Annotated in this window: 50 protein-coding genes (1 of these 50 running past the window's edge); 27 read left to right on the forward strand and 23 right to left on the reverse strand. The window is 36.0% G+C overall.

Annotation, left to right across the window (positions count from 1 at the left end; genetic code table 11):
* Positions 1–49 precede the first annotated feature (49 nt).
* The 13 genes from ACODST_RS22720 (at position 50) to ACODST_RS22780 (ending at position 20,163) form a co-directional block, all read left to right on the forward strand.
* The gene (locus ACODST_RS22720; RefSeq protein ID WP_488934380.1) at positions 50–7,102 is read left to right on the forward strand and encodes a T9SS type B sorting domain-containing protein; all 7,053 of its coding nucleotides are present in this window, start codon (positions 50–52) and stop codon (positions 7,100–7,102) included.
* Positions 7,103–7,145: 43 nt separating this feature from the next.
* Positions 7,146–8,123 carry a PorP/SprF family type IX secretion system membrane protein gene (locus ACODST_RS22725; protein ID WP_488934381.1) on the forward strand — a complete coding sequence of 326 codons (978 nt, stop codon included), beginning with the start codon at positions 7,146–7,148 and terminating at the stop codon, positions 8,121–8,123.
* 159 nt (positions 8,124–8,282) lie between these two features.
* The gene (locus ACODST_RS22730) at positions 8,283–9,377 is read left to right on the forward strand and encodes a sensor histidine kinase (protein WP_488934382.1); all 1,095 of its coding nucleotides are present in this window, start codon (positions 8,283–8,285) and stop codon (positions 9,375–9,377) included.
* Positions 9,374–10,063 carry a LytR/AlgR family response regulator transcription factor gene (locus ACODST_RS22735; RefSeq protein ID WP_488934383.1) on the forward strand — a complete coding sequence of 230 codons (690 nt, stop codon included), beginning with the start codon at positions 9,374–9,376 and terminating at the stop codon, positions 10,061–10,063. The genes ACODST_RS22730 and ACODST_RS22735 overlap by 4 nt, the downstream gene beginning before the upstream one ends.
* 167 nt (positions 10,064–10,230) lie before the next feature.
* Positions 10,231–10,983: a dioxygenase family protein gene (locus tag ACODST_RS22740; protein ID WP_488934384.1), complete on the forward strand. Its 753-nt coding sequence runs from the start codon at positions 10,231–10,233 to the stop codon at positions 10,981–10,983.
* Positions 10,984–11,002: 19 nt separating this feature from the next.
* The gene (locus ACODST_RS22745) at positions 11,003–11,704 is read left to right on the forward strand and encodes a pirin family protein (protein WP_488934385.1); all 702 of its coding nucleotides are present in this window, start codon (positions 11,003–11,005) and stop codon (positions 11,702–11,704) included.
* Complete coding sequence (locus ACODST_RS22750; protein ID WP_488934386.1) at positions 11,705–12,211, forward strand: hypothetical protein; 507 nt, start codon at positions 11,705–11,707, stop codon at positions 12,209–12,211.
* 261 nt (positions 12,212–12,472) lie between these two features.
* Positions 12,473–13,660 (forward strand): phosphoglycerate kinase, encoded by a 1,188-nt coding sequence (locus ACODST_RS22755; RefSeq protein ID WP_488934387.1) that lies wholly within the window; start codon positions 12,473–12,475, stop codon positions 13,658–13,660.
* A 110-nt stretch (positions 13,661–13,770) separates the two neighbouring features.
* On the forward strand, positions 13,771–15,603 hold the full coding sequence (locus ACODST_RS22760) for a lytic transglycosylase (RefSeq protein WP_488934388.1): 1,833 nt from the start codon (positions 13,771–13,773) through the stop codon (positions 15,601–15,603).
* A gap of 49 nt (positions 15,604–15,652) precedes the next feature.
* A complete protein-coding gene (locus tag ACODST_RS22765) occupies positions 15,653–16,618 on the forward strand; it encodes a DUF4837 family protein (RefSeq protein WP_488934389.1) in 966 nt (321 codons plus the stop codon).
* 224 nt (positions 16,619–16,842) lie between these two features.
* A complete protein-coding gene (locus ACODST_RS22770; RefSeq protein ID WP_488934390.1) occupies positions 16,843–17,481 on the forward strand; it encodes a DUF1579 domain-containing protein in 639 nt (212 codons plus the stop codon).
* A 432-nt stretch (positions 17,482–17,913) separates the two neighbouring features.
* Positions 17,914–18,360 (forward strand): GNAT family N-acetyltransferase, encoded by a 447-nt coding sequence (locus ACODST_RS22775; protein ID WP_488934391.1) that lies wholly within the window; start codon positions 17,914–17,916, stop codon positions 18,358–18,360.
* A 141-nt stretch (positions 18,361–18,501) separates the two neighbouring features.
* On the forward strand, positions 18,502–20,163 hold the full coding sequence (locus ACODST_RS22780) for a S41 family peptidase (protein WP_488934392.1): 1,662 nt from the start codon (positions 18,502–18,504) through the stop codon (positions 20,161–20,163).
* A gap of 450 nt (positions 20,164–20,613) precedes the next feature.
* Here ACODST_RS22780 and ACODST_RS22785 read toward each other — a convergent pair whose 3' ends face one another.
* The 4 genes from ACODST_RS22785 to rnpA all read right to left on the reverse strand — a co-directional run bounded on the left by ACODST_RS22785 (position 20,614) and on the right by rnpA (position 24,373).
* A complete protein-coding gene (locus tag ACODST_RS22785) occupies positions 20,614–21,417 on the reverse strand; it encodes an OmpA family protein (protein WP_488934393.1) in 804 nt (267 codons plus the stop codon).
* A 3-nt stretch (positions 21,418–21,420) separates the two neighbouring features.
* A complete protein-coding gene (locus tag ACODST_RS22790; RefSeq protein WP_488934394.1) occupies positions 21,421–23,058 on the reverse strand; it encodes a S41 family peptidase in 1,638 nt (545 codons plus the stop codon).
* A gap of 2 nt (positions 23,059–23,060) precedes the next feature.
* Entirely contained in the window at positions 23,061–23,888 is an 828-nt protein-coding gene (locus ACODST_RS22795; protein ID WP_488934395.1) for a DUF4349 domain-containing protein, read from the reverse strand.
* 89 nt (positions 23,889–23,977) lie between these two features.
* Positions 23,978–24,373 (reverse strand): ribonuclease P protein component, encoded by a 396-nt coding sequence (gene rnpA, locus ACODST_RS22800; RefSeq protein WP_488934396.1) that lies wholly within the window; start codon positions 24,371–24,373, stop codon positions 23,978–23,980.
* 127 nt (positions 24,374–24,500) lie between these two features.
* Here rnpA and ACODST_RS22805 point away from each other — a divergent pair, with 127 nt between their 5' ends.
* The 4 genes from ACODST_RS22805 to ACODST_RS22820 all read left to right on the forward strand — a co-directional run bounded on the left by ACODST_RS22805 (position 24,501) and on the right by ACODST_RS22820 (position 28,521).
* Positions 24,501–25,247 (forward strand): lysophospholipid acyltransferase family protein, encoded by a 747-nt coding sequence (locus tag ACODST_RS22805; protein WP_488934397.1) that lies wholly within the window; start codon positions 24,501–24,503, stop codon positions 25,245–25,247.
* 45 nt (positions 25,248–25,292) lie between these two features.
* Complete coding sequence (locus ACODST_RS22810) at positions 25,293–26,285, forward strand: acyl-ACP desaturase (protein ID WP_488934398.1); 993 nt, start codon at positions 25,293–25,295, stop codon at positions 26,283–26,285.
* 184 nt (positions 26,286–26,469) lie between these two features.
* Positions 26,470–27,123 carry an HD domain-containing protein gene (locus ACODST_RS22815; protein WP_488934399.1) on the forward strand — a complete coding sequence of 218 codons (654 nt, stop codon included), beginning with the start codon at positions 26,470–26,472 and terminating at the stop codon, positions 27,121–27,123.
* Positions 27,124–27,942: 819 nt separating this feature from the next.
* On the forward strand, positions 27,943–28,521 hold the full coding sequence (locus ACODST_RS22820) for a hypothetical protein (protein ID WP_488934400.1): 579 nt from the start codon (positions 27,943–27,945) through the stop codon (positions 28,519–28,521).
* An 80-nt stretch (positions 28,522–28,601) separates the two neighbouring features.
* On the opposite strand, the gene ACODST_RS22825 is transcribed toward ACODST_RS22820, so the two are convergent.
* The 5 genes from ACODST_RS22825 to ACODST_RS22845 all read right to left on the reverse strand — a co-directional run bounded on the left by ACODST_RS22825 (position 28,602) and on the right by ACODST_RS22845 (position 32,909).
* Positions 28,602–28,724: a FeoB-associated Cys-rich membrane protein gene (locus tag ACODST_RS22825; protein ID WP_488934401.1), complete on the reverse strand. Its 123-nt coding sequence runs from the start codon at positions 28,722–28,724 to the stop codon at positions 28,602–28,604.
* 4 nt (positions 28,725–28,728) lie between these two features.
* On the reverse strand, positions 28,729–30,828 hold the full coding sequence (gene feoB, locus ACODST_RS22830; RefSeq protein WP_488934402.1) for a ferrous iron transport protein B: 2,100 nt from the start codon (positions 30,826–30,828) through the stop codon (positions 28,729–28,731).
* Positions 30,828–31,067 carry a FeoA family protein gene (locus ACODST_RS22835; protein ID WP_488934403.1) on the reverse strand — a complete coding sequence of 80 codons (240 nt, stop codon included), beginning with the start codon at positions 31,065–31,067 and terminating at the stop codon, positions 30,828–30,830. The genes feoB and ACODST_RS22835 overlap by 1 nt, the downstream gene beginning before the upstream one ends.
* A 103-nt stretch (positions 31,068–31,170) precedes the next feature.
* A complete protein-coding gene (locus tag ACODST_RS22840; protein ID WP_488934404.1) occupies positions 31,171–31,836 on the reverse strand; it encodes an SCO family protein in 666 nt (221 codons plus the stop codon).
* A 149-nt stretch (positions 31,837–31,985) separates the two neighbouring features.
* Positions 31,986–32,909, reverse strand: coding sequence for a DMT family transporter (locus ACODST_RS22845; RefSeq protein ID WP_488934405.1), 924 nt, complete (start codon positions 32,907–32,909; stop codon positions 31,986–31,988).
* Between the two features lie 202 nt (positions 32,910–33,111).
* Between ACODST_RS22845 and ACODST_RS22850 the strand changes: the two genes are divergently transcribed.
* Positions 33,112–35,172 carry a M13 family metallopeptidase gene (locus ACODST_RS22850; RefSeq protein ID WP_488934406.1) on the forward strand — a complete coding sequence of 687 codons (2,061 nt, stop codon included), beginning with the start codon at positions 33,112–33,114 and terminating at the stop codon, positions 35,170–35,172.
* Between the two features lie 179 nt (positions 35,173–35,351).
* On the forward strand, positions 35,352–37,412 hold the full coding sequence (locus ACODST_RS22855; RefSeq protein ID WP_488934407.1) for a M13 family metallopeptidase: 2,061 nt from the start codon (positions 35,352–35,354) through the stop codon (positions 37,410–37,412).
* A gap of 42 nt (positions 37,413–37,454) precedes the next feature.
* Here ACODST_RS22855 and ACODST_RS22860 read toward each other — a convergent pair whose 3' ends face one another.
* The 3 genes from ACODST_RS22860 to hemB all read right to left on the reverse strand — a co-directional run bounded on the left by ACODST_RS22860 (position 37,455) and on the right by hemB (position 39,380).
* Entirely contained in the window at positions 37,455–37,904 is a 450-nt protein-coding gene (locus tag ACODST_RS22860; RefSeq protein WP_488934408.1) for a GyrI-like domain-containing protein, read from the reverse strand.
* Positions 37,905–37,984: 80 nt separating this feature from the next.
* Entirely contained in the window at positions 37,985–38,383 is a 399-nt protein-coding gene (locus tag ACODST_RS22865; RefSeq protein ID WP_488934409.1) for a c-type cytochrome, read from the reverse strand.
* Position 38,384: 1 nt separating this feature from the next.
* On the reverse strand, positions 38,385–39,380 hold the full coding sequence (gene hemB / locus ACODST_RS22870) for a porphobilinogen synthase (RefSeq protein WP_488934410.1): 996 nt from the start codon (positions 39,378–39,380) through the stop codon (positions 38,385–38,387).
* A gap of 253 nt (positions 39,381–39,633) precedes the next feature.
* Between hemB and ACODST_RS22875 the strand changes: the two genes are divergently transcribed.
* From ACODST_RS22875 to ACODST_RS22885, 3 genes are all read left to right on the forward strand, one after another.
* Entirely contained in the window at positions 39,634–40,113 is a 480-nt protein-coding gene (locus tag ACODST_RS22875; RefSeq protein ID WP_488934411.1) for a hypothetical protein, read from the forward strand.
* A gap of 163 nt (positions 40,114–40,276) precedes the next feature.
* On the forward strand, positions 40,277–40,909 hold the full coding sequence (locus ACODST_RS22880) for a hypothetical protein (RefSeq protein WP_488934412.1): 633 nt from the start codon (positions 40,277–40,279) through the stop codon (positions 40,907–40,909).
* Between the two features lie 3 nt (positions 40,910–40,912).
* Complete coding sequence (locus ACODST_RS22885; protein WP_488934413.1) at positions 40,913–42,763, forward strand: hypothetical protein; 1,851 nt, start codon at positions 40,913–40,915, stop codon at positions 42,761–42,763.
* A 258-nt stretch (positions 42,764–43,021) separates the two neighbouring features.
* On the opposite strand, the gene ACODST_RS22890 is transcribed toward ACODST_RS22885, so the two are convergent.
* From ACODST_RS22890 to hemA, 11 genes are all read right to left on the reverse strand, one after another.
* Complete coding sequence (locus ACODST_RS22890; RefSeq protein WP_488934445.1) at positions 43,022–43,909, reverse strand: fructose bisphosphate aldolase; 888 nt, start codon at positions 43,907–43,909, stop codon at positions 43,022–43,024.
* Between the two features lie 87 nt (positions 43,910–43,996).
* On the reverse strand, positions 43,997–44,935 hold the full coding sequence (locus ACODST_RS22895; RefSeq protein WP_488934414.1) for a DUF4421 family protein: 939 nt from the start codon (positions 44,933–44,935) through the stop codon (positions 43,997–43,999).
* Positions 44,936–45,091: 156 nt separating this feature from the next.
* Positions 45,092–45,994 (reverse strand): oxygen-dependent coproporphyrinogen oxidase, encoded by a 903-nt coding sequence (gene hemF, locus ACODST_RS22900; RefSeq protein ID WP_488934415.1) that lies wholly within the window; start codon positions 45,992–45,994, stop codon positions 45,092–45,094.
* Positions 45,995–46,357: 363 nt separating this feature from the next.
* Positions 46,358–46,798, reverse strand: a complete 441-nt coding sequence (locus tag ACODST_RS22905; RefSeq protein WP_488934416.1) for a hypothetical protein — start codon at positions 46,796–46,798, stop codon at positions 46,358–46,360.
* Positions 46,799–47,173: a hypothetical protein gene (locus tag ACODST_RS22910; protein ID WP_488934417.1), complete on the reverse strand. Its 375-nt coding sequence runs from the start codon at positions 47,171–47,173 to the stop codon at positions 46,799–46,801. It lies immediately after the preceding gene.
* Between the two features lie 6 nt (positions 47,174–47,179).
* Positions 47,180–47,866, reverse strand: coding sequence for a hypothetical protein (locus ACODST_RS22915; RefSeq protein WP_488934418.1), 687 nt, complete (start codon positions 47,864–47,866; stop codon positions 47,180–47,182).
* A 165-nt stretch (positions 47,867–48,031) separates the two neighbouring features.
* Entirely contained in the window at positions 48,032–49,057 is a 1,026-nt protein-coding gene (gene hemE, locus ACODST_RS22920) for a uroporphyrinogen decarboxylase (RefSeq protein WP_488934419.1), read from the reverse strand.
* Positions 49,058–49,113: 56 nt separating this feature from the next.
* Positions 49,114–49,791 (reverse strand): uroporphyrinogen-III synthase, encoded by a 678-nt coding sequence (locus ACODST_RS22925; RefSeq protein WP_488934420.1) that lies wholly within the window; start codon positions 49,789–49,791, stop codon positions 49,114–49,116.
* On the reverse strand, positions 49,791–50,714 hold the full coding sequence (hemC, locus tag ACODST_RS22930) for a hydroxymethylbilane synthase (protein WP_488934421.1): 924 nt from the start codon (positions 50,712–50,714) through the stop codon (positions 49,791–49,793). The genes ACODST_RS22925 and hemC overlap by 1 nt, the downstream gene beginning before the upstream one ends.
* 99 nt (positions 50,715–50,813) lie before the next feature.
* On the reverse strand, positions 50,814–51,218 hold the full coding sequence (locus ACODST_RS22935; RefSeq protein WP_488934422.1) for a GxxExxY protein: 405 nt from the start codon (positions 51,216–51,218) through the stop codon (positions 50,814–50,816).
* Positions 51,219–51,350: 132 nt separating this feature from the next.
* Entirely contained in the window at positions 51,351–52,601 is a 1,251-nt protein-coding gene (hemA, locus tag ACODST_RS22940) for a glutamyl-tRNA reductase (protein ID WP_488934423.1), read from the reverse strand.
* A 227-nt stretch (positions 52,602–52,828) separates the two neighbouring features.
* On the opposite strand from hemA, the gene ACODST_RS22945 reads away from it, so the two are divergent.
* The 5 genes from ACODST_RS22945 to ACODST_RS22965 all read left to right on the forward strand — a co-directional run.
* Positions 52,829–53,704: an AraC family transcriptional regulator gene (locus tag ACODST_RS22945; RefSeq protein WP_488934424.1), complete on the forward strand. Its 876-nt coding sequence runs from the start codon at positions 52,829–52,831 to the stop codon at positions 53,702–53,704.
* A gap of 295 nt (positions 53,705–53,999) precedes the next feature.
* Positions 54,000–55,019 carry a ferrochelatase gene (gene hemH / locus ACODST_RS22950; RefSeq protein WP_488934425.1) on the forward strand — a complete coding sequence of 340 codons (1,020 nt, stop codon included), beginning with the start codon at positions 54,000–54,002 and terminating at the stop codon, positions 55,017–55,019.
* An 86-nt stretch (positions 55,020–55,105) separates the two neighbouring features.
* The gene (locus ACODST_RS22955) at positions 55,106–55,654 is read left to right on the forward strand and encodes a CopD family protein (RefSeq protein WP_488934426.1); all 549 of its coding nucleotides are present in this window, start codon (positions 55,106–55,108) and stop codon (positions 55,652–55,654) included.
* A gap of 190 nt (positions 55,655–55,844) precedes the next feature.
* Positions 55,845–57,260 (forward strand): ATP-binding protein, encoded by a 1,416-nt coding sequence (locus ACODST_RS22960; protein WP_488934446.1) that lies wholly within the window; start codon positions 55,845–55,847, stop codon positions 57,258–57,260.
* Positions 57,261–57,271: 11 nt separating this feature from the next.
* On the forward strand, positions 57,272–57,671 hold the 5' portion of the coding sequence (locus ACODST_RS22965) for an enoyl-CoA hydratase/isomerase family protein (protein ID WP_488934427.1). It continues 383 nt past the right edge of the window; 400 of the gene's 783 nt are visible here — the first part of the coding sequence; its start codon is at positions 57,272–57,274; its stop codon lies beyond the right edge, outside the window.

Consider the following 57,671-nt stretch of genomic DNA (forward strand, 5'->3'; position numbering starts at 1 on the left):
ACCAGAATTAGTTTTACAGGCCAATTTAACACAAGATTTAACCTGTGCGGTGAATGGTGCTATTACTTTAGTACCAAGCGGTGGAACAGGAACTTATATCCGATATGAAGTTTCAACAAACGGCGGAACAACATACAGTGTTATTCCAACAGCGTCTTACACGGCGACAGTTGACGGAACTTATATCTTCAAAGTTACAGATTCTCAAAACTGTGAGGCTGTATCGAGCAGTGTAGTGGTAACACCAAACACAGTTCCGGCAGCGACTTATACACAGGTAAATGTGAGCTGTAATTTAGGAAACAACGGAAGTTTTGTTGTAACAGCTTCAAACGGAATTGCTCCTTACATGTATAGTGTAAATGGTGCAGCGTTTGTTTCAAGCAACACTTTCAATAATTTAACAGCAGGAGTTTACAACGTTGTGGTAAGAGATTCAAAACAATGTTTATCTACGGCTGCTATTACCGTAACGATTACTGAGCCTACAGCATTAACGGCTACATCTTCTATCACAACAGCGTTAGAGTGTACAGCAGGAAATGCACCAACTCAGGCAGTGGTAACGATTGTACCTTCAGGAGGTACAGCACCATACCAATACAGCTATGACGGAGGAGTTAATTACTCTAACGATGATACTTTCGAAACATACGCAGGAGTTACTTTCGATGTTTACGTAAGAGACAGTAAAGGCTGTATCTATCCGCTTACCAACGGAGTTGATGTTCCGGCATTGAACCCGCCAACGGACTTAACCATCGACACAACCATTGCTGATACTTGTATCGCTGATGCTACGGTTGAGATTACAGCGCATGTTGGAGGAGTTGGAATATTAGAATACGAGATTATTTCTCCAATAACAGTGGCTAAACAAACCAGTACAACATTTGCCAACTTAGCTCCGGGTACTTATGTATTCCAGGTAACAGATGCTAATGGTTGTACGTATACAGAGTCGCATACAGTAGCTCCGGTAACCAATATTACAGTTTCGGGAGCCTTGATTGCCAATGTTTCTTGTAACGGAGGTAATAATGGTTCTGTAAGATTTACGGTAGCAGACAAAACTGGTGGATATACTTATGTATTGAATCCGGCTGCCGGAACTATTACTTCTCTTGGAGATGTAGTAACCGTGACTGGTTTAGCACAAGGAACATATACATTGACAGTAACAGATGCTATTACAGGATGTACAAGCGATGCGACTGTTGAAGTAGAAGAACCGGCAGCTTTAACTTTAGCTTTAGAGTCACAAACTGCGGCTAATTGTTATGTTGGTTCAATTGTTACCGTAAGAGCAGCAGGAGGACAGCCAGCTTACAAATATGCGTTTGTTCATGACGGAGTGACACCAGCGGCTTCAGATTATTCAACAAGTAATACGGCTGTATTAGATCCTGCCTTTACAGATTGGGATGTGTATGTACAGGATGCTAACTTAATTTGTACAGCTAAACTGGATGTAACACTTACAAGAGATGACGCACCAACTATTGATGTAACAACAGATGTGTATTGTTATACAGGAGGTCCGGTACCAATTACAATCAGAGGTACAGTAGATCCTGATATCGTGGCACCGCCAACATACAGTATTGGTAACGGATATTATGCAAGCCCTAATTTTGTATTGAATGCACCGGGAACTTATGATTTCTATATTAAAGACGGTAATGGATGTATTGCACACGCTACTTATGTATTAAGACAGGAGTTATTGCTTCAGGCTACACTTACACAAGATTTAAATTGTGCAACAAACGATGCAACTATTACATTATTAGCAACTCAGGGAACTGGAACATACCCATTATTTGAGGTATCTACAGATGGAGGAATAACCTATAGCCCGGTTACTTCACCATATCACCCAACAGTGGCAGGAACCTATACTTTCAGAGTTTCTGATGGTCAGTGTCAGGCTGTTTCTGTACCGGTTGTGTTAACTCCTAATGTAATCCCGACATTTACAACAGCTCAGGTTGATGTTTACTGTGAAGGTGGTAATAACGGAAGTATAACAGTTACAGGTACTAACGGAACTGCTCCGTACGAATTCAGTATTAACGGAGGTGCGTTTGGAACGTCTAACATATTTGCAGGATTAACAGCAGGTACCTATTCTATTGCTGTGAGAGATGCGAAAGGATGTCCTTCTTTACCAGTAGATGTTACAATTACAGAACCTTTAGCTTTAGCAGTGAACCCGGCAGTAACACCATTTACTTGTAATAGTTCTAATACAACTCAGGATGCGGTTGTTACACTTAATGCAAGCAATGGTACTGCACCATACAGCTATAGTTTCAATAATGGAATAAGTTTTGGAACTTCTCCAAGTCATACAGTAAATACAGCAGGTACAATTAATTATGTAGTAGTAGATGCTAACGGATGTAGAGTTTCAGGATCAGCAACAGTAGTTCCTTATACTCCGCCAACAGATTTCGAAATTACGGCTACACCAATTTATTGTAATACTGTAGGAGGTTCAGCAACCGTATCAGTAGATCCGGCCTCAGTTACAGGAGGTGTTGCACCATTTACGTATGCTATTATCAGCCCGGCTTCAGCGGCAGCTTCAAATACAACAGGAAGTTTCGCAGGCTTGTTACCAGATACTTATGTATTACAAGTAACAGATGCTAATGGCTGCAGTACAATAAATTCAATTATTGTAAAAAGAGCAAGTGAAATTAACGTTGAAGGTCAGTTAATAAGTGAAGTGTCTTGTAACGGAGGAACAAATGGTTCAGCTGTTTTCACAGTAAGTAATTATATTACTCCTGCGAATTACACATTCACATTAACGCCAAATAACGGAACGTTTACTCAGACAGGTGATATTATTACCTACACTGGTTTAACAGCTGGAAGCTATACTTTCACAGTTACTGATAACACATCAGGCTGTACAGATCAGGTAGCAGGTTTTGTAGTTCCGGAACCGGCAGCGGCTCTTGACTTTACAATGACAGCTACTAATATCAGCTGTAATAACAATAACGCTATTATTACCGTAACGGCTGCAGGAGGAACACCAGCTTACAGTTATGCTGCTGTAGCAGCAGGAAGCCCTGCCCCAACCGTATTCGGAAATGATAATAAAGTGGTGGTGGATACACAAAACGGAACCATTTTAACATGGGATGTTTATGTGAAAGATCTTAACGGATGTTCACCAGCCTTAAAACAACAAACAATTGGAATTGATCCGCTTCCATCTGCTATTACAGCTAGTGTGGCAAGTCAGTGTCAAAGTACATCAGGTACTTACGAATTTACAGTTTCAGCTACAGGTGTTGCTCCATTAGAGTACAGCATTGGAACAGGATTCCAGACTGATCCTAGATTTGAGGTAACAGCTTCAGGTTCTTACGATATCACTGTAAGAGATGCTAACGGTTGTATGACAACGGTTACAGCAGCAGTAACTATTGAAGGAGCTTTAGACTTACAGACAACTATTGCGGCATTACCAAGTTGTGATTTCGTAGACGGACGTATCGTAGCAACGGTTACGGGAGGTTCAGGTAACTACAGATTCACTTCAGGTGCCTACTTACCAAGTGTTGCAGGAAACACCGCAACATTCAGTAATATGGCTGTAGGTACTCACGTAATTACGGTAACAGATCTTACATACGGTTGTATAGATACAGTTACAGTTGAATTGACAAGAGCAACTCAAATTACAGGTCTGGCATTGGATAAAACAGATGTTACTTGTAATGGAGGTTCAAATGGTAGAATCATCGCGAATCTTGAGCCAACGGCACCAGGAGTAAATGATAATCCTGTTTACAGATATACTTTAACAGGTACTACTAACACAGGAACACCTGTAAGTGTAGGCCCTCAGGATAGTAATGTATTCGAGAATCTTCTTCCGGGAGATTATACTGTAAGAGTTACTTCCGGTAGAGGTTGTAACGCTCAGGTAGATACCAGAATTATACAGCCTGCACCAGTGGTGGTAAATGCACCAACGGTAACGCAATACGGATGTACTGCAGGATCAAATACAACTAACTTTGCAACCATCACATTTGGTAATGGTACTGTAGTTGGTGGTTCAGGTAATTATATTTTATATGAATTCAGTAAAAACGGAGTTGTAGTTCAGACCAGTGATTCTAATGTTTATACAGAAATGGATCCGGCAGGTGGAACGTATACAGTAAAAGTAACAGACGACAAAGGCTGTTCAGGAGTATCAACTGCGCCAATTCGTATCAATCCGTTCATAACAATGGATAAGATCGATGTAACAGTAGTAAGCCCGATTACTTGTATTGCTAACGAAACTATTCAGGTTTCTGTAGTAACATCAGGCGGAACTCCGACAACGCTGAACTATACTTTAACAGGTGTAAACGGAACAGTTTACAATCAGACTAATACAAACGGATTGTTCACAGGTTTAGCAATAGGCAATTACTTAATGACGGTATTTAACCCTGCAACAGGATGTACAATAACAGAGTATCATTATGTAAACAACCCTAATACGTTTGTAATTAATGTAACACCGGTTAAAACAGATGTTTGTTTCGGTGAAACAGACGGAGAAGTTCAGTTAACAATTATTGATAACGTAACAGACCCAACAGACGATGCAGGAGCATTTACATACACGATTACAAGTGCTACGGTAACAAGATCGGGTACATCAACAACTGCAGGACCAATTACAATTGCTAATCTTCCGGCAGGAGAGTACACCGTTAATGCTACATTAACAGATGCAAGCGGTCCTCAGTGTCCAATTGCTCCGCAGATATTTACTATCAGTCAGTCTCCGGCTGAATTAGAATTAACCACAATAGTATCTAATATTACTTGTGCTGATGGTAACAATGATGGTGCAATTTCTGCTTCGGCAACAGGTGGTGCAGGATTCTATGAATATCAGTTGTTAAACGGAACTACAATTGTTTCTGATTTCTCAACAACATCAAGTTTCCCTAATCTGGTACCAGGTACTTATACAATTACGGTAAGAGATGCCAAAGGATGTACAGATGTGGCAACAGAAACATTACGTATTCCGGAGCCAATTGTGGTAACAGCAGTACCTAATGTTACGATGTTAGCTTGTCACGGTGACGAAAATGCTGTGATTACAGTTAATCCTCCAACAGGCGGTCAGGGAAGTAACTATTTATATACTTTAAATACACTTTCTACGACTCCGGTTGGTGCAGTAGGTCCGCAGGACAGTCCGGTTTTCACTGGATTAGGTGCAGGACGTTATACAGTAACGGTAACAGATGGATTTACATGTTCGGCTACATCGACAGAGATCGTGATCAACGAACCAACAGAGGTACAAGGAAAAGTGATTCAGTCAAGATTCCAGACTTGTTTAACTCAAAGTCAGTTGACATTAACAGCAGAAGGAGGTACAGGATCTTATACTTATAGTACTGATCCTTCAGGAACACCAGTTCTTGGATCGTTTACAGCGACATCTTCTGCCGTAATTAGTGTTGCTCCAGGTAGCTATACTTACTATGTAAGAGATACAAACGGATGTTCTTCATTCGAAGCCAGCATTGAAGTACCGGCATTAGAGCCACTAAAAGTGACTTTAGATATTGAACTTGCAATAGTAAGATGTAAAGGAGACGCAACAGCATTATTAGTGGCTGAAGCGACTGGAGGAGTAGGTGAATATGTTTATACTTTACTTGATGTAAATGGAAACCCAATGCGTACGCCGCAGACAGATGGTATATTTGCTGATCTTCCACAAGGAACTTATTCAGTAAGAGTAAACAGTGGAAGCGATTGCAGTCAAGTAAGTGATCCTTATACTATTGTAGAACCGACTACTCCATTTGATGCAGAACCTGTTATTGATAATGTGAAATGTTTTGGAGGTAAAGACGGAAGAATTTCAGTGACAGCAACAGGTGGAACCGGAGCATACAAATATTCAATTTCTCCGGATCTGGATCAGTTTGATACTAAAAATGTATTCGAGAATTTAGAGCCTGGTCACTATACTGTTATTGCGATGGATGAAAATGGCTGTAACGAAGTCTTAGAAATTGACATCACTCAGCCAGCACTTCTTAAAGCAGAAGAGTTAGTAGGTTCAATGATCCCTGAATATTGTGAAGGAGATAAAGACGGAGTTCTTTTCGTTGAAGTTGAAGAAAACACTGGAACAGCTCCGTATACAGCAAGTATTGATAATGAAGACGGACCATTTGTAAGTCCGGATATCGATGCTCATACATTTAGTTTTACAGGTCTTACAGGAGGTCAGCATATCATTTACATTAAAGATGCTAATGACTGTATCATTTCATTAACAAGTAACTCTATGCCGGAACCAATTGTATTGAACCCGGTAGCAAAAGTGGATTATACTTGTGAAAATGACCTTCCGGTGAATTCAATCACTGTGAAAGTTGATGACGAAATAAGTGATGCAAGAAAAGCTACCATAGTGTACACTTTATTTGTAGATGGCGTTTCAACGGGAATATCTCAAACTGGTGACCCTGTGTTCAGAAACCTGGTTACAGGTAATTACAGTGTAAGAGCTGAATTAGAAGGTTGTCCTAAAATGTCGAACACAGTGCGTGTAGATGCCGTTGCTCCGTTAACAGCAATACCAGTTCTAAGCAGTGAGATTAACTATATTGAAGTGAAAGCTTCAGGTGGAGTTCCGGCTTATGAATACAGTTTCGACGGTGGACCATTTACATCATCTAACACGTACAGAATTTACGAAACACGTGATTATAAAGTACTGGTAAAAGATCAAAACGGATGTACGTTCCCGCTGACTTTCAAAGGAACATTCCACGATTTCTGTATGCCAAACTACTTTACACCAAATGGTGACGGAATAGATGATACTTTTGGTCCGGATTGTGGAGCATTAGCTTACAAAGATTTAACATTCGATATTTTCGATAGATATGGAAGAGTTGTTGCTAAGTACCGCGTTGGTCAGAAATGGGATGGTAAATACCACGGAAACGAATTACCTACAGGTGATTACTGGTATGTTCTTAAACTAAATGACGAGAAAGATGCAAGAGAGTTTGTTGGACATTTCACTTTATACAGATAACAAATAATTGGCCCCAATGATGTTGTCTAAAAAAATTATTACAATGAAAAAGTTTATTTTATCCTTAGTACTCATGGCTGTAACAACTAGTTACAGCCAGGAGTTAAACCTACCAGTGTTTACTCAGTATTTGGCTGATAACCCTTTTATACTGTCACCTGCCTATGCGGGTATTGGTGATAACCTGCGAATTCGTGCCAACGGATTAACACAGTGGGTGGGGATCAAGGATGCTCCGGATAACCAGTCCTTATATGCTGATTTTCGTGTTTTAGACCGTTCAGGTGTTGGTTTATCATTATACAATGACAGTAATGGTAATACCAGACAAACTGGAGCAAAAGTCTCTTTTGCACACCACCTTATTTTAGATTACTATTCGAAACAGTATTTGTCGTTTGGTATCTCTTACAACTTTAACAGTTTTAGAGTTCTGACTGAAAACTTTGAAGGGAATACTAATGGACCTAGTCCAAGTGTAGGACAGCCTACAGATAATCGTTACACAGGTAACAGTAACTTTGATATTAGTGCTTTATATCGTAATAAAAGCTTCTATTTCAGTTTTAACGCCAACAACGTTTTAAAGAAAAACATCAATAAAGAAGTAGTGAATGAACCGGACCTGCTGTCTAACTTTCAGGTGTATACCGGATATACTTTCAGAGATGCCGAAAACAGCCGTATCGAATACGAACCATCTGTTTTTTATCAGTTCTTTGCCAGTGACCAGCGTTCTACAACCGATTTTAACTTTAAGTACAGACGTTATAACCGTTATGAAGATTACTACTGGATCGGGGTTTCCTATCGTTTCTTAAACGACCAGTTTCCAAAACCGTTATCAGTAGGACCTATGGCCGGATTTATGAAATCTAAGTTTTACTTTGCCTATTCTTATCAGGTGATGTTTAACGACCTTGGCGCTTATAATACCGGTACCCATTCTATCACTATCGGATTTGATTTCTTACAGTCTATTAGTAACTGTCCTTGTACACAAAGTCCGGTTCACGATTAATAACAAAATATTCTTTTCAGTGCTGAAAAGTCTGGAAATTAGAATGCGGGTCGCAGAAATCGACGTTTTTACCGCAATAATTTGAAAGAAAAGTACAATAACATTACATTTGAGCGTTACCATTTTGTTTATCAAAATAGTAGCGCTCAAATTTTTTTTATGAAAGCAAAATTTTCACTTTATGCGAAACATATAGTTCTGTGCCTCGCCTTTTTATTTTTGCCTTATGCGTTTACTTCCACCAATACGGTTTTTTCGCTGCCGCACTTATACACAAACGCACACGACCGGATTTATCTGTTTATTTATTTTACCCTGCTTTGTTTTTTTTACTTCAATTACTATTTCTTAATCCCCAAAATTTATTTTTCGGATAAGAAACTTTTATATTATTTAATAACCCTGGTTTTTCTTTTATTTTTCCTCTGGATTTCAACTGTTTTAGATCATCCGGAACGCAACTTTCTGGATTTTGAATACCATTCCGGAAAATTCACAGAACATCCTTTACCCCATGAAGGCAGATTTCCTCCGCCTCCTCATAGAAACGAACCAAAGCCTTTTGGATTTATTGGAGGACCTCCTACTCAGTACAGCCATACGACTTTGGTGTATCTAATTGGCGTAATCTCCAGTTTACTTTTTGCTATTACCGGAAGGCTGCAGCGCGTTGAAGAAGAAAAAGTAAAATCAGAACTTGCCTTTTTAAAAGCCCAGATAAATCCGCATTTTTTATTTAATACCTTAAACAGCATTTATGCACTGGCGCTGAAAAAAGACGATAAAACCCCGGATGCCGTTGTGCAGTTGTCTGAATTGATGCGGTATATTATGACCAATTCAAATGACGAAGTCATTGATCTGAAGAAAGAAATCAGTTACATCAGTAATTTTATTTCTCTTCAGAAAACCCGACTGGGCAATACCGTAGATGTCGATTATAAAGTTACCGGCTCTGCTTTTGGCAAAGCGATTACCCCTTTAATATTAATTTCGTTTATAGAAAATGCTTTTAAATACGGAGTCAATCCTGATCAGACTTCAGAGATTTCAGTGTATATAAATATTGATCAGGAAATGTTAACTTTATACGTGTCCAATAAGAAAACCTTTTCCGTTCAGTCATCAGACTCCGGAATCGGACTTCAGAACACTATTGAAAGATTAAAATATGTATATCCAAACAGGCATCAGTTAAAAATTGAAGATTTAGAGGATCAATACATTGTCAATTTGTCTATAAAAGTAGCATGATAAAAGCAATTGCCTTAGATGATGAACCGTTAGCACTTGAAATTTTAGAAAGCCTGTGCAGTACTGTTGAATATATTCAGCTCGAAAGGACTTTTACAAAATCTGATGAAGCATTCAGATACCTGAAAAAATATCCTGTCGATTTACTGTTTCTGGATATTAACATGCCGTCTATATCCGGAATTGATTTTTATAAAAAACTGCCCCATAAAACGATGGTTATTTTTACTACCGCTTATTCTGAATTTGCGGTAGAAGGTTTTACCCTGCGTGCAACCGATTATCTTTTAAAACCAATCTCGCTCTCCCGTTTTCAGCAGGCAGCAGAAAATGCCCTGTCACAATGGAAACTGCAGAATCAAAATGTAGAACAGCAGCACTTGTTTATTCGTGCCGATTACAGTCTGATTAAAATTTCATTTTCGGATATAATGTATATAGAAGGTCTCGATGATTATTTAAAAATTCATATTCAGAACCAAAAAACGGTAGTAGCAAGAATGACCTTAAAAGCCATACTTTTAAAATTGCCCGGGTCGGAGTTTGTCAGGGTGCACCGTTCTTTTATTGTACCCATTTCTAAAATTACAAAAATCAGAAATAAGATAATTACCATTGATCAGGCCGAAATCCCGGTTAGTGCCAGTTACGAAGAAGCGTTTTTTAAACTTCTAGAACAAAACTAACAGAAATTACAGAGTCTTATTTTTACTACAAAAAAATAAATTTTACGGATTTACCTCATAATTAAGAACGTTTACCTCAAACTTTTTACAACGCTTTAATTTCGGATAATTTTACCCGAAAATAACTGTTAATCATTCAATTGAAATAACATTTAAAAAAACAAGCGATGAAAAGAAAAGAATTTTTAAGAGGTTTGGGTTTAATAGGAATTGGAACTTTGGCCATTCCGGTAATAAACTCATGCAGTCAGGATGACGATTCATCAGATACTGCAACAGGTACTGCGACAGATACAGGTTCGTCTTCAGGTTCATCTTCCGGCAGCTGTTCCGTAACACCATCAGAAACTGCAGGTCCATTTCCTACTATTTCTCCGTCTTCACTGGTAAAATCAGATATTATAATGGACAGAACCGGTGTGGCTTTTACCATTAAAATCACCATTAAAAATACAAAAGCAGATTGTGCGGTATTGCAGGGAGCTATTGTAGATATCTGGCATTGTGACAAAGACGGTTATTATTCAGAATATGGAGGCACCTCTATGCAGTCCGTAAATTATACATCTGCACATTTCCTCAGAGGAAGACAGACAACAGACGAAAACGGACTCGTAACTTTTACCTCAATATTTCCGGGCTGGTATTCCGGAAGGTCAACCCATATTCACGTACATATTTACAATTCAGGAGGAACTTCACTGCTGGTAACCCAAATTGCTTTTCCCGAAGGATCTAATAGTGCTGTTGTTCTGGTTAATGTTTCGACTGCCAGCGGATATACAAAAGGAATGTCCGGATATACCTATAACGCATCCGATAATGTGTTTTCAGATTCTGTAGCAGACGAATTGGCAACTGTAACGGGTAGTGTCAGCGAAGGTTTTGTTTTAACACATACCATAAATGTGGCCGGTTAACTTTTAAAGTAACTTGAATATGATAGCTCAGATTCCGTCACAAATTTATAATTCAGATACAAGAGGACTTTTAAATTCAGCAGAGCACAACTGTCTGGCAACCTTTAATTTTGAAAATTATCATGAAATTTCCCGTAAGCCCTTTGGATCTTTACAAGTTTTAAACGAAGTCATCCTGGCACCACAGCAAAGCAGGGTACGTCAGATTAGTTCCAAAACCAATATAATCCTGCTGCCTTTATTTGGCGGTATCGAATATAGTGACAGTCTGGACAATACCGATTTTCTTCATGTGGATCAGATACGGGTTTTAGCCGCAGATGATGCCCTAAACATAGAAATCTTTAATCCGTATGAAAGTGAAAATGTAAGTTATCTGGAACTCGAATTCGAAATGGGCAATCAGTATTTCAGGAATTATTTTCAGCAGTATAAGTTTGATCTCGATTCCCGTAATAAACTGAATGCGCTGTTTGAAATTGAAAAGGCATTGGGTTTTATTGGTTTATATGACGGAAGGAAAAACGGAACGTATGTTTTAAAAAATCCGGACAATGGTGTTTTTACTTTTGTTCTTAACGGAGCCTTTGAAGTAGAAGACAGGCTTCTGGAAGCAAAAGATGGTTTGTCTTTAAAAAAGACCCGTACTGTAGAGTGGGAAGCCCTTTCAGAAAATGCTATTTTACTTGTAATTGAAATTCCTTTAAAATCAGTTGAATAAATGAAAATCACCAGAATAAAACTGGCGTACCGAATCGTCATAGACAGTTCTTCGGCCTTTCTTTGGGATAAATACGTTTTTGAAGATACTTTCAAAGAATATCAGATGCAGAGCCAGCAGTACAATCCAAAGACAAACCCTAAAAATACCTTCAGGGAATTAATAAGTGAAAATGAAAAGGCAGAGCAGCTCCATTTTCTTACCGGAATTGCAGCGCAGGGTTATGTCGACCAGTTAAAAGGTAATTTACACAGAGTTACCGATGTATTGGGAAATAATTATTTTTCTTTTATCAATTACCGGCTTGATATTTTAAATACCGACATTACCGATATTTCAAAACACAAAATCGGGATAACCTTTTATTCGCCTTTATTTAGCTATTTCGGAATTGTAGAAGGCAGTTATCTGGTTTCTAAAAATACAGAAACCTGCAGCGATTATGAAACCATTATGTTTCCGGTTCAGAAGAACCTCTCCATTTGTTATATTCAGACGGAAGACTGATTAAAATTCCAAAAACAAAAAATAACCCTGATTCATTTTTTTGCCTTTTCTGTTTTATGTGAACAGAAAAGGTTTTTTTATTTAGCGGCTGTAGTAAATTTATAGTATTAATTGTTTTTCAGATGCAGCAAAGCAATTGTTTTGTGAATTTATAACGTTTTCGTTTCTTTTATCATTGTTTTTTTAGTTTTTTCGAATTTATTACTACAGCAAAAGTCCTATATTTGTTGTTCTTTCTAAAAAAAACTAAAAAATTATCAAATGAAAACTTTAAGCGATTTCGATTTTAAAAATAAAAAGGCAATTATCCGTGTTGATTTTAATGTGCCGCTGGATGAGAATTTTAATGTAACAGATACAACACGTATTGAAGCTGCGAAACCAACTATTGATACTATTTTAGCTCAGGGCGGAAGTGTGATTTTAATGTCGCATTTAGGAAGACCAAAAGGAGCTGAAGAAAAATATTCTTTAAAACATATTCTAAAAACCGCTTCTGATATTTTAGGTGTACAGGTAAAATTTGCTGAAAACTGCGTAGGCGAAGCCGCTCAGACTGCAGCAAAAGACCTAAAACCGGGAGAAGTTTTATTATTAGAAAATTTACGTTTCCACGCCGAAGAAGAAGCAGGTGATGTGGCTTTTGCAAAAGAATTGGCTTCACTGGGAGACATCTATGTAAACGATGCATTTGGAACAGCACACAGAGCACACGCCTCTACTACTATTATTGCACAGTTTTTTCCAAACGATAAATGTTTCGGAACCTTATTGGCAAAAGAAATAGACAGCTTAAACAAAGTACTTAAAAACAGTGAAAAACCAGTAACTGCGGTATTAGGAGGTTCTAAAGTTTCTTCTAAAATCACAGTTATCGAAAATATTTTAGACAAAGTTGACCACATGATTATTGGTGGAGGTATGACCTTTACCTTTATTAAAGCACAAGGTGGTAAAATTGGTGAATCTATCTGCGAAGATGATAAACTGCAGTTAGCTTTAGACATTCTGAAAGCCGCAAAAGAAAAAGGAGTTCAGGTACACATTCCGGTTGATGTTGTAGCTGCTGACGATTTTTCAAATACAGCCAATACACAGATAGTCGATGTAACGGCAATTCCTGACGGATGGCAGGGACTTGATGCAGGACCAAAATCTTTAGAAAATTTCAAAAAAGTTATATTAGAGTCAAAAACAATCCTTTGGAATGGTCCGTTAGGTGTTTTTGAAATGGAAACCTTCTCAAAAGGAACTATTGCTTTAGGTGATTTTATTGCCGAGGCTACTCAAAATGGTGCCTTTTCGTTAGTTGGAGGAGGGGATTCAGTTGCCGCAGTAAAACAGTTCGGTTTTGAAGAAAAAATGAGCTATGTTTCTACAGGCGGTGGGGCTATGCTGGAAATGTTAGAAGGAAGAGTTTTACCTGGAATTGCTGCAATTTTAGAGTAAAATATCACAATTAACATTTTTTTGCGTATTTTTAAGCGCTAAACTTTTTAAGTTTGCAAAAATACGAGTCCTGTAATTGGTTGAATTATAGAATTTTAAAAAAATGTTATATGATTGTAAAGAAAATCTCCGTAGTGGTTACCGCTTTGTTTTCCATGACGGTCTTTGCGCAGGAAACTGCCGAGCTGTCAAAAGAAATAAGGCCAGAAGTAAAGTTGTCCTATTTAGATTCAATTAAAAGCACATTCAAAAAAGATGACCTGGCAGCCCGTGTTGACAGCCTTTGGATGAATGAGTTAGTAAGTTTAGACATCTATGATGATTTGACAAAAGATATTCAGACCATTAACAAAGATGTTACCGTTGACGAAGAACTGCCAACCGATTTATTAAAACAGCGTTTGGCCGTAATGAATCAAAAGTCACCTTTTGAGATAGAATACAATCAGGGATTAGAAAATATAATTAAGTCATTCCTTAAGAACCGTAAAAAATCGTTCTCAAGACTGATGGCTTTATCAGAATACTACTTTCCAATATTCGAGGAAACCTTTGCCAAAGAAAAGATTCCGTTGGAAATTAAATATTTAGCCGTTGTAGAATCTGCTTTAAACCCTAAAGCAGTTTCTAAAATGGGCGCTACCGGACTCTGGCAGTTTATGTACGGAACCGGAAAACAATACGCTTTAAAAATTGATTCCTATATCGATGAAAGAAGCGACCCTCTTAAAGCTACAGCAGCCTGTTCTGATTACATGACCCGAATGTTCAATGTATTTAACGACTGGGAATTGGTATTAGCTTCTTACAATTCAGGACCCGGAAACGTAACCAAAGCGATTCGTCGTTCCGGCGGAAAAACAGGATATTGGGATATTCGAAACCAGCTTCCAAAAGAAACACAAGGATATGTTCCGGCTTTTTATGCCACTATGTACCTTTTCGAATATCACAAAGAACATGGTATCAATCCCGAAAGAGCCGTGATCAAAAACTTTGAAACCGATACCATTTGCATTAAAAATCAAATGAGTTTTAAACAAATTGCCGATTTACTGGATATGCCGCAATCGCAGATTCAGCTTTTAAATCCTTCGTACAAGTTAAATGTAGTGCCTTATTATCAGGGAGAGCAGCATTTCCTTCGTCTGCCAAAAGATAAAATTGCCACTTTTGTTTCAAATGAAGATAAAATTTACGCCTACGTAAAATACGATTCAGAAAACAAAACAATTCCAACCCGTTTAGCCGCTAAAATTGCTCCTAAAGCAAAACCGGCGAGAGAAGCTTCAGATAACGCCAGAGACATCCAGTTCTATAAAGTTAGAAAAGGCGATAACCTGGGCGCGATTGCTGACAAATACAACGTGAATATTTCTGATTTAAAGAAATGGAATAACCTGAAATCAAATGCAATTGCCTTAGGTAAAACTTTAAAAATTAAATTAGATACAGACGCTTCTGAAAAAGCAGTGAAAGAGCCGAAAGCAGTACCTGTTGTAGAGAAAAATACAGAAACAGCAGTCGCTTCTGCTGATGATAATGATAAAGTTTCAGTACAAACCGTTGAGTATGTCGTAACAGCCGGAGATAATTTAGGCAGCATTGCTAAAAAATTCGGTACGACTATTGCGGAGCTAAAAGAACTAAATGATCTTACGTCTAATAACATCGGTTTAGGAAAAACATTAGTGGTTTCCAAAATTGTAACAGAAATCCAGGAACCTGTTTCAACTGCAGTAGCATCCAGTTCTGTAGAAAGTTTTAAGAAAAAACCAGCTTCGGCAAAAGGTGTTAGCGAAGATTATTACGTTAAAAAAGGCGATTCTTTATACAGCATTTCTAAAAAATATCCTGGAGTAACGATTTCAGATATTAAAAAATGGAATGGAATTAAAGATGAAGATATTAAACCGGGAATGAAACTTAAAATAAACGGATAGTATAAAAAATCTTATTTAAATTTGGGTTTTATTTCATTAAATCAAGAAAATGAATAAAACCCATTTTTTATTTATACTACTGCCGTTTCTGCTTATTTCATGTTTAAAGTCAGATAAGCCTCAGCCTGTATCAGGAAAAACAAACACGATTTCAATTATTATCGACGATCAGTTATGGTACGGCGAAGTAGGCGACAGTATCCGGAATAAATTTGCTTCCCCTGTTTTGGGATTAACCCAGGAAGAACCCCTTTTCACAATCAATCAATATCCTGCCCGATTACTGGAAGGTTTTGTAACCGACAGCAGAAGTATTATCGTCGTTAAGAAATCAGCGACCGAGAAGTTTGAAATTACGCATAGTAAAGCTTTGCCTCATAATACTTTTCGCATTTACGGAAAATCCGTTGACGATATTATTTGTAATATCGAGTTAAATTCGGCACAGATAATCAAAATGATCCGTGACGCTGAAATCGAAAAAATCCAGGAAGACAACAGCAAATCACTTCTTAATCCTGCTGTTATAAAAAACAAATTTCATATCGATCTGCAGATTCCGACAGGATATGAATACATGCTTCATAAGAAAAATTTTATCTGGCTCAAAAAGGATATTATCAGTGGAAATACAAGTCTGCTGATTTATCAGATTCCGATTCACAATTTTAAAAAACGTGGTGATATAGTAAATAGTATTGTCAAAATGCGTGATTCCGTTGGGTATTATATAAAAGGACGTGAACCCAACACACGTATGATTACCGGAGAAGCGTATGCGCCTTATTTTTCAAATACTATTTTAGATGGAAAAGACGCGTACGAAACCAAAGGCACCTGGGAACTCAAAAATGACTTTATGGCCGGGCCGTTTATCAATTATGCTATTGTAGATCCGGTTTACAACAGAATTCTGGTTATTGAAGGTTTCTGTTATTCCCCTTCCAACCAGGAACGTGATTTAATGCTTGATCTCGAAGCCATTATCAAATCAGTAAAGATCGATAAGAGATAATTTTTTGAAATTTCAAATTCCAATTTTGATTGTCATGTCTGTTGATGTGTTTTGAGAGAGCCTCCTATTTTGAGCATAGAATATAGAGCATAGAATTTAGAATTTAGATTTTAGAATTTAGATTTTGGAGTTTGGAGTTTGGAGTTTGGAATTTAGATTTTGGAATTTTTATCTTAATATATTTCTTACTTTTGTTTTTGTAACAAACATAAAAACAAAAAGTTATGAAAAAAGTGATTCTAATAGCAGTAATGACTGTTTTAGGTTTTGTATCGTGTAAAAAAGAGGCAAAAACCGAAACAACGGCAAGTACAGCAGATACGATTGCAAAATCAGAAGCTGTTGCAGAAACTCCATTAGACTCTGCGGCACAGGTTCAGGCATGGCAGGCATATGCAACACCAGGAGCAGAGCACAAACTGATGGCTGATGAAACCGGAACATGGAACTGCGAGATGACATTCTGGTATGAACCCAATGCAAAACCGGAGAAAGCGAGTTCAACTGCAGAAGTTAAAATGATTTTGGGCGGACGTTATCAGGAAGCGAGTTATAAAGGAACCATTATGGGAGCCCCTTTTGAAGGAAAAAGCACCCTTGCTTATAACAACGCCAGTAAAGAATATACCACGACTTTTATCGATAATATGGGAACCGGTATGATGGTGGCAATGGGTAAATATGACGAAAAAACCAAAACCATGGAACTGAAAGGTGAAGTAGTAAGTCCGATAAACGGAAAGAAAACGCCTTACCGGGAAATTTATACTATTGTAGACGACAAAACCCGCAAAATGGAAATGTTTGATACCAAAAACGGACAGGAATATAAAAGTATGGAGATTGTGATGAAAAAGAAGTAACTATTTGATAGATACTATTGTACGAAAACCTGATTGCATTTTGTGATCAGGTTTTTTTATCCCGTAATATAAATTTTACATTTTAAATGAAGAGGTTGCAAGTTATAATCTGCAACCTTATCGACAGCATCTTAGAAGAATCTTTTTCTAAATTTGGTTTGTACCATTTAATTTTATTGACAGGAAACAAGACAAAAAAATAATCCGGACTGAAATTTAACGTGGGGATTATATTTCATGTTTTTTGGAGTTTTTAGTAAACCTGCAATGCAGAAAATTGCAGGTTTATCTAGAAACATAAGTATAGCTTTGCCTAAAGAATCAATTTAATGTGGAAATAGAAATATCCCGATTACAAATTATGTGATCGGGATTTTCTTTTAATGTAATTTTGTGCCCATAACTTTTAGAAAAACGAAAACGAATAAGGCAATGGATTTAAAATGGAAAATAAAGCCTTTTGAGGCATTAACAGTAAACGAACTATATGATGTGCTCAGATTACGAAGTGAGATCTTTGTAGTGGAACAAAATTGTGTTTATCTGGATCTTGATGGTAAAGATAAGAAAGCACTGCATCTGATGGGAGAGTTTGAAGGGAAGATCGTAGCTTACAGCCGTTTGTTTGATGCCGGAATTAGTTTTGAAAATGCCTCGATTGGAAGAGTAGTGGTAGACGCCCGTTACAGAGATAAAAAATGGGGGCACGAACTAATGCGGGAAGCGATTTCCGAAATAAAAAAACATTTTGATAAAGATCAGATTACCATTGGCGCTCAGCTGTATTTAAAAAAATTCTACGAGAGCCACGGTTTTGTACAAACCAGTGAAATGTATCTGGAAGATGATATTCCGCATATTGAAATGATTCGTGGTTAAAAAATCTTATAACACCTTATTAGAAGTAATTTTACGTCGAACGTTTTTTTATTTAGTATTCTTTTATGAAAGGACTCACATTTTTTTAAGATTCATCTAAGGTATTTTAGTAGCATCTGAATTTTAACTTAATGTCTGAAAATGAATAGAAACTTTTACGTTTTAGTATTTTGTATTTTTACTTTTTTAACTTTTGGCCAAAAACAAACCGAATCTAAAAGCGATCCAAAAGAAATTGAAAATCTGGCCACTTTGGCAAAAGTCTGGGGATTTCTTAAGTATTATCACCCAAATGTGGCAAGAGGGAATTTTAATTGGGATAAACAAGTAATAGAAATAATCCCAAAAGTAGAGAATGCTCAAAATAGAGAAGAACTATCTAAAATCTATTTAGACTGGATTTCTGGTTTGGGAATGATTAAAGAGTGTAAATCTTGTAAAAAGGCTTCTGCAAAAGAGTATTTTGATAAAAATTTTGATCTTTCATGGACACAAAACCAAAATGTATTTACAAGTGAATTGTCTCAAGAGCTTAAGTTTATTGAAGATAACCGTTTTCAGGGTACTAACTTTTATGTAAAAGCCACTTCTCACAACAACATCGAAATTACAAACGAAACAGAATACCCTGATTTTGAATATCCGGATCGAAATCATAGATTATTAAGCCTGTTTCGTTACTGGAATACAATTGAGTATTTTTTTCCATACAAATATGTGACCGATCAAAATTGGAATGACGTTTTGCTCGAAATGATTCCAAAATTTGAATATGCTGCCAATGCAACAGAATACCAGCTTGCAATGAAGGAAACGGTGACTAAAATTGATGATACTCATGCCATTTTTTACTCAGATAAAATTTTTGACTTTTTTGGCCGAATGTATATTCCTGCATTTGTAAACGTTGTTGAGGATAAAATGATAATCACGGGATTTTATGATGATACGTTAGCAAGAATAAATGATCTTAAAAAAGGAGATATTATCGAAGAAATCGACGGTAAAGATGCCTTAAAAATAATGGCAGACAGAGCAAAATATGTTAATGGTTCAAATAGAAGTGTAAAAGCTAAAAATTTTGATTATCAGTTATTTAATGGTTCAGAAGATTCAGTAAAACTCAAGATAAGAAGAGATAATGTAGTTTTTGTTAAAAATATAAAACGTTATAAAGGAATTGATTTTCAGCCGCGCATTAAGTATAACAAAGAAAAGTTTAGTATAGATGAAAACAATATAGCCTATATTAATCTGGATAATTTAGAAATGAAGGATCAGGAGATAATAATGCAAAAAGTAGATTCGACTAAAGGTTTGATTATTGATATTAGAAATTATCCGAATTTCAGGCCCTATTTAATCGCCAGAAAATTAATAAAGCAGGATAAGGAATATACAAAGCTTATCAGGCCGGATATGAATTATCCTGGAAGATATATATGGAAAAAAGCAGAAGTGATTGAACCTATGAAAAATCAGTATTATGCCGGAAAAGTAATTTTATTGGTCAACGAACAGACACAAAGTATGGCAGAATATTCCGCAATGCTTTTGCAGACAGGTGATAAAGTTACGACAATGGGCAGTCAGACGGCCGGAGCTGATGGAGATATGTCTGTAATTAGATTTTTAACTTTTAAAACAGGAATTAGCGGACTGGGAGTTTTTTATCCTGACGAAACCGAAACGCAGCGAGTAGGGGTGAAAGTTGATATAGAAGTCCGTCCAACCATAAGAGGAATTACGGAGGGAAGAGATGAGATTCTCGAAGCAGCTAAAGAGTATTTGAATGCACATTAGTATAGAACAGTCCTGTTTTGATAAAATCAAATAGTAATGTGATAAAGAGATTTGCAACATTGTCTTTTTCTAATATTCAAATAACTTTTACAGGCTGTTTAGAGGGTAATGAAGTTCTATTTTTGGAACTATAAATCATTTGAAGCCATAATTTTTTTTAATAAACTTAACTTAACCAAAACCAAAGTTTTTAGAGCTGCCAGTTGTAAAACTGTGCAGCTTTTTTTTGTCTTAAAAGCAGTTCTATTGATGGGCAGTATTAAAAGTGTACCATAAGGTATAAAAAGGAAGAAAAAGCAGGTTTTTAGAATAAAGCAACAATGTTGCAATATTGTTAATTGGTTTTTTGTAAAAATGTAATTATCTTAAAAACAAAAAAATAACAATATAATTTGGAGTTTTTCTTTAAGTAAAAAAAGGTGTTTTATCTTTGTTTACTATAATCCAAAATTAAATTTTGGTGATAAGAAATTCGACCCTTCTGTCGTAATTATCACCTTTTTTGAGAGGGAATTTATTACCGCAGCCCTGAAAACGCATTCTGTTTTTAGAGATCTTTTTAGTGCTTAAATAATTAAAAACAGTCCGGGCACGGTTCCAGGAAAGTTTTCTTTCTTTGGTATCTCTATCAATTCCGTCACTGTATATTTCAGGAGTACAGCATACGTGTCCCCGAATCTCAAATTGAATATTTTTCTGTTTTAGAAGCGTCAGTGCAATCTTATCGAGTTCCTTTTTTGAACTATGAGTCAACCTTGAACTGCCCATATCAAATAATATACTTTCAATGCAAACTTTGTCTCCTACTTTCAGTTTGCTTTTAAAAGAGGTATAAACGTCTTTTCCGAAACTATTGCGTTTAACTATAAGTAAATCTACACGTCGGTTTCGTAAACGGGTTTCATATAAATTTTCCACTGTGTCAGGACGAAGCATAACCCGGCCTTTTCCTTCCAGAATAACAATTTTGTTTGGATTAAAACCTGAAGCAATCAGAAGGTTCTGGATTGTATTAACCCGGTCATGCGACAGCTTGTAGTTATAATTGTCGGTTCCCCGGTCGTCACAATAGCCGTAAATTTGTACTGCATCAACTTTTGAGGTATCTATGGATTTGATAAAATTATTTACCACTTTGATCTGCGACTCAGTAAGATCGTATTTGTCGAAATCAAAGTATACGGTTTCTATGGGTTTTTGCTGTGCCGATAGCTGGTAAATAAGAAACAAAAACAGGACCCGGGGAAGTTTCATTTTCTACATTTTTAAAATCGTTTTATATTCAGTTTGATTATTTAATATGTTTACTGCTCTCTTAATTTCTGAATTGTTCTTAATATAAAACTGATACAGCCCTTCCTGGTACTGGTATCTTTTGATAAGCTCCTCCTGAATCAGACCACGAATTTCTTTTTGGTTTTTGTCCAGAAGGGTGTTTTCACTTTTCTCTAATGCGGCTAATAATTGTTGGTATTCAGGAGCAATAGTCTCGTCAATTTTTTCATTTTTGGCAGCTGCCAGTGTGTTTTTAAGCGCTACTTCGGTTTCTGTGTCAAAGCTGATTTTATTGGTTTTCAGGTATTGTTTGAAACTGGTATAATCCGCATCTGTCACTACCGGAATTTTATCGCCTAAATTTGGATTTTTATAATAGTAAGTGGTGGCGTAATCAAAAATTCCGTCATTCTTTAAAAGAGCTGTAGTTATAGGGCTCATTTTAGTTTCGTCCAGTTCAATATCCGGCAAAACACCGCCTCCGTCATAAACCGTTCTTCCTTTTCTGGTTTTGAAAGCATTGAAGTTTTTAGCATCGGTTTTTTGGGCCACACCATTTTTATCCTTATGAGCATAATCAAGCGCCTGAATACAACGGCCGGATGGCGTGTAGTAACGGGAAATAGTTACTTTGAGCTGAGTTCCGTATGTCAGATCAACAGAACGCTGCACCAGACCTTTTCCAAAGCTTCGGCTTCCCAGAATTACGGCACGGTCCAGATCCTGTAACGCCCCTGAAACAATTTCAGATGCTGAGGCACTTCTTCCGTTTACTAAAATGGCAAGCGGTATTTGAGTGTCAATGGGCTCTTTGGTGGTTTTATACGTGTTATTGTGTTTTTCTATTCGGGATTTAGTGGTTACAATCACTTCATTTTTGGGAACAAATAAATTACAGATGTCAATAGCCTCGTTTAATAATCCGCCCGGATTTCCTCTTAAATCCAAAACGATTTGAGAAGCACCGTCAGCTTTTAGTTTTTCAAGTGCTTCTTTGACTTCTGCCGAAGCTTTTCGGCTAAAATGAGCCAAAACTATGTAACCGGTTTTTTCATCGATTTTTCCGTAAAAAGGAACCGATTTGATATCCACTTCGTCCAAAACCAGTTCCGTGGTATAGGTTTTTCCCTGACGAAGGTATTTTATGGCAATTTTAGTGTTCTTAGTTCCCTTTAACAACTGCGAAGCATCGTCTTTAAAATCGGCAATCAAAACGTCGCCAATCTGAATGATTTCGTCACCCGCTTTTAATCCCGCTTTGTCAGCAGGATAGTTTTTATAAGGTTCACGTACAATCAGACGGTCTTTTTTACGGGCAATCATAGCACCAATTCCGGTATATTCTCCCGTATTATTGATTTTAAAATTCACTACATCCTGTTCGTTAAAGTAAACCGTATACGGATCCAGACTTCCCAGCATGCTTTTAATGGCTTTGTCCATCAGATCACCAGGATTGGTCTCGTCAACATAATTCGTATTTACAGCTTTAAACAGCGTGGTAAAGATTTCGATTTGTTTGGCAATCTCAAAAAAGTCTTCTTTGAAACTGGTTCCAATAAATAAAAATCCTGCCGCAACAGTAGGTATGATAAATCTCTTTTTGAAATAAGGATACATGATTATGGTTTTTTTCTTTTAAATCTTTTTCTAATAAAATAGGCTAATACACAAAATATAATAATAAACGGCCAAATGCTGATAAGGGATATCAAAAAATCAGACAAACTGAAAAATCCGGATTTAACAGCTTCCAGGATTTTTGAACCGTATGATATCTTAATGCCTTCATTTTCGGCTGTGGTTTTGTAAAATTCAATGGTAATACGGCTTTCAGAAATCTGGCTCTGCAGATATTTCAGCTGTCCTTCTTTGGCTTCAATTTCTTCACGAATAATCGAAATTTGTTTTTCAATCTCTAGAATCTCACTTACTTTCACTGCCTTTTTTAAGATTTCCAGATAACGCTCTTCCAGTTTTCTTTTTGTCTTTAACCGGGAATCCAGGTCAATGTATTGTTCTGTAACGTCCTCGGCCGATATTTCTTTCTGATCAAAATAAGAAACTCCTTTTGAAACAGTACTGATGAAAGTATCAAAATTCCGGCTGGGAACTTTTAAAGTAATAACCCTGCTGATCGTATTGTAACCTTTTCCTTCAGAATCGTTTAAAATGGTTCCTTTATTGGCCGTTACTGCCACTTGTAATTGTTTGTAAGTATCGGCGAGGTCATTTGTTTCAAATCGCAGTGAAGCCTGTCGGATTATTTTTTGTTCTGTTTCAGGTTCTTCGGCCGCTGCTGCGTCATCGCTTTCCGTTGCTTTATACTGTGCTTTGGGAGGCAGGCTTACGGCAGCAATCATTTTATCCTTAGAATCCGGACTTTCAGATTGCTGGCAGCCGGAAAAGAATAAGGTCAAAATTGCAGATAAAAGGAAAAAACGACGCATAAAATTTTAATTTAGTGCTAAAACTACAATTTTTTTAGAATCTTTTATCTGATTTATTCTACAAAGTTGGTTTTAAAAGCTTAGAGAAGCTATTTAGTTTCAGAATCCGGAGTTTTGTTCTGCTGTTGTACAAATTTCTCAAACAGCTGAATGGTTTTGGTGTTGATCTCCTCATACGACAGTCGGTCTTTAGTCTGATAAAAAAGCATAAAAGAGTAATTCTGATCCAGAGAATCTAAAAGTAAATGTTTGTTCAGACGATAGGTTTCGCGTAAAACCCTTTTGAAGTAATTTCGGTCGACTGCTTTTTTAAAATATTTCTTGGAAACCGAAACCCCTGTTTTTGTATTGCCCTGAAAGTTTTCATCAGCCTGACGGTAAACCAGACGCAGCGGATATTTTGAAACCGATTTTCCTTCAGAAAACAGTAATCCAATGGTGGTTTTGCTCTTTAAGCGCTCATTTTTAGGGTAGGTAAAGTTCATTTTAATACAGAAAAAATTGGCAATTTCCGGAACAAAGGTACAATTAAACCATAAAAACGGTTATTGTTTTCAATTTTTATATCGCTAAGAATATATTTACTACTTTTGACCTCAAATTTTTTCACGCATGCAAAAGATAATTTCATATCCAATCTCCGTAATTTATTATATATTTTTTGGATTGTCTCTGGCTGTTTTTCACCCGGTACAATGGATCTGCCTGAATCTTTTTGGTTATCAGGCCCACAAAAAAAGTGTAGATTATTTAAACCTTTGTCTTTTAAGATGTACTAACCTTGTGGGTACTACTTATAAAGTTGAAGGAACAGAGGATATTCCAACAGGTGTTCCCCTCATTTTTGTGGCCAATCACCAAAGTATGTATGATATCGTGGCAATGATTTGGTATTTTAGACGTTTTCATTGTAAATTTGTAAGTAAGAAGGAGTTAGGAAAAGGAATCCCGAGTGTATCCTTTAATCTGCGTCATGGAGGATCAGTACTAATCGACCGTAAAGACCCTAAACAAGCGATTCCCGTAATCAAAGGCTTGTCTGAATATATAGAAAAAAATACAAGATCTGCAGTAATTTTTCCGGAAGGAACCCGAAGCAAAACAGGAGAACCTAAAGAATTTGCCCAAAGCGGTTTAAAAATTCTGTGTAAATATGCACCATCTGCATACATAGTACCCGTAAGTATCAACAATTCATGGAAAATGGTCCGCTACGGAATGTTCCCTGTTGGCTTAGGAAATCATCTTACTTTTAAAGCCCATAAAGCTTTGGCGGTAAAAGACTATAAGTTTGAAGAATTGATGGAGATTACTGAAAAGACAGTAAAGGAAGGAATAAATGAGTATAAACAGGTTTAAGTTTTAGTCCGAGCTAGAATGTAAAACCCCAATTTAAAATAAGTAATGTCTATAAAAAACATTCGATTAGAAGTAATGCAGTTTTTGGAAAAAAACGTGGATAGCTTCGTTGAACAGTATTTAATCCCGGTGGAAAAGATCTGGCAGCCGTCTGATTTTTTGCCAAATTCAGAAGGAGAAAATTTCTTTGAAGAGGTGAAAGAACTGCGTGAAATTGCCAAAGAATTACCATACGATTTCTGGGTTACGCTTGTTGGTGACACGATCACTGAAGAAGCGCTGCCAACATATGAGTCCTGGTTAATGGACGTTGAAGGTGTAAATCAGGTAGAAAATGGTGGTAACGGTTGGTCTAAATGGATCCGTCAATGGACCGGAGAAGAAAACCGCCACGGAGATCTTTTAAATAAATACCTGTATTTGTCTGGTCGTGTAAATATGCGTGAAATTGAAATGACAACTCAGCATTTGATCAACGACGGTTTTGATATTGGTACCGGAACTGACCCATACAAAAACTTTGTATATACCAGTTTCCAGGAATTAGCAACTTATGTTTCTCATAACAGAGTATCTCAGATAGCAAAGAAATTTGGAGACAATAAGCTGTCTAAAATGTGTAAAATGATTGCAGGTGACGAAATGCGTCATCACCATGCCTACAGCGAATTTGTGACCCGAATTTTCCAGGTGGATCCAAGCGAAATGATGATGGCTTTTCAGTATATGATGAAGCAGAAAATCGTTATGCCGGCTCACTTTTTAAGAGAATCCGGACAGAAAATCAGTACTGCTTTTGAACAGTTTTCAGATTCAGCACAGCGTATCGGAGTTTATACGGCCACAGATTATGTCGAGATTATGCAGAAATTAATTAACAAATGGGAAATTGATAAAATCAGTAATCTAACAGATGAAGCTGAAAAAGCACGTGATTATTTAATGAAATTACCTGCAAGAATGGCTAAAATTTCAGAAAGAATTGTGATCCCAAAAGAATCACACATTTTTAAATGGGTGGAACCTGCCAGACTTTAAAATTTCAGATCTTAGATTTTAGAACTTGAAATTTGAAAAGCAATATTGTTGCTTTAAAAAATATTTGTTGATTGTTAGATTTTAAAAGCTCTGACAATCAACTTTTTTATTTAAAATAAACACCTGTGTAAATCTGTTTAATTCGTTTTATCAGTGCGCCATTTTTTATCACAAACCATAACTTATGAATACTTCTGAACTTATAAATAAAACCATTGCTTTTGTAAAAGAAAAACTAAACGATGCCGAAGGCGGTCATGATTGGTTTCACATAGAACGGGTGTATAAAAATGCCCTTCTGATCGCAAAAGATACAGCATGTAATATTGAAGTAGTTCAGTTAGGAGCACTGCTTCATGATATTGCCGACAGTAAATTTCATAATGGCGATGAGACGATTGGGCCAAAGACAGCCCGTTTGTTTTTAGAGTCAGAAAAGGCTTCAGAAGAGATAATCCTTCATGTTGTCAATATCATTGAAAATATCTCGTATAAAGGCGGAAATTTTGAAAAGAAATTCTCTTCGACAGAGCTGGATATTGTTCAGGATGCTGATCGTCTGGATGCGATTGGTGCAATTGGCATTGCCAGAGCATTTAATTACGGGGGTTTTAAAAACAGGGCATTGTATAACCCTGAAATTGCACCTGTAACCAATATGACTAAAGAAGAATATAAAAAGAACAACGCGCCAACGATCAATCATTTTTATGAAAAACTTCTGTTGTTAAAAGATAAAATGAATACCGAAAAAGGAAAACAGATTGCTGCTGAAAGACATCAGTTTATGGAATTATTTCTGGCTCAGTTTTATGCGGAGTGGGAGGGGGTTAAGTGAGTTTTCAGTGGCGGTCCTCAATATATTGTTATAAAGTAATTGATATACAAAAAAGGTTGTCTTATTTTTAAGACAACCTTTTTTTGTATTTTTAATTCCGGTTTATTTGGAATGTTTAATTCTTGTAGATAAGAAAAGTTTTTTGTTACGAGCGATGCTTCATTGTAAAATAAGTAATCACTACAGCACATAAGAATCCAAGTGTAAACCATAATAATCGGGCTACCCTGTTGTCTCTTATAATTTCCATTTTATCTTCTTCTGACATTTTTTTTTAATTAAGTTGTGCAAATTTAAATTACATAAAGTGGATTGAGAGGAAATATAGGTTTTGTTTGTGTCATTAAAAGACATCTTTTTGACATATCAGAATAGTATTTTAATTTGCTGCGTTTATTTTTTAAGTTTTTCTACGAGAGATTTAAGGTCTTCTGTTCTTTTACCTTCAAAAGTACAGCGTTAAACCATGGAGATGGTTCACAGATTTGGTGTCTGCTTCTTTATTGGTTATGGCCAGTTTCAGGGTATAACGATCATACCAAGCTGAAGATCCGCATTTTTCCCGCTATAAACTGTAAGGCCAAAATAAACACGATCTGGCTTATCCATAAATGTTTTTGTAAACAATAGAGCTTTTACGGTATAACAAAGAGTGCCGGGCAAAACGTCAATAGGAAATCATCAGACTGCTATAAACATTGAAGAAAGTAATGCTTAAAAAAAGTGTGCTTTTATTTTAAAATTACCGACTCAAAAATAGTAGTAATTTTCCTGGCAATAAAATATATATTTGTAACCTATCCAAAAACAAATTATCTGATGAGAAAAATTTACCTGATTGCCACTCTTTTGTTTAGTGCTCTTTCTATGGCACAAGTATCTGTTAAAGACGAACTAGTAATTAAAGACACCGATTCTGTTCTTACGTCTAAAATCAGATTAGGAAATGACCTGGTTACGGTAGAAAGTTCACCTGACTGGAAATTTAGTATAATGGAAGGCGTTGCTATTGCACATCGTGAAGGCATCGTCCTGAAAATTTCTGCTGTAAAAGATGATATTAATTATTCTGATGAAATGCTGGAATACTATGTAAATAACGAATGTCTGCCGGTAGTGGATAAATGTTTTTATAAAAAGATCGAAAACCGGACGGTTCTTTTTCAAAGACGTTATTCCGTTGATGATCCGAGATATTATTACCGAATGACGAATATTTTTTCCAAACGGGTTATTCTTCTCGAATGGTATGCCGATATTCCTGTTGATGGAAATGAACACGAACTAAAAAAACGACTTGACGAATTCACAGAATATGTAACAGTAGAAAAAGTCAAAATTACCGCTAATTTTTTCAGTCAGCCCGCCGTTGGTAAAACAACAGCAAAGAAAAACTAAAAGAAGCCCAAAAAAGAGAAAAGCTTTACAAGGAGTTTAAAAGTCCCTGTAAAGCTTTTTTTTATGTTTGTGAATAAGGTTTACGAACATCCGCAGTCGCCGCTGCCGCAGTCCTTTTTCTTTTTTGATTTCCAGAAAAATTTCTTGATCAAAAAGGCAACAGCAATACCCAGTATGGCGAAGGCAATAATTTCCTGAAACATAATTTTACTTTAAAAATTGATAGGCCAAAAGCGCCGTGATGTAAGCGAGACCACTCATAAAAACAAGCTGTGCTACAGGCCATTTCCATGAATTGGTTTCTTTTTTGATAATCGCCAGTGTACTGGCGCACTGCATCGCAAATGCATAAAAGAGTAATAATGAAATACCGGTTGCAAAGTTAAAAATCTTTTCGCCTGTTTCCGGATTGACTTCTTTCTGCATTCGGCTTTTAATCGTCGATTCGTTGTCGCTGTCGCCCACACTGTAAATAGTGGCCAGTGTTCCCACTAGAACCTCACGGGCAGCAAACGAACTGATAATCGCAATACCTATTTTCCAGTCATAACCCAAAGGAGCAATTACAGGTTCAATAGTTTTGCCCATAATTCCAATATAAGAGTTTTCTATTTTTTGAGAAGCGACTTCATTTTCAAACTGCGCTTCATCAAGAGTAGTATTGGCAAACCTTTCTTTTACAATGTTTTCGGCATCATTAAATTCTTTTCCGGGACCAAATGAAGCCAGAAACCACAGAATAACCGAAATAGCCAGAATAATTTTACCCGCACCCACAATAAAGGCTTTGGTTTTTTCGACCACATTGATTCCGACATTCTTCAAAAGCGGTAGTTTATAACCTGGCATCTCTACAACAAAGTAGGTTTTAGATTCTATTTTTAAAACCTTGTTTAAAATATAAGCCGAAATTATAGCCGCCATAAAACCCAGTAAATACAAAAGCATCAGTGATAACCCCTGAAGGTTTAAAAAACCAAGTACTCTTTTATTCGGAATTACCAATGAAATCATGATAGCATAAACGGGTAATCTGGCAGAACAGGTGGTAAATGGTGTTACCAAAATGGTTATCAGACGTTCTTTCCAGTTTTCGATATTTCGGGTTGCCATAATGGCCGGAATGGCACAGGCCGTTCCTGATATCAAAGGAACAACACTTTTTCCCGAAAGCCCGAAACGACGCATAATTTTATCCATTAAAAAGACGACACGACTCATATAACCGCTTTCTTCCAGAATGGAAATAAAGAGGAACAAAAAGGCAATCTGCGGAATAAAAATAATAACACCGCCAATTCCCGGAATAATACCCTGCGAAAGCAGATCGGTCAAAATACCGCTTGGCAGTTCTTCGGCCGTCCAGCTGCTTAAAGAAGCAAAAGTGCTGTCGATAAAATCCATCGGGATCGTTGACCAGCTGAAAATAGACTGGAAAATAACAAACAAAATACCAAGAAAAATGGCATAACCCCAAAATTTATGGGTTAAAACACGATCCAGTTTTGCCCTGATATCTTTCGCCATCGAAGCATCGACTTTTAAACCTTCTTTTAAAACATCATTAATAAACTGATATCGTTTGATGGTCTCTTTCTGCTGCAGACGTTTTAGTTCTGAATGTGATTTGGTAAATGTATTACGGATTTCATTTCGGTCTAAATTCGAAAAATTGACATCCTGTGTAATTACCAGCCACAATTTATACATTAACTGGTTTGGAAAAGCATGCTGTAATTTTTCAAAATATTCAGGATCAATTACAGAAGCATTTAAGCAGGGTTCGTTAGGAAGTGTTTTATAAGAAACGATAAGTTCCTTTAATTCTTCAATTCCTAAACCTTTTCGGGAACTTACCAGTGCAATTTTGGTTTTTAGTTTTTCTTCCAGATACGGAATGTCAAGGGTAATTCCTTTTCTTTCCATACGGTCAGACATATTGATTACCAGAATTGTCGGGATTTCAAGGTCTTTGATCTGCGTATAGATCAGTAAGTTTCGTTTGAGGTTTTCAACATCGGTTACGACTACGGCTACGTCCGGATAGAGTTTGTCGTTTTTATTCAGTAAAAGTTCAATTACCACACTTTCGTCCATCGAGCTCGCATTTAAACTATACGTTCCCGGTAAATCCAGAATGTTGGCTTTTACATTATGAGGCAGTTTACAAAACCCGATTTTTTTCTCCACCGTAATTCCGGGATAGTTTCCTACCTGCTGGTTTAAACCGGTTAACTGATTAAAAACGGAAGTTTTTCCTGTATTTGGATTCCCAATAAGGGCAACATTGATATTCTGAATGCTCATTATAAATTGTTTTGGATAAGTTCAACTTCAATTTCACGAGCAGTTTCAACACGAATGGCAACATGCGAACCATTAATATCTAAATAGAGAGGATCTCCAAGCGGAGCAATTTGCAATAGTTCGACCAAGCTGCCAGGCAAACAACCCATTTCTAATAATTTCAGAGGAATCAAATCGATATCAAAATCTTTGATAATGGCTTTTTCGCCTTTTTTCAGGGTGTGGATTGTATTTTGCAAGCTTATTTAGATTGAGTTTAGATTGCAAAAATAGATAATTATTCTATATTTCACGGTATTTGTCTTACCTGAAAATGCTAAATGTTTCTAAAAATAAGGGATTTTACTCTTTTGATAAGAAATCTATGTCATCTAAAAGACGCTGGATTTCTTCTTTTTTAGTTCCGTCATAAAATCCGCGGACACGTCTTTTTTGATCAACTAAAACAAAATTCTCCGTATGCACCATATCATACAACTGATCCGGACGTCCCAGTTTTACCGCCAGATACGATTTTCTGGCCATCGTATAAATTTCCTTTTTGTCTCCCGTAACCAGATTCCATTTACTGTCTACTACTCCATATTTTACGGCATAAGCCTTTAGAACAGCAACACTGTCTACTTCAGGAAATACGGTATGAGAAAGCAGCATTACTTTTGGGTTGTTTAAAACCGCTTTCTGAACACCAGCCAGATTGGTTGACATTTTGGGACAGATAGATCCACAGGTCGTAAAAAAGAAATCGGCTACATAAATTTTTCCTTCGTAATTTTTCTGGGTAATAGTATCTCCGTTTTGGTTTACAAATGAAAAATCAGCAATCGTGTGGTATTTACTTTTGTATTGCACCGTACTGTCAACTAATTCCGGATTTACATCGGCCGGATTGTAAATAGGAAGTGTTTTTTGAGGCTTTAAAGCAGAGTAAAATAAAGATATGGTAACAACCGAAAAGACAATTAATACAATAAAGAATTTGCGGTATTTGTATAGAAGCGATTTCATAAAAATAATTTGGCGCAAAAATACGAAAAGAGCATTTTAAAAGCGGAGGTTATAACATTTTTTAACAGGGTTGAAAGTGGTATAGCCGGGAATTCAGGGATTATTTTCAGCTTTAGTTCAATAGTTCCGATTTGTAAAGGGACAGCAGATCAAATTTTTGGCTTTCGCATGACTTTGTTTACCATATAAACTCCGGTTAAAGTCACTGCCGAACCAAGAACAATTGACCGGGTAAGTACTTCTCCAAAAAGAAGGGAGCCCAAAACCATAGCGACGATAGGATTTATGTAAACATAAATACTGCTGATTTCTGTTGGAAGATGCTGCAAAGAATATACAAACGCTATAAAAGTTAATACTGATCCCACAATTACCAGGTAAAATATGGACCACCAGGATGCCGGGGGAATTTCGCTTAACGGAATATTGATTCCCGCGGCCTCGGTTATTCCGAAAAGCCCTACACCTGAAATCAGCATCTGAAGCCCCAGGCTGAAATACGGATTAAAACTGGCTGCTTTTTTCTTGGTTTCCAAAATTCCAAAAGCCCAGCTTATCGTTGATGCGGTCATGAGTATAATTCCGAAAAGAAAATGAGGGTTTAAAAAATCAGCGAGGTAATCCACAAAAACAATACAGATGCCGCCAAAACTAATTAAGATTCCCAGCAAAGCCATTCTGGCAATTCGTTCACCGTTAAAGAAATTAATAATAATAATCCAGATTGGAAAAAGGACACTAATGATAGCACCCAGTCCGCTGGTCATGTATTTTACACCCCAGGTACTCAGTCCGTTGCTTAAGGCAAAATTCAAAATACTCAGAACAATTATGGTACGCCATTGTTTTCCTTTTGGCCACGGATGTTTCTTAAAGATAAAATAAAGAACATAAACAAGTCCGCCCAAAAACTGCCGAATAGCGGCGAGCTGCAATGCCGGCATATGTCTGACTCCTTCTTTGGAGGCCAGCCAGGTGGTTCCCCAAAAGAAACTTACCCACACAACCGCCATAATAGGCAAGCCCGCAGCATCCATTTTTCCTGAAATAACATTCTGAATTTTTGCTTTCATTCTGACTCTGATTTGAGAAACAAAGATTCCAAAAACAATTTCAAATTTCAGATGAAATGCTCCTTTTTATTCATGAAAATAATCGATGGTTTGTATGAAAATTGAGTCATAAAAACAAGGATAGAAATATTCATTACGATTTTAACATAGAGTTACAAATATTAACAATATGTTTGTAGATACACTCAAAATGTTATTATTAATGAATAAACAATTATGTAAGCCTTTGTTTTGTGCTTTTTCTGTAATACTTTCCTTTACAGCTGTAAATGCACAGACGCAAGAGGTAAAAGAACCGGGTATTAATGTTTCGTACATGAATACCAAAATTAGTCCGGGCGAGGATTTTTTCAAATTCGTAAACGGGACCTGGCTGGACAAAACCGAAATTCCAGGCGACAGAACTTCCTGGGGAAGTTTTAATGAACTGATTAAAAGAACGGACAAAGATGTGATGGCAGTTCTAAAAGATGCCGCAAAAAATCCGAAATACAAATCCAATACCGATCAGGGGAAAGCGGTTAATTTATTCAATACTTATTTAGATACAATAGGAAGAGATAAAAGAGGTATTGAACCACTTAAACCGTACCTGAAAAAAATCGATGCCATTAAAAATGTTGCTGATGTTCAGAAATATTTAATAGAAATGGAAAAAGAAGGCGGTTCCGGTTTCTTCGGAATTTATATTGGAGCGGATGAGAAAAACAGCTCTAAAAATTCTGTAACCCTTGCCCCAAGCGGACTAGGACTTCCGGACAAAGATTACTACACTTCTGATGATAAAGATTCTAAAGAAAAACGTGCGAAATATGAACTGCATATCGCCAGAATGCTTCAGTTTATTGGAGAATCTCCTGAAAAAGCAAAACAAAGTGCTTCCGAAATTTTAGCTTTAGAAACAGAATTGTCTCAGCCGAGATTAAACAGGGTAGAAAGAAGAGACAGTCGTTTGCAATACAACCCAATGACGATTACTGATATTCAAAAATTAACTCCGGCGATCAAATGGAATGACTATTTTGCTGGTTTAGGAATCACCAAAGTAGATTCTGTAATTGTTTCTGAGCCTAAATACATGACCGCTTTACAGACGGTGTTTACCGAAAACAAAGTAGAAGCCTGGAAAGAATATCTAAAATGGGATTTATTAAACGGAGCTTCTGGACAATTATCAACAGCACTTAGTGAGGCGCGTTTTGATTTTTACAGCAAAACGTTAAGAGGGGCAATCAAACAGCTTCCTGCTGAAGAAAGAGCATTGGATGTTGTTAATGGAACTGTTGGTGAAGCTCTTGGAAAATTATATGTAGAAAAATTATTTCCTGCTGAAGCAAAAGAGAAAGCACAGAAAATGATTCAGAATGTGATCCTGGCTTACAAAAACAGAATCAATTCTTTAACATGGATGTCTCCGGAAACAAAAGTAAAAGCGATTGAGAAATTAAATAAAATCACAATCAAAATTGGATATCCGGATAAATGGAAAGACTATTCTGCTTTAACAATGAAAAGTGCTGCTGAAGGAGGAACTTATTTTGATAATATGAGAAATTTGTCAAAATGGGGCTTTCAGGAAAGCATTACTAAATTGAGTAAACCAGTTGATAAAACAGAATGGGGAATGTCGCCTCAGACAGTAAACGCTTATTACAATCCATCATACAACGAAATTGTATTCCCGGCAGCGATTTTACAGCCGCCATTTTACAATTATCAGGCAGACGAGGCAGTTAACTATGGAGGAATCGGAGCTGTAATCGGGCATGAGATCTCTCACGGATTTGATGATTCCGGCGCACGTTATAATGCAGAAGGAAACTTAGCAGACTGGTGGACAGAAAGCGATTTAAAACAATTTACTGCTTTGGGGACCGACCTGGCAAATCAATACAGTGCTCTTGAACCATTACCGGGAGTTCATGTTGACGGTCATTTTACTTTAGGAGAAAATATTGGAGATTTAGGTGGAATTAATGCTGCTTTTGACGGATTGCAACTGTATTTAAAACAAAATGGAAATCCGGGATTAATTGACGGATTTACGCCAGAACAGCGCTTCTTTATTTCCTGGGCTACGGTTTGGAGAACAAAATCCAGAGACGAAGCCATTAAAAACCAGGTAAAAACAGATCCGCACTCTCCCGGAATGTACAGAGCGTATGTGCCAATTCAAAATATGGATGCTTTCTACAAAGCTTTCGATATTAAGAAAGGGGACAAAATGTATGTGGAACCGGAAAAACGAGTTAAAATCTGGTAATGAAATATAAAAATGGCGCTGATTCAGCGCCATTTTTATATTTCATTTATCATTTGTTATTACCAGTAATCAGACAAATAAAGAAATATATTTCTTACAACTGATTTATTCGGAAATTTTAACATAGAATTAAAAATAATAGCAATATGTTTGCGAATACACTAAAAAACCAAACAAAAATGATTAAAAAGCTTTCTAAACCAATGTTTTGTGTGGTTTCTGCAATGTTTTCGTTTACAGCAGCAGAAGCACAAAACAGTAAACCAAAGGAACCTGGAATCAATGTTTCCTACATGGATCCTAAAGTTAGTGCAAGTCAGGATTTTTTCCGTTATGTAAATGGTACCTGGTTAGATCAAACAGAAATTCCAAACGATCGTAATTCCTGGGGGAGTTTTAACGAACTGCGTCAAAAAACAGATGATGATGCACTTGCTATTTTAAAAGCAGCGTCAAAAGATCCAAAGTATAAATCCAATACAGATCAGGGTAAAGCGATTGCTCTGTTCAATACTATTTTGGATACTGTTGGAAGAAACAAAAAAGGAATTACACCGCTTCAGCCTTATTTGAAGAAAATTGAAGCCATTAAAAATGTGGCAGATCTTCAAAATTATATCACTGAAATGCAGCTTGCCGGCGGTTCAGGCTTCTTCGGAGTTTATGTTGGAGCTGATGCTAAAAACAGTAATAAAAATTCGGTGACTTTAGGACCAGGTACATTAGGTTTGTCTGATAAGGATTACTACAATTCAGATGATAAAGATTCTAAAGAAAAACGTGAAAAGTATGAAGTTCATATTGCTAGAATGTTGCAATACATTGGAGAATCTCCAGCAAAAGCAAAAGAAAGTGCCAAACAAATTCTGGCTTTAGAAGTGGAAATGTCTGCACCAAGACTGGACCGTGTAGAAAGAAGAGACCGAAGAAAACAATACAACCCAACTGCTGTTGCTGATTTAAAAAAGAATACACCTTCGATTCAATGGGAGAAATATTTCACCGGAATCGGAATGGCAAAATTAGATACGGTAAATGTAGCACAGCCGCGTTACATGATCGCTTTGGAAAAAACGTTTACAGAAAAGAAAGTAGAAGCCTGGAAAGAGTATTTGAAATGGTCTTTACTGAATAAATCGGCTTCGACTTTGAGTACCGATATCGAAAATGCCAATTTTGATTTCTACGGAAAAACATTAACCGGAGCGTTAAAACAGCGTCCACGCGAAGAAGTAGCTTTACAGGTAATCAACGGAGCAACCGGAGAAGCTTTAGGAAAACTGTATGTTGAAAAATTATTTCCTGCTGAAGCAAAGGCAAAAGCAAAAGACATGATTGCCAATGTAATGCTGGCTTATGAAAACAGAATTAATGCATTGCCTTGGATGTCTCAGGAAACCAAAGTAAAAGCGATTGAAAAACTGAAAAAGCTGACGGTTAAAATTGGATATCCGGATAAATGGAAAGATTATTCAAGACTAGAACTTAAAAATGTAAACGAAGGCGGAACTTATTTTGATAACATGAAAAATTTATCAAAATGGGCTTATTCTGAAAATTTAGCAAAACTGGGAAAACCGGTTGATAAAACAGAGTGGGGAATGTCTCCACAGACTGTAAATGCATATTTTAATCCTTCGTACAACGAGATTGTATTTCCAGCAGCAATTCTGCAGCCGCCTTTCTATAATTATCAGGCAGATGAAGCGGTAAATTATGGCGGAATTGGAGCGGTAATTGGTCATGAGATTTCTCATGGTTTCGACGATTCAGGAGCTCGTTATAATGCTGAAGGAAATTTAGTGGATTGGTGGACTCCGGAAGACTTAAAACAATTCACGGCTCTTGGCGGTGAATTGGCAGCGCAATACAGTGCATTAGAACCGCTTCCAGGAATTTTCGTTGATGGTAAATTTACTTTAGGTGAAAATATTGGAGATTTAGGAGGAACAAACGCTGCTTATGATGGTTTGCAATTGTACTTGAAAAAACACGGAAATCCCGGTTTAATTGACGGATTTACGCCAGAACAACGTTTCTTTATTTCTTGGGCAACAGTTTGGAGAACAAAATCTCGTGATGAAGCTATTAAAAGTCAGGTTAAAACCGATCCGCACTCTCCGGGAATGTATAGAGCAGTTGTGCCAATTAAAAACTTAGATTCTTTTTATGATGCATTTGGAATCAAAAAAGGAGATCCAATGTATTTGGAACCGGAAAAACGAGTTAAAATCTGGTAAGATTACAGAAATAAGAACGGCGCTTTTAGAAAGCGCCGTTTTTTATTTTATCGCAATAAAGATATCGACTTCTGCATTGTCAGGATCGTGTGCCTTTTCTCCGTAAATTTCAAAATCAGAAGTGAAGATTCGGTCTAAATCAGATTCCCATATTTTCAGCCATTCGTTATATACAATTCCATCAGCAAGATTTCCTTTGGGGGTAAACTTTTCATAATGAATGCCTTCAATAGTTTTTCCAATCATACCGTTTGGTATAAAATCTAAATTTTCTACCGGACAGCCCAAAATTGTAGTATACGGTTTTGTGTGATCTTTTTCATAATCTGTATAAACACAGATAATATCATCACTTAACTTATTTGCAATTTTAGCTGCAGTTCCTTCTGATATAAATTGGTTCCAAAGTGCTGGAATGTCTTGTCCTGACTGACCATTTTCGTTAGTAGTTCTGACTGAAATTCCAATAATATTAAATTTGTGAATATCCATTCTGCTTCCATTTTTTAGTTCGGCCCAAACTTACAATCCGGCAGTGACAACTGTATGTCAGCAGTAAATAAATAACCGGATTATTTTAAGTGACTGTACATATAAGTTTCAATTGCTTTTAATTCTTCATCAGACATTTCTTTTGTAATGGCGAAGTTTGTTTGCATTACAGAAAACTGACTTGGATCAACAATGGGTTCTCCATTTCCTTTTAAGAAAGTAACCATATCTCCTTTTTTGTCTTTATAAATTTTAGCGATTTCTTTGATGCTAGGTCCAATTACTTTTTGATCCGGCTGATGACATGCTGTGCAGTTTCCTCGTCCTTCAAAAATTTCTTTTCCTAAAGCTTCCGGTGTTGCCGCTTTCGCTGATTCTCCTTCAGAATAGGTTTCTGTTGTTTGTTCTTTACTTTCAGAACCTTCCTTTTTACAAGAAGCAAAAGCTAAAACAGCAGATAAGAATAAAATCTTTTTCATTTTATTTGTTTAATAAAATTGCCGCTTCTTTTGCGAAATATGTTGAAATAAGATTGGCACCAGAACGTTTGATACACATTAATTGCTCCATCATAATTTTATCGTGATCAAGCCATCCTCTTTCAGATGCCGCTTTAATCATAGCATATTCTCCAGAAACCTGATATACGGTTACAGGAACATGTACTGTATTTTTTATTTCGCGAACAATATCCAAATAAGCGATTCCCGGTTTTACCATAACCATATCTGCACCTTCTTCTACATCTGACAAAGCTTCTTTGATTGCTTCGATGCGGTTGGCATAATCCATTTGGTAGGTTTTTTTATCTTTTGGAACCACAACATCAGCTTCTTTTGGAGCAGAATCTAAAGCATCTCTAAACGGACCGTAAAAAGCAGAGGCATATTTAGCAGAATAACTCATAATTCCAACATTCTGAAATCCGGCAGCATCTAAACCTTCGCGCAGGCGCAAAACGCGTCCGTCCATCATATCACTTGGTGCCACAAAATCGGCACCAGCTTCTGCGTGAGAAACGGCCATTTTTACTAAAGCATCGACCGTGCTGTCGTTTTCTACATCGCCATTTGTTATAATTCCGTCATGACCGTAAATAGAATAGGGGTCTAAAGCCACATCCGGCATAACGATGATTTCCGGACAAGCGGCTTTTATGGCGCGAATAGCCTGCTGCATTAATCCGTTAGAATTCCAAGCTTCTTTTCCAGTATTGTCTTTTAGGTTTTCACTAACTTTTACATAAATATTTACAGCACGAATTCCTAAATCATAAAGTTCTTTTACTTCTTCAACTGTTAAATCTATAGATCTTCTGAAAATTCCCGGCATTGATGGAATTTCTACTTTTACATTTTCTCCTTCAGAAATAAACATTGGAAACATAAAATCCTGTGGACTTAAACTGGTTTCGCGTACTAAAGAACGAATCGATTCATTTACTCTTAATCTTCTGCCTCTTTGTAATGGGAACATATAATTTTAGATTTTAAATTTTAGATTTCAGATTGATTAATCTTTGTCTCTAAAAATGAAGTTGTATTTGTTTTTTTTTACTTTTTAATAAGTGGCGCAAAGTTAAAGAAAAAGGAACAGAATTAGGCGTTTAGCTTATTCTAGAATGAGTTAATATTATCTAAAAATTTGATTTTATGTTTTTATTTGAAGTAGATTTGAAAAAACAGGAAAAATCTTATTTAAAATTCTAACATATTAATTTAAGATAAAAATGAAATTAAAAAAGACAATAGAGAAAATCAAGAATGAATTAAAAAAAGATCCATCTTCAATCATCTTTGCTAAGATTTCAGAAGAGTTAGAATTCAGTGACATTAAAGTAGAAAATGAATTGGGAATTTATGAAGATTTTCTAAAAATTACCGATGGAGCACGTTTTGGTAGTATTGACTTTTGGAGTTTTGATGATTTAAAAATTAATCAATATGTATTAGCAGATCTGCTAAAAGTTGAAAAATCTTTGTTGTCAATCGGACAAATACTTTATGATCCACTTATATTGGATACAATTAATAGCGAAGTATACATTTTAAATAATGACAATGAAGATGAAATAGCTATGTTCAAAATGGGAAATTTTGAATATTTTTTATCAAATTATGTTTTTGGGGAGAAATATGGTGATATAATTCCAGATTATGAAAATGATGATTGGATTTTATTTTTGAAAGGTCAAAAAATTATAAAATAGAAATATTAATGATGAAGGCATATTTCCCCATTAGCGTTAGCGTCTCACTCTTGCACACCAAAGAAAAACACATTTAAATGATTTAGAAAATGTTCACGAGCAAGATGCTCGCTCTAGCAAGGAGAAAGTATGATTTTTAAAAAATTCCATCTAAATTTGTTAAATGAAGAAAATTCTCGCTTTATTGTGCTGTCTGCTCTTAACCAGCTGTTTTGAGATTACAGAAAGAATTAAACATCACGACGATCAAAGTGGTGAATATACTTTGATGATTGATTTTTCGAAATCGTGGTTTAAAACCAAATCGGCTATTTTTTTGGAAGAAGTCGATGGCGTTAAAATTCCGAATGAACAAGAGATTACCCAGAAACTGGAAGATTTTAAAAGTAAGGCTTTGAAGATTGACGGTATTTCAAATGTTTCGACCAAAACCGATTTCAACAATTATGTTTTCATCATCAAACTCAACTACGCTAATCTCAAAGCATTAAATGCTGTTGTCAATACGATAAACAATCAGCGCGATCAGATTCACTTTAGCGGAAGCGGTAAAACTTTTGAAAGAATTGCCTCTTATCCAGTTCCAGAAAAAGTAGTCAACGATCCTAAGAAAAAGAAAGATCTGGAAGAAGCTAGTATTACTTCGATTTATACTTTTGATAGAGATGTTTTAACTGTTGATAATGTGAACAGTAAAATTTCTAAAAATAAAAAAACGGTTTTCCTGAAACAAAGTATGTACAGCGTTTTCAAGAAATCGACCATAATGAACAATACAATACAATTAACGCCTTAATTTATGAAGCAGCTTTATTCTTTATTTTTATTATTCGCCTCAATGCTGACTTTTGGTCAAGCCAATTTGGATAAATACGACTATTTTGTACAGTTTAACGGAAATCAACTTTCGAAAAAAGTTGATATTAACCAAGTTCTCAGTCATCCAATCATTACTAAATATACAGGTAAAAATCCTGATTTCGATCTTAGAAAATATACTTCCATTATAAAATTAGATCAAAAGATTACTATTCACGGAAGTTTCCTGGACAGTGTTCCATATTATCAAGTTACGATTCCAATAAAAAACAAAGAAGCCGTTAAGCAGTATTTAGTTGAGAATTTAAAAGCAGATAATAATGCAATTCAGGATTTTGGGAAATATTCCGTTTTTACGCCAAAAGGAGTTAAAAAGTCGTTGGCATGGAATAATGAATATTTAGTGATATTTGAATTAACCAAAAGGCTTCCAACGAAATTTTATAACGAAACTTCGACTGTTGCAATGGATTCTGTTGCGGTAGTAGATTATTATGAAAACGATACTATTGTTGAAGCATCCGCATATGGCGATCCAACACTATCAGTTCCAGGTCCGCCAAAAATGGCAGAGCCGGCTGTGGTCGATGCAGCTCCAAAAGCATCAGATATTATTTTGGACAGCGACCCATACGATGAGAATCCTTATGCAGAATACACTGTACAACAGGAAGAATTTGACAGGAAATTGGCAGAAAGCCAAAGTCAAATTATAAAAGGTTTGTTTGAAAATGGTTTTACAGCACCAGCTTCTCCTAAAATTAATATTGCTGCAGATATTTCTTCCTGGGTTGATTATGGCGGCATGATTTCGACGTTGTATTCTGCTTATAGTTATCCGATGAGACTTTTTGGAGGTTTTGATAAATATCTGCCAATGCAGAAGAACTTCGGGAATTTTGTGAAAGGAATAAACCTGGATTTCTATTTTGATAATGACAACGCCAGAATCGAAGAGATTGTAGAATATTCTAAAGAAATTGCCGAGGTAGTGAGCAAAATTGGAGATCGAAAAATAAACAAAAACATCTTTAATTATTTCCCTGCTGAAAAGCCATTGGGATATATGTCTTATCATATCAACACTAAAGCGGCTCTTGAAAAGTTTCCAACTTTAATGACGGATATGTTCCAGAATCCAAAGTTTACAAAAGAAGATATTGGAATCATTACCGATTTAATTTCTACTATTGTTGATGAAGAAGCCACAGCAAAGATTTTTGACGGCGATTTAAGTGCGTTTTTATATAATGTAAAAGAAGTTGAGGTAATGAGCAAGAAATACGGTTATGATGAAAATTACGAGGAAAAAATAACAGAAGAAAAAGTGAAGAAAACCATTCCGCTGTTTTCGGTAGTTTTTACATCAACGCATCCAACTTTTGGAGATAAATTATTGCAGTTGGGCGTTCGTAAAAAACTACTGACTCAAAACGGAAATTATTACCAGATTTCAGGCACTAAAGAATATGGCGATATTTATATCCTGAAAGATAAAGACGTTGTAGCGGTAAGTAATACATTAGATTATTTTACTAAAGGAAGCGGTTCTTTTGTGAAAGAAACAAAGAAAGATTTAAGCAAGAATGCTATTTTCGGAAAATTGAATATTTCACAAACCATAAAAGCGTTTGGGAAAAATGCCAAAGAAGGCGATTTAAATAAATTGGACAGAATCGCAGCGCAGTTTTCAGATTTTACAATGGAATCTCCCAAAAAACTGATTGATAATAAATTCAAGTTTGTTCTTAAGTTGAACTCTCTACAAACAAATAAAAACATCATTTTACAGACATTAGACTTGGCTGATGAAATGATGACTTCAAAATAAAGCTCAAAAAACAAAAATCCCCAAAATGTTAGGTTTCGGGGATTTTTTTATATAAAAAGATTGTGGCTAATGAAATTAAAACGCAAATGTTTTAACACATAGAAACATAGATTTTTTTATATTGAAAAAAGAGAGTAGAAGAAACTAGTTTCCACACATAGCTAACTATGTGCATTAATGCAAGTGAAACGCCTTTTTTACATCTTTAATAAACTATGTTTCTATGTGTTGAAATAATTATGCCCGCAAGAGTAGCTTTTAAGTAATGGAAGCTTTGTAAATGGTTTTTATAGTGTCGCCAAGTACAGCATTAAAATCATCATCAGATTGACCTGCGCTGAGACCTTCAGATAACGCTCTCGAAAAACTGGCAATTAATCCGTGGTTTTGAGCGAGTTTAGTATTCGCTTCTTCTCGGGAATAGCCACCGGATAATGCGACAACGCGAACTACATGCGGATCGGTTATCAATTCACCATAGAAATTATTCACTGTTGGGATAGATAATTTCAGCATTACTCTCACATTTTTGTCAAGAGCATTTAGCTGTTTTATGATTTCGTCTTTCAGAATCTGCTCTGATTTTTCTTTGTCAGCACTGTAAATATCAACTTCAGGTTCAATAATTGGAATCAGTCCTTTTTCGAAAATTTGCAAACCAACCCTGAACTGTTGTTCTACTATATCACGAATTCCATCCGGATTTGCTTCTTTAATTACCGAACGCATTTTGGTTCCAAAGACATTTCGTTCTACGGCTCTCGTCAACAATTCTTTCAGATTTGGAATAGGTTTCATCAATTGAACACCGCTGGCGAGATCAGTTAGTCCTTTGTCCACTTTTAAGAAAGGAACGATATTTTTCTTTTCCCATAAATAATCGGCAGTCCATAAACCATCAATTTTACGATCCATGGTATTTTCAAACAAAATAGCACCCAAAATATATTCGCTGTCAAAAGCGGGACTTTTAATAATTCGGGTTCTCATTTCGTGTACAAGCGTGTACATTTCTTCGTCGTTAGAATAGCTGTCTTCTTGAACGCCATATTGCGATAATGCTTTTGGGGTGCTTCCGCCGCTTTGATCTAATGCTGCGATAAACCCTTTTCCAAAATGCATGCGATTTAATTGTTCCTGGTTCACATTTGCCATAATAATGAATTTAAGTTTTGTAAATCCATGTAATTTAAGCAATTTTTACAACTTATTGATTATGAGTTGGTAGGTTTTTTAAAGCCCAATTTTCTCATTTACCTTATCGTAGACTTCTTTAACTTTTTTGGGAGGATCAAATCGGTAACCTGCAGAAAGTTTTAAAGTCACGATATTATCATTTAATCTCGGATCAATTTTATCGTCCTGAGCAAAGCTTATGGTATTTAAAGTAGCAAAAGCAAAGAAACGGTCTTTGTTGTAAGCTAATTTTAAATTGAAATCGGCCTGATATAAAGCTGAGGTATCTTTATCAATCAAATTTAGCCCAGCACCCAGCGCCAGTCCAGCGCCAATTAAAACCCGATCGCTAATCACAAAATTGTAAAAATAGGAGGGAGCAAGCGTAAAAACATAAATATCTCCTGGCGATGAATCGGGCGTATTTAAATCTAAATGGGTGTAATAAAAAGAAAAGGTTGGAATGAAACTTCCCGAACTTTTAGTCTGCCATTCGTTTTGACTGACCAATGTTTTAAAAGAGAATTTATCATTGAAAACATAAGCCGTCGATCCGCCAATTTTCATAGTCCGCATACTAGGTAATTGCGCCGTAATGTTGTCATCTTTAATATAAAACCCTTTTTGGTTGATATAGGTAAAGGACTGCATCCATTTTTTTAAATAAAAACGGGTATTGAAATTAAAATGTTTGGAATGTGAATCGCCTTTATTCTGACTCAAAAATTTCGGCGCAAAGCCAAAACCGACATCAATGATTTTGTAGTTTAAGTTAAAGCCAATCTGCTCTCGTCGATTGGGAATAAGATTGACATACATTTTGGTTTCTGGATTATCAGATGCAATCTGAAAACTATTGGAAGTGTCTAAATAATAAACACTAGACGTGATTTTATCGTTGTAGGATTTAAAATAGGGGTTTCGCAGGGAATCATTTTGGGCGAAACAGCCAAAAATACTAATAAAGAATGTAGTGTAAATGAATTTTAAACACATAGAAACATAGTTTTTGGATTGTTTTAAAAAAGACATTTCATTCAAAATAAATCACATAGCGTTATTTGAAAAAATGCAATTTTCTAAAATTACCCCTAAGATAGGTCAATAAATCTATGTTTCTATGGGTTAAATAAATTTTTTAGTGGAATAAAATTAAACCCAATCAACTGGATTTTGCAATACATTAATCAATTTTTCTTCCTCACTTCCTGCTTCAGGATGATGATCATAAACCCATTGCACATGCGGAGGAAGACTCATTAAAATACTTTCAATTCTGCCGTTTGTTTTTAAACCGAATAATGTTCCTTTGTCATGAACCAGATTGAACTCAACATAGCGACCACGACGGATTTCCTGCCAGGTTCTGTTTTCTGGTGTGTATTCCAGATTCTTTCTTTTTTCTACAATTGGAATATAGGCTTGAAGGAAACTATTGCCGACTTCGGTTACAAAATCATACCAGTCTTCCATTGACATTTGGTCATTTGTTTTACAATAATCAAAGAACAAACCGCCAAGTCCGCGGGCTTCATTTCTATGTGCATTCCAGAAATATTCGTCACATTTCTTTTTATAAAGCGGATAAAACTCTGGATTATGTTTGTCGCAAGCTGTTTTACAAGTTTGATGAAAGTGTTTCGCATCTTCTTTAAACAAATAGTAAGGTGTTAAGTCCTGACCGCCGCCAAACCATTGATTGATTACTTTTCCCGATTCATCATACATTTCAAAATATCGCCAATTGGCGTGCACAGTAGGAACCATTGGGTTTTTCGGGTGAATTACCAGACTTAATCCGCAGGCAAAGAAATCGGCTTCGCCAACACCAAACATTTTTTGCATGGTATCCGGAAGTTTTCCATGAACGGCTGAAATATTTACACCGCCTTTTTCGAAGACAGCACCGTTTTCGATAACGCGAGTTCTTCCACCTCCGCCTTCAGGACGTTTCCATAAATCTTCACGGAAATTTGTGGTTCCGTCAACAGCTTCTAATCCGGCACAGATTTGATCTTGTAATTGTTGTATGTATGCGTAAAATTGGTCTTTCATGATAAGTGTTTTCTAAAAAAGATTATTTCTCATAGTGTATAAGTAAATACAATTAAGAAGATAAGAGGGTATAATACTAATTTATAATAGGAATTTGTGCGTTCGCTGTTTTTTGAATAAACAGAAATAATGACTAAATATACTATTGTTAAGATTGTGATCAATATAGGATATAAGAAGACTATAAAGCCTCCGGCACATGCCTGACCAGAAGTCATGTTTGTGTTATTTGGAAAAAAATAAAATTTTACTGAAAAAAAAAGACAGTAATAGTAAAATCCAAAAAAAATGATTTCCAGTAAAAGTTTAATTGCCTGAAATCCTTTATAATAAAAATTTGATGCCATAAACTTGAAGATTAATTTATCTTTTATTATTTAACTTTTCATTTTCTGGTATAGTATCATAATATTTGAACGCGGCATTCATATCAATTACTATCGTAGTATCTTTTTTAAAAATTTTTACAAATCTTGAATTTGCATTTTTTGATAATGAATCTCCTATTTCAGCTTTTTCCCAAATAAAGGAGTAATTATATATTTGACTTGAATCCTTTAGCTTAAAAGTGGGAGACATATGGTTATGTTTATCTAAATATTTTTTTGCAATTATTCCGAAAAACTTTTCATTAAACATATCTCTGTAAGCATCTTTACTTATTTTAGCATCATTTGTAAAATAGGAACAAGTGCAGAAAAATGCAGCGATAAAGAGCATTGCAAAGAAACCCTGACAGATTGGATTCAATTTTTGAAAGTCAAATTCAAGGATAGCAGTTAAATATTTTTCTAAATAACCCATTTAATTTTTTAAGGAAACAATTTTAGTATTAATTCCAAAAGAAAAAACTTTACTTTCCTGTTGAATGTATTGGTATATGGCTAAAGCTTTAGCTAAAAAATCAAATTGTTTTTCTTTGGACAGATTAACTAAAATATCTGCAAACAGTTCTTGTTGGTTCCAGTCTAAATGACATCGCTGTAAAAGAAGAATTAATTCTTCTTCAGGAATTTCAATAGTTCTCTGTAAACTTAAACCAAAACTTTTTAATTGTTCGTCTATAAGGCTTGTATCTTCGGCATTCCAGAATTTAGGAACAAAGACAAGGGCATGTAAAGTCCTTAGCGTGTTCTCTATTCTGATTGATTCTTCATCTCGTAATCCTTTATTAAGCATACTATTCTAGAATTTTTTCTTGCTGACTGTTTTTTTCTGAAATGCCATTATGGGTTTTTCCGTAAAAGAAGTTTCGCTTCTTTTGCCTATGTTTTTAATCACACGATAAACGAAATACAAAACAGGCAACGAATAATATATGAAACCCATACAGATTGGAACATAAGGTTTCTCTATAAACAATCCACTGGATTTTACCGTTTGAAAATAATGTGACTTTTCTAAAAATTCTTGTGTCAGTCCAAATGGCGGAATTATAGAATTTGCTATACAAACCGCAAGAATCAGTAAAAAGTAAAAAAGCGCTTTAACGGCAGATTTTCCCATTTGATACATTCGGACTTCAGGAGCAACATTTGAAAAAGCAAATCGCATTCTGTTTAAAACCGTTAGCAGATAAATATACAAAATATTGGTATTAACTACTGATTCATTAAAAGAATAAGCAAAAGTTGCATAGAGTGGGAAAAAGACAAAAAGAGACCATTTTCTAGGCATAACCGCCATAAAAACTCCAGAATGTACCATGATAAACTCAAAAGCCATTAAAACAGCTAGATCGTTTATCAAACTTACAGGATGTAATTCCGGATGCATCCAAACCATCAAAAACACATAAGCATAATAAGCCTGAAATCCGTATTCAATAAATGAAAACGGTGAGTTTCTGTTGAGGTTTAGGTTTGTGAGCATATTTTTTTTCTCTCCTGCAAGGTTTCCAAAACCTTAGGTATTTCTTCTAGTTATACTTTTTATTTTTTAATAATTTATAAACCTACAAGGTTTTGAAAACCTTGCAGGAAGCTAAACGAAATACTTTGACTGAAATCTGAATACTAATTCCTGAAAACTGAACACTTAATTCCCATATTCCTTAACTGCGTCAATAAACGCTTTTGCGTGATCTACAGGAATATTTGGTAAAATTCCGTGACCTAAATTTACAACATATTTGTCTTTTCCAAACTCATCGATCATTTCGTGAACCATTTTCTTAATCGTCGGAATTGGCGAAAGTAATCTCGACGGATCAAAGTTACCTTGTAAAGTAATATTTCCTCCAGACAAATAACGGGCATTTCTTGCAGAACAAGTCCAGTCTACTCCAAGAGCAGAAGCACGGCTTTTACCCATTTCGCCAAGAGCAAACCAGCAGCCTTTTCCAAAAACAATAACCGGAGTTAAATCAGCTAAAGCTTCAACAATCTGATTAATATATTTCCATGAAAATTCCTGATAATCAACCGGAGACAGCATTCCTCCCCATGAATCAAAAATTTGTACGGCATTAACGCCGGCTTTTACTTTTTCTTTTAAATATAAAATAGTAGTATCGGTAATTTTTTGCAATAAAGTATGAGCAGCTGTTGGATTTGAAAAACAAAATCCTTTTGCCATATCAAAACTCTTTGAGCCTCTTCCTTCAACAGCATAACAGAAAATAGTCCATGGAGAACCTGCAAAACCAATTAACGGCACTTCATCATTCAGCATTTCTTTAGTCAGTTTAATGGCATCCATTACATAACCCAGACTCTCCTGAATATCCGGAACGTAAACTCTCTGAACATCTGCCATAGAACGAATTGGATTTGGAATAAACGGCCCAATGTTTTCTTTCATTAAAACCTCGATTCCCATTGCCTGTGGTACTACCAAAATATCCGAGAATAAAATAGCGGCATCGGGAGCGATTCTGCGAATAGGCTGAACGGTGATTTCAGCGGCTAATTCCGGAGTCTGACAGCGTGTAAAAAAATCGTATTTATCACGTAATTCAATAAATTCCGGTAAATACCTTCCGGCCTGGCGCATCATCCATACTGGCGGACGCTGAACTGTTTCTCCTTTTAATGCTTTTAAAAATAGGTCGTTTTTTAACATGGATTTTCTATGTTTTAAACCCGACAGGTTTTCAAAACCTGTCGGGTTTGTTATTGTTATTTATATTCCTGAATTACATCTTCGATCACATCTTCAATTGTGGGCTGATCTGCGATGATGATGTTCTTTGTGATTTTTGATAAAGCTTCTGCGGTGGTGTCGCCAATGCAAAAGCAGATTTGTTTGTTTATAGTATTATGTTTCAAATAACTTTTAACTCCAGACGGACTAAAAAACAAAATCGCTTCGGGATTTGCTTTTAATTTCTGAGGCTGCAGTGTAGTTTCATAAACCTGAATTTCGTTGAATTGTATTCCAGCTTCTTTCAAAGCTTCCGGCAGTGTATCTCTCCTCAGGTTACCGCTGAAAAAAGTGTAACTTTCTTTGTTGTAAATCAAAGTGATAATTTCTGCTAAATCTGAAGCGTAACCAGTGTAAGCCACAACAGTAAAACCGTTTTCTTCTAAAAGATTTTTGGTTTTAAGTCCAACGCAGTACACGTTTTTTTCCCGAAGCTTCGGGATTAATTCTTCCGATTTGGGATTTGATAAAACGCTATGAACAGCATTTTGACTTGTAAAAATTAAACTCTCGTTGAGGTCTTTTAATTCAAAAGGTTTGTTTTCGGTTTTAATGAAATCGGCTTCGATGAGTTCAACGCCATATTTCATTAACTCTTGTTTATGAAGGGGAGATAATATTTTTGTAGAGAGTATTTGAACTGGGTTTGCCATTATTTTTTCAGAGTTTCTTTAATCTGCTTCATTAATTCCGTTCCGCCATTATTTAAGATTTCCTGAGCACAGTTGAAACCTAGTTTTTTCCATTCCGAAATATCGACTGTTTTATCGATTTCCAGTTTTTGTTTTCCATCAATAGAAAGTAAAACTCCCTGGAAATGCAAAGTATCTTCGTCTTCATTATAGGTAACCAGAGATCCGATTGGTGCTGTACAGCCGCCTTCAAGTGTTCTCAAAAACTGACGCTCAATGTACGTACAGATTTCGGTTTCGATATCATTTAACTGCGAAAGCGCATCTAAGGTATAATTGTCATTTTCCATTGCCACCACAAGCATTGCGCCTTGTGCCGGTGCCGGAATCATCCAGTCTAAATTGATATAATTTTCAGGTTTTAAGTTAATGCGTTCTAAACCTGCAGCCGCAAAAACAGCTCCGTCCCAATTATTGTCCTGAAGCTTTTGCATACGAGTGTTTACGTTTCCGCGTAAATCCACGACAGTATGGTTTGGGTATTTATTGAACCATTGCGCCTGACGACGTAAACTTCCGGTTGCAATGGTACTTGGATTTGTAAAATCGGGATTTCCTTTATGAACTAAAATATCCAGAACACTGGCTCTTGGCAGAACAGCTCCCTGAACAATTCCTTTTGGCAAAGCAGTCGGAACATCTTTCATAGAATGTACAGCAATATCACAATCGCCATTAATCATAGCGATGTCTAAGGTTTTGGTGAAGATTCCGGTGATTCCTAATTCGTAAAGCGGCTTATCCAGAATAATATCACCTTGAGATTTTACAGCAGCAATGGAGGTTTTGTAACCTAAATCGTTTAGTTTTTTCTCTACAGTGTGTGCCTGCCAAAGTGCTAATTCGCTGTCACGCGTTCCTATTCTGATTGTTTTTTCTGCCATGTTTTTTTATTTTACCATTAAGGCATTAAGTTAATTAAGCTTTTCTTTGTCATAGAGCATTAAGCTTAATTTTCTTAATCTCTTAATGGTTCAAAATATTTAATCTCTTAATCTTGCAAAATGATCATTCACAAGAGGTTTCATTGATTTTGTAATGTTAGTTGTGTTGAAATTTATCAATAAGCCTTGAGGTCTTTGTAATAATTTCATGTATGTTAATAATTGTGCTTCGTGAATTGGTAATAAACTTTCTATTGCTTTTAATTCAACAACCACACAATCATTTACAAGTAGATCGATTCGTAAATCAGATTCAAATTCAAGATCGTAATAATCAATTTTCACAACTAATTGCTGTTTTACATCATATCCGTTTCGTTCTAATTCATATTTGAGGCATTTTTCATAGATACTTTCTAAAAGTCCAGGACCCAAAGCTTTATGCACTTTAATGGCAAAACCTGTAATTTCGTAAGCTAATTGTGTAACCTCTTTTTTTGTCATAGAACTTATTTATTGTTTTTACCATTAAGATATTAAGTTAATTAAGCTTTGCGTTTATAAAATAGTTTGGCTTAATTCTCTTCGACAAGGATTGACTTAATTATCTTAATGCCTTAATGGTAAAATTCAAATTTAAGATGCTTTTATCTTGAAGACTTTTTCGATCCATTCGATGCTTTCATCAACCATGGTATCGTCGTCTTTTAAATGATTTGCAAAATGCGTAGTGATTTTCTGGATGATTCGGTTACTGATGATTTCAGCTTGTTCTTCGTTGAAATCAGCGATTTTTTTGCTTTGAAAATCCAATTCCGAATTTTTAATAGCGTTTAGTTTGTCTTTTAACGCATTGATAGTAGGTGCAAATTTTCGGCCTTTCATCCAGGTAACAAACTCTTCTTTGATTTCTTCAATAATCGCTTCGGCAGCCGGAATGTGTAATTTTCTGTTTTCCAAAGTTTCATCTGTCAATTGAGACAAATAATCCATATGGATCAACGTTACACCTTCTAATTCCTCTACGTTTTCATTTACGTTTTTCGGAATCGATAAATCCAGAATCAGTAAAGGTTTTTTAAGATTCAAAATCGCTTTATCCACTGTTGGGTTTTGCGCGCCGGTTGCTACAACCACAACATCGGCTTTTTGAAGTTCTAAATGTAATTCAGAATAATCTTTAACAATCAAATTTAGTTTTCCGGCCAGTTTCTCGGCTTTGTCTTTAGTTCGGTTGATTAAAGTGATATGCTCATTTTTAGTGTGTTTTACTAAATTCTCGCAGGTATTTCTTCCGATTTTTCCAGTTCCGAAAAGTAAAATGTTTTTGTTGCTGATATCTTCAACGTTTTTAAGAATATATTGTACAGAAGCAAAAGAAACCGAAGTGGCTCCGGAACTGATTTCTGTTTCCGTTTTGATTCTTTTACTGGCCTGAATTACCGCATTTACCAGTCTTTCCATAAAAGCATTGGCCAAACCCATTGATTTTGAATGCGTAAAACTGGTTTTTATTTGAGATATAATTTCAAAATCGCCTAAGATCTGACTGTCTAGACCAGTTCCTACACGAAATAAGTGATTGATTGCTTCCTGATTCTTGTAAACGAATCCCACTTTTTGAAAAGCATCTACAGATCCGTTACTATTATCGCAAATCAATTTTATTAATTGAAATGGATGTTCAGCAAAACCGTAGATTTCGGTTCTGTTGCAGGTTGAAGTAACTATTAAACTTTCTATTCCATCGTTTTTAGCCTGTTCCAGCAAACGTGTCTTTGCAACAGCATCCAGGCTAAATTGACCTCTGACCTCAGCATCAGCTTTTTTATAACTCAGACCAACTGAGTAAAAATAAAGGTGTTTCGGTACGTTATTGTTTTCCATAAATTCACTTTCATAAAAGTGCAACAAAATTATTATTATAGTGTTTATAAAAGTAACGCTAAAAGTACTTTTTGTATCGCTTCGTGATTTTTTGATTCTAAACGTCTGTTTTTATGCAAAAAGGAGTACTTTTGTAGCAAAATCAAGTCATTTGAAATGATTTGTTTAGAGTCATTCTAAATAACATTTTGCATTTGTTTTGATTTTCGTTTCAAAAAAATATCGCTATGAGTTCTCAGGAAGTTATAAAAATTGAAGACGACTTTACGCTGATTCGTTTTCAAAACGATGGTTCTGAACCTTTTTATGCACAGCACGAAATAGTAGGTACGGGCCTGATACAGTTTCACTTTGGAATAAAAGGCAAGGCCAGATTTTTATTCAATCAGGGTAATTATGCTTTAGAATTGAAAGAAGAAAAATCACTGCTGTTGTATAACCCTCAGAAAGAATTACCGCTGAATTTAGAACTGGCTCCAAACTCGTGGGCGATTTCGGTAATTGTATCGATCAAAAAATTTCATGCGTTATTTTCTGCAGAAGCCGATTATATTACTTTTTTAAGTCCTGATAATAAGGATAAAAAGTATTATAACGAAGGAAATATTAGTCCGTCAATGGCTATTGTGCTCAGTCAGTTGTTTCACTACAATCTTCATCCATCGATTAAAAATCTTTATTATAAAGGAAAAGGATATGAATTGTTGAGTCTGTACTTCAACAGAACCGAAGACCCAAATGCAGAACAATGTCCGTTTTTAATTGACGAAGACAATGTCTTGAAAATCAGAAAAGCAAAAGAAATTGTAATTGCTAATATGGCCGAACCGCCAGGATTGCAAGAACTCGCAGATGAAATTGGTCTGAATTTGAAAAAACTAAAAATGGGCTTCAAACAAATTTATGGCGATACGGTTTACGGTTTCTTGTTCGATTATAAAATGGATTTTGCCAGAAAACTTTTGGACAGCGGTTCTTATAATGTAAACGAAGTAGGATTGAAAATTGGTTACAGCACAGGAAGTCATTTCATTGCCGCGTTCAAGAAAAAATTCGGAACAACACCAAAAAAATATTTGATGTCGATTAATGCGAATGTTTAATTTTTTAGCCACGACCTGAGCGATAGCGAACAGGGAAGCAATTCACGAATTAATCTGCAAAAATTTGCTTTAATCTGTGTAAATCTGCGTAAAAAAATTTCTCGAATTAGCAAAAATAAAAATCTGCTATATCTGCAGAATCTGAGAGAGAAATTGATTTTCGATATTCCACAATAATAAAAAAGTAATAAATATCATATTCCAATAAAGTATCATGAAATACTTTTGCCGAAATTTTTAAAAACAAACAAAAGCTTAAAGCCTAATGCTTAAAGCCTAAAGCAAAAAAACAATAATGAAAGGCGCACTTTTAATAAACTTAGGATCACCAGACAGTCCAACACCAAAAGATGTAAAACCCTATTTAGATGAATTTTTAATGGATAAATACGTAATCGACGTTCCGTATTTATTGAGAGCATTATTGGTTCGTGGAATTATTTTAAGAAAAAGACCAGAAGAATCGGCACACGCGTATGCAAAAATCTGGTGGGAGGAAGGTTCTCCGTTAATTGTTCTTTCTGAAAGAATGCACAAAAAAGTACAGCCTTTATCAAATGTTCCGGTTGCGCTTGCCATGCGTTACGGTTCTATGACAATCGAAAAAGGTTTGCAGGAATTAAGCGATCAGGGCGTTACCGAAGTTTTACTTTTTCCGCTTTATCCACAATATGCGATGGCTTCGACTTTGACGATTTTAGTTTTGGCAGAAGAAATCCGTAAGAAGAAATTCCCTCATATGAAGTTTTCAGATGTTCCGGCTTTTTACAACAAACCGGATTATATCAAAAATGTAGCAGATTCTATTAAAAAGAATTTGGCAGGTTTTGATTACGATCAACTCGTGTTTTCGTATCACGGAATTCCGGAGCGTCACGTTCGTAAAACAGACAAAACGAAATCGCATAAAAAGTTTGTAACCAACGAAATGTGCTGTGAAGTAGGAACTCCGGAAGCTGAATTCTGTTACAGAACGCATTGCTACGAAACTACACGTTTAGTAGTTGAGCAATTAGGAATACCAAAAGACAAATACTGCGTTACTTTTCAATCGAGATTGGCCGGAGACAAATGGCTTGAACCTTATACAGATGTTGAGATAGACAACATGCCCAAAAGAGGAATCAAGAAAATTGCAGTTGTAACTCCCGCTTTTGTTACGGATTGTTTAGAAACTTTAGAAGAAATCGCCATGCGCGCCAAAGAAGATTTTGAAGCAAATGGAGGAGAAGAGTTCTTGGCAATTCCTTGTTTGAATGATGATGATGAATGGTGCCAGACGGTTTCTAACTGGATTAACGATTGGGCGAAATAAATTTTAGTTTCAGGTTTAAAGTTTCATGTTTTTCTCAAAGTTGATTAACCTGAAACCTGAAACCTGAAACCTGAAACAAAATAATAATGGAATATTATAATTACTTAAAATCACTACATCTTATTTTTGTAATTACCTGGTTTGCGGGGTTGTTTTATATTGTGCGTTTATTTGTTTATCAGATTGAAGCCAGTGAAAAACCTTCACCGGAAAAAGAAATTCTGCAGGCGCAGTACAAAATAATGACTTATCGTTTATGGTATATTATTACCTGGCCGTCGGCGGTTTTGGCGAGTATTTTTGCTTTTTGGATGCTGTTTTTTACAGAAGCAGGTCACATTTGGATAAAAATGCCGTGGATGCACGTGAAATTATGTTTTGTTTTCCTTTTGTATTTGTACCATGGAAAATGCCATCAGATTTTTAAGCAGCTGCAAAGAGACGAGGTAAAATATTCGAATAATTTTATGCGTTTATGGAACGAAGGCGCCACGATTATTTTGTTTGCTGTTGTATTTTTAGTAGTTTTAAAAAGTGCCATCAACTGGATTTTCGGCGTAATCGGAATTATTTTATTTTCGGTTTTAATTATGCTGGGATTTAGGTTTTACAAACGAATTAGAGAGAGAAAATAGTTGGCAGTGGTCAGTTTTTAGTGATCAGTTTACAATCATTGTCTTTTAAATTTTATATGTTTTATAACTTTAAAACAAAGTTACACGTTTGCAAAATAACTGAACACTAACAATCTGAACACTGAATACTAAAATTATGCTAAACTTCAAAATGTCAATGCTTTCCCTTCGTACCAGGATTTTCCTGTCGATGATTGTATTAATTGTTGTGGCATCTTTTTTATTGGCTTCCATTTCTATTATTCAGTTTAAAACGGAGGCCAAAGAATACCATCAGGAACGGTTGGAACGAAAAGAAAATGCGGTAAAAGAGCATATCAATTATGTTCTGGCGACTACAACTTATCCGTTAAAAACGCAGAATCTGGATTTGATTTTCAAAGATAAAATCCATGAACTGGCCCAGATTCACAAAATCGAAATCAATATTTACAGTCTGGACGGGAAACTGCTTAAATCTTCCAAAGAATCTTTTGCAGTTGATAAAATCGCTCCGCCAATTCCGGAATATATTTTAAAACTGGTTCGTTCCTCAATCGAAAAACGTTTTGTAGACATTAAAACGATTGACGGGGTCAAGAACCGATCCTCCTACAGTTTAATAAAAGACGAAAAATTCAAACCGCTCGGAATTTTAAACCTTCCGTATTTAGAAGACGACGGTTATTATGATAACGAGCTGAATACTTTCCTGATTCGTCTGAGTCAGGTTTATTCATTTATGCTGATTGTGGCTTTTGCTTTGGCTTATTTTCTTTCAACTTATATCACAAAATCATTAAAAACCATTTCCGATCGTTTGGAAGAAACGAATCTGGATCAGAAAAACGAAAAAATTGTTCTGGAGGCGAACAGTAAAGAAGTCAACTTCCTGATCAAAGCCTATAACGGAATGGTGGACAAACTTGAAATCAGTGCCATAAAATTAGCGCAAAGTGAACGGGAGGAAGCCTGGCGCGAAATGGCCAAACAAGTCGCGCACGAAATTAAAAATCCATTAACGCCAATGCGTCTGACGGTTCAGAGTTTCCAGAGAAAGTTCGATCCTAATGATCCGGATGTGAAACAGAAGATGAATGATTATTCTGAAACCTTAATTCAGCAGATTGATACTATGACGTCTGTAGCTTCGGCATTTTCGAACTTTGCATCGATGCCGGCTCAGCAAAATGAAACGCTGAATGTGGTTGAAGTGGTTGAATTGGCTTTGGATATTTTTAACGAAGATTATATTGTTTTCGAAAAAGAGGAAGAAGAAATCATTTCCAAAATGGACCGTACGCAATTGATACGTGTCATTACCAATTTGGTTAAAAATGCCACTCAGGCCATTCCGGAAAGTCAGTTCCAGAAATCAATAATAGTTTCGGTAAAAAGAAGAAATAACAATGTCGAAATCGCGGTAAAAGACAACGGAATCGGAATTCAAAAACAAGATATCGGAAGAATCTTCGAACCCAAATTTACGACCAAAACAAGCGGTATGGGACTTGGACTGGGAATTATCAAAAACATCATCGAAAATTACAAAGGAACAATTACCTTTGAATCAACTTACGGAAAAGGAACTACTTTCAGGGTTTCTTTACCTATCACAAACTCATAAAATCAGCCGTCATGAACTACGAAAATATCTTAATTTCTATCGAAGAAAAAGTTGCTGCGATTACAATTAACAGACCAACAAAATTAAATGCTTTAAACAAAGCCACAATTAGTGATCTGAGTAATGCCATTCAATCATTAGCTCAAAACGACGACGTTCGTGTTATTGTTTTAACCGGAAGTGGAGAGAAAGCTTTTGTGGCCGGAGCCGATATTTCGGAGTTTGCCAATTATACTGTTGTGGAAGGTGCACAATTAGCTGCTGAAGGACAAGAGTCTTTATTTGACTTTATCGAAAATCTTAAAAAACCGGTTATCGCGGCCGTTAACGGTTTTGCGCTTGGCGGCGGACTGGAACTGGCTATGGCCTGTCATTTTAGAATTGCTTCGGATAATGCCAAAATGGGATTGC

It is taken from the genome of Flavobacterium sp. FG19 (genome assembly GCF_057809475.1).

Bases quoted from the DNA above. Each gene is read 5' to 3' on its own strand.
- ACODST_RS22725 (WP_488934381.1), top strand. From the start codon at position 7,146: ATGAAAAAGTTTATTTTATCCTTAGTACTCATGGCTGTAACAACTAGT.
- ACODST_RS22730 (WP_488934382.1), top strand. From the start codon at position 8,283: ATGAAAGCAAAATTTTCACTTTATGCGAAACATATAGTTCTGTGCCTC.
- ACODST_RS22735 (WP_488934383.1), top strand. From the start codon at position 9,374: ATGATAAAAGCAATTGCCTTAGATGATGAACCGTTAGCACTTGAAATT.
- ACODST_RS22740 (WP_488934384.1), top strand. From the start codon at position 10,231: ATGAAAAGAAAAGAATTTTTAAGAGGTTTGGGTTTAATAGGAATTGGA.
- ACODST_RS22745 (WP_488934385.1), top strand. From the start codon at position 11,003: ATGATAGCTCAGATTCCGTCACAAATTTATAATTCAGATACAAGAGGA.
- ACODST_RS22750 (WP_488934386.1), top strand. From the start codon at position 11,705: ATGAAAATCACCAGAATAAAACTGGCGTACCGAATCGTCATAGACAGT.
- ACODST_RS22755 (WP_488934387.1), top strand. From the start codon at position 12,473: ATGAAAACTTTAAGCGATTTCGATTTTAAAAATAAAAAGGCAATTATC.
- ACODST_RS22760 (WP_488934388.1), top strand. From the start codon at position 13,771: ATGATTGTAAAGAAAATCTCCGTAGTGGTTACCGCTTTGTTTTCCATG.
- ACODST_RS22765 (WP_488934389.1), top strand. From the start codon at position 15,653: ATGAATAAAACCCATTTTTTATTTATACTACTGCCGTTTCTGCTTATT.
- ACODST_RS22770 (WP_488934390.1), top strand. From the start codon at position 16,843: ATGAAAAAAGTGATTCTAATAGCAGTAATGACTGTTTTAGGTTTTGTA.
- ACODST_RS22775 (WP_488934391.1), top strand. From the start codon at position 17,914: ATGGATTTAAAATGGAAAATAAAGCCTTTTGAGGCATTAACAGTAAAC.
- ACODST_RS22780 (WP_488934392.1), top strand. From the start codon at position 18,502: ATGAATAGAAACTTTTACGTTTTAGTATTTTGTATTTTTACTTTTTTA.
- ACODST_RS22785 (WP_488934393.1), bottom strand. From the start codon at position 21,417: ATGAAACTTCCCCGGGTCCTGTTTTTGTTTCTTATTTACCAGCTATCG.
- ACODST_RS22790 (WP_488934394.1), bottom strand. From the start codon at position 23,058: ATGTATCCTTATTTCAAAAAGAGATTTATCATACCTACTGTTGCGGCA.
- ACODST_RS22795 (WP_488934395.1), bottom strand. From the start codon at position 23,888: ATGCGTCGTTTTTTCCTTTTATCTGCAATTTTGACCTTATTCTTTTCC.
- rnpA (WP_488934396.1), bottom strand. From the start codon at position 24,373: ATGAACTTTACCTACCCTAAAAATGAGCGCTTAAAGAGCAAAACCACC.
- ACODST_RS22805 (WP_488934397.1), top strand. From the start codon at position 24,501: ATGCAAAAGATAATTTCATATCCAATCTCCGTAATTTATTATATATTT.
- ACODST_RS22810 (WP_488934398.1), top strand. From the start codon at position 25,293: ATGTCTATAAAAAACATTCGATTAGAAGTAATGCAGTTTTTGGAAAAA.
- ACODST_RS22815 (WP_488934399.1), top strand. From the start codon at position 26,470: ATGAATACTTCTGAACTTATAAATAAAACCATTGCTTTTGTAAAAGAA.
- ACODST_RS22820 (WP_488934400.1), top strand. From the start codon at position 27,943: ATGAGAAAAATTTACCTGATTGCCACTCTTTTGTTTAGTGCTCTTTCT.
- ACODST_RS22825 (WP_488934401.1), bottom strand. From the start codon at position 28,724: ATGTTTCAGGAAATTATTGCCTTCGCCATACTGGGTATTGCTGTTGCC.
- feoB (WP_488934402.1), bottom strand. From the start codon at position 30,828: ATGAGCATTCAGAATATCAATGTTGCCCTTATTGGGAATCCAAATACA.
- ACODST_RS22840 (WP_488934404.1), bottom strand. From the start codon at position 31,836: ATGAAATCGCTTCTATACAAATACCGCAAATTCTTTATTGTATTAATT.
- ACODST_RS22845 (WP_488934405.1), bottom strand. From the start codon at position 32,909: ATGAAAGCAAAAATTCAGAATGTTATTTCAGGAAAAATGGATGCTGCG.
- ACODST_RS22850 (WP_488934406.1), top strand. From the start codon at position 33,112: ATGAATAAACAATTATGTAAGCCTTTGTTTTGTGCTTTTTCTGTAATA.
- ACODST_RS22855 (WP_488934407.1), top strand. From the start codon at position 35,352: ATGATTAAAAAGCTTTCTAAACCAATGTTTTGTGTGGTTTCTGCAATG.
- ACODST_RS22860 (WP_488934408.1), bottom strand. From the start codon at position 37,904: ATGGATATTCACAAATTTAATATTATTGGAATTTCAGTCAGAACTACT.
- ACODST_RS22865 (WP_488934409.1), bottom strand. From the start codon at position 38,383: ATGAAAAAGATTTTATTCTTATCTGCTGTTTTAGCTTTTGCTTCTTGT.
- hemB (WP_488934410.1), bottom strand. From the start codon at position 39,380: ATGTTCCCATTACAAAGAGGCAGAAGATTAAGAGTAAATGAATCGATT.
- ACODST_RS22875 (WP_488934411.1), top strand. From the start codon at position 39,634: ATGAAATTAAAAAAGACAATAGAGAAAATCAAGAATGAATTAAAAAAA.
- ACODST_RS22880 (WP_488934412.1), top strand. From the start codon at position 40,277: ATGAAGAAAATTCTCGCTTTATTGTGCTGTCTGCTCTTAACCAGCTGT.
- ACODST_RS22885 (WP_488934413.1), top strand. From the start codon at position 40,913: ATGAAGCAGCTTTATTCTTTATTTTTATTATTCGCCTCAATGCTGACT.
- ACODST_RS22895 (WP_488934414.1), bottom strand. From the start codon at position 44,935: ATGTGTTTAAAATTCATTTACACTACATTCTTTATTAGTATTTTTGGC.
- hemF (WP_488934415.1), bottom strand. From the start codon at position 45,994: ATGAAAGACCAATTTTACGCATACATACAACAATTACAAGATCAAATC.
- ACODST_RS22905 (WP_488934416.1), bottom strand. From the start codon at position 46,798: ATGGGTTATTTAGAAAAATATTTAACTGCTATCCTTGAATTTGACTTT.
- ACODST_RS22910 (WP_488934417.1), bottom strand. From the start codon at position 47,173: ATGCTTAATAAAGGATTACGAGATGAAGAATCAATCAGAATAGAGAAC.
- ACODST_RS22915 (WP_488934418.1), bottom strand. From the start codon at position 47,866: ATGCTCACAAACCTAAACCTCAACAGAAACTCACCGTTTTCATTTATT.
- hemE (WP_488934419.1), bottom strand. From the start codon at position 49,057: ATGTTAAAAAACGACCTATTTTTAAAAGCATTAAAAGGAGAAACAGTT.
- ACODST_RS22925 (WP_488934420.1), bottom strand. From the start codon at position 49,791: ATGGCAAACCCAGTTCAAATACTCTCTACAAAAATATTATCTCCCCTT.
- hemC (WP_488934421.1), bottom strand. From the start codon at position 50,714: ATGGCAGAAAAAACAATCAGAATAGGAACGCGTGACAGCGAATTAGCA.
- ACODST_RS22935 (WP_488934422.1), bottom strand. From the start codon at position 51,218: ATGACAAAAAAAGAGGTTACACAATTAGCTTACGAAATTACAGGTTTT.
- hemA (WP_488934423.1), bottom strand. From the start codon at position 52,601: ATGGAAAACAATAACGTACCGAAACACCTTTATTTTTACTCAGTTGGT.
- ACODST_RS22945 (WP_488934424.1), top strand. From the start codon at position 52,829: ATGAGTTCTCAGGAAGTTATAAAAATTGAAGACGACTTTACGCTGATT.
- hemH (WP_488934425.1), top strand. From the start codon at position 54,000: ATGAAAGGCGCACTTTTAATAAACTTAGGATCACCAGACAGTCCAACA.
- ACODST_RS22955 (WP_488934426.1), top strand. From the start codon at position 55,106: ATGGAATATTATAATTACTTAAAATCACTACATCTTATTTTTGTAATT.
- ACODST_RS22960 (WP_488934446.1), top strand. From the start codon at position 55,845: ATGATTGTATTAATTGTTGTGGCATCTTTTTTATTGGCTTCCATTTCT.